This window comes from Xenorhabdus budapestensis, from assembly GCF_002632465.1.
In the GTDB taxonomy this organism is placed as follows: Bacteria; Pseudomonadota; Gammaproteobacteria; order Enterobacterales; family Enterobacteriaceae; genus Xenorhabdus; species Xenorhabdus budapestensis.
Genome location: NZ_NIBS01000004.1, coordinates 96,068 through 153,738, shown reverse-complemented (window position 1 = coordinate 153,738; position 57,671 = coordinate 96,068). Strand labels below are relative to the sequence as shown.

Sequence of the window (57,671 nt, the reverse complement as noted above, 5' to 3'; positions counted from 1 at the left end):
ACCTTCAGATTTAAAACAGTTTATGGAAAATAGTCAGATGTTAGATTACCAACCCAATAATGACCTGCTGCAACAGAAAATCATTTTAGTTACTGGTGCTGGTGATGGTATTGGTCGTGAAGCGGCATTAACTTATGCCCGCCACGGCGCACAGGTTATTTTGCTTGGGCGCACAACTGCAAAACTGGAAGCAGTTAAACAGCAGATCGAATATGAAGGCGGTTTACCTGCTACTGTTTATACAATGGATCTTTTAACTGTGACTGCTGAAGAGTGCCAGACCTTTGCCGATGAACTGGCACAACGTTATCCCCGTCTGGATGGCATGTTACATAACGCTGGTTTGTTGGGGGTTGTTGCTCCCATCACAGACCAACCCGTTCAACTTTGGCATAATGTTATGCAAGTGAATGTGAATGCCACTTTCATGCTGACTCAGGTTTTGATCCCGTTGTTACTGAAATCCCCCAATGGTTCTTTGGTATTTACCAGTTCCAGTGTGGGGCGTGAAGGAAGAAGTGGCTGGGGCGCTTATTCTGTTTCCAAATTTGCTACAGAAGGTTTAATGCAGGTTCTGGCAGAGGAATACCAGGATACACCTCTGCGGGTCAACTGCATTAATCCAGGTGGAACCCGAACCACCATGCGTGCCAGTGCATTTCCTGATGAGAATGTGGCGAAATTAAAGACACCAGCCGATATTATGCCGGTATATCTTTACCTGATGGGAGAGGACAGTTTGCATGATTCAGGCATTAGTTTTGATGCTCAACCGGGCCGTAAGGCAGGGCCAGCCAAATAATGACAAGAGATAACAGCCAGTACCAAAAGAGACAACAACGTCTGAAAGAAAAAGTTGATGCCCGCATTGAAGCAGCACAACAGGAACGAGGTATTGTCATGATCTTCACCGGAAATGGCAAAGGGAAAACAACTGCTGCATTTGGCACTGTTACCCGCGCCATTGGTCATGGGCAACGTGCTGGCGTGATCCAATTCATCAAAGGAACATGGGAAAACGGAGAGAAGAATCTATTGGCACAGCACGGTGTTGAATTTCATGTTATGGGAACCGGGTTTACATGGGAAACACAAAATCGTGAAGCTGACATCGCAGCTTGCCAGTTTGTGTGGCAACATGCCCTGACGCTGTTATCCGACTCTTCAATCCAGCTTGTTGTGCTTGATGAACTGACGTATATGGTCAACTACGGTTATCTGGAACTTACCGATGTTCTTACAGCCCTCAAACAGCGCCCTGCCAACCAGTCCGTCATTATTACCGGACGAGGTTGTCATCGTGAGCTGCGTGAATTTGCGGATACAATTACAGAGATGCGACCAATCAAGCATGCATTTGATGCCGGCATTAAAGCGCAGAAGGGCATTGATTGGTAATATATTGATTAGTAAAATATTGATTGACTAATAAACTAATGAAAGCCGCTATTTCAAAGATCAGTAACTCAACTGCTTTATTCAACTGAAATAGCGGCCTGAGAAGATTAACGGCCTTTAAGCGTCGTTTTTCTTCCTGTATTTTGGCGAGAGCTGCTTGCCGGGCGTTTTCCGGCTGGGCGGGAAGTCACCTGAGCATGTCGCCTTACTGCACGACGGATCTGATTGGCTTTGATACGGCGTTGTTCGCGTTCAACCGCAACTTTAGATACGGTCTCTTCATTCAGGCCAACCAACTCACGCAAATAGTTAGTCTGCTCCAGCCCTAATTCAGTCCAGCCGCCACGAGGTAAACCTTTCGGCAGGTCAATATCACCGTAACGGACACGGATCAAACGGCTGACCTGTACCCCAACCGCTTCCCACAAGCGTCTGACTTCGCGGTTGCGTCCTTCTGTCAATGTGACGTTGTACCATTGGTTTATACCTTCTCCGCCTTTAAAAGAGATAGTTTTAAATGAAGCAGAACCATCTTCCAGTTGTACGCCTTGTGTCAACTGACGCAATTTGGCATTGTCCACTTCGCCAAAAACACGAACAGCATATTCACGTTCAACTTCACGGCTCGGATGCATCAGACGGTTTGCCAGTTCACCATCTGTGGTAAACAACAACAGACCACAGGTATTGATATCCAGACGTCCTACAGCAATCCAGCGAGCACCCTGCATTTTCGGCAGGCGGTCAAACACCGTCGAACGCCCTTCAGGATCGTGTCGGGTGCACAATTCACCTTCTGGCTTATAATAAGCCAAAACACGACAAACTGTTTTTTGTGACTCTTTGATATTTAAGAGTCGTCCGTCAAAGCGGATTTTTGTGGCGGGTTTAACTTCGATTCGATCACCCAACGTTGCGATCTTACCATCAACACTAATGCGCCCCTGTTGAATATATCCTTCAATTTCACGGCGTGAGCCATGACCAGAACGCGCAAGAATTTTTTGTAACTTTTCTGTTTTATCGCTCATTGAGCAACCTCTGTTGTCGCCTTCACAGGCGTCGTATGATAAAAAAATAAAAAAGTGGGGACTTCATCTTATAAAAAAGGCGTCACATCACCTTCGCCTTCGCGAAGAACCACTGGTGAATCTCCAGTTAAATCCACTACCGTTGTCGGTTGCTGCCCAAGATAGCCACCGTGAATGATTAAATCAACTTGTTTACTCAAAGTATCTTTAATCTCTTCCGGATCAGACTCGGCAAAGTCATTGCCCGGTAAAATCAGGCTACATGACATCAAAGGTTCACGCATTGCTTCCAATAACGCCAGCGCAATAGGATTAGAGGGAACTCGCAACCCAATAGTTTTACGTTTCTCGTTCATTAAACGGCGAGGTACTTCTTTTGTTGCCTGTAAAATAAAGGTGTAATTGCCGGGAGTATTATTCTTGATTAACCGGAACGCCTGATTGTCCACATGGGCATAAGTTGAGATCTCTGACAGATCACGACACATCAGAGTAAAATTGTGCCGTCCACCTAATTGACGGATACGACATATACGGGTCATGGCATCCTTATTCTCAAGGCAACAACCAATGGCATAACCTGAATCAGTAGGATAAATAACAACTCCACCCTTTTTCAGCATCTCTACACTTTGCTCAATAAGACGGGTTTGGGGATTATCAGGGTGGATATAAAAAAACTGGCTCATAATGATAACCTCTACTTCTATTATGCAGCTTTAAGTTCTATGCAGCCCCAAGCCGTGACCAGTCGTGCCATATCGGTACAACATCACCGGGTAACCACAAATTACGACCGAGTTCTATCCATGAACAAGGTTGGTGAAAATCCGATCCTAATGATACTTTCAGCTCATATTCTCTTGCCAGTTGACCAAGTTGTTGCCTTTCATTAGGTGCTTGTTGACATTGCGCAACTTCCATTGCATCACCGCCATGTTGTTGAAACCAGGCTATTAAGCGTTTTAGCCATTTCATCGACAAACCATATCTGCCGGGATGAGCAATGACAGCCTGCCCTCCCGCTTGGTGAATGGTTTCAACAGCCTGCTCGATTGTACACCATTGGGGCGGAACATAACCGATTTTTCCCTTTGCCAGATATTTTTTGAAAACTTTCTGGATCGTCGGCTCAACTCCCGCTTCAATCAAATAACGGGCAAAATGTCCGCGAGTAACCTGCCCGCCATTAGCTAATCGAGATGCCCCTTCCCACGCATCGGGAATACCTGCTTTAGCTAACCGACGCCCGATTTCAATGCCACGCTGTTTCCTTAAATCAACCTGATTAGCCAGAAATTTTCTTAAGGAAACAGAATTGATATCAATATTTAAGCCAACGATATGAATTTCCAAATTCTGCCATAACGTCGAAATTTCAACGCCGGATATTAACATTAGTGGCAAGTTATTTTGCTGGATATAGTTTAAGGCAGGTGAAATACCTTCCGTCGTATCATGATCAGTGACTGCTAATACATCAATGCCCATGGAAATCGCTCTGTCCACGAGCTGTTCAGGTGATAAAACGCCATCTGAAGCAGTCGTATGGCTATGCAGATCATAGCGTCTTGTCATTTCACTGGCAGCTTCAGCCATTGTTTTTTACCTGTTTTGTTGGGTGGGGAAACAAGAAAACTATCTATCACGTGATATCAAGCACGAAGCGAGAATAATAACACAGTAGGTGGAATTAAAGGGGTTAATTCCTGAATAGATTTCATTATTGACTGGAAAAAAAATTGAAACCCTATCTATCTATGATTCAAGTACCAAGTGACAATGATAATATAGAAGATAGGGTTGAAAGTGCATGATTATTGGTTGTTTTTATTTCTTATAAATCCAAATCAAAAGATGAAATATTCATCTCATATATGGACGATAACAAAACTTTCTTTCAACCTGAATGAATTGCCCACAAAATTGTGCAGAAACCGTTATATTTTGCTTTCCAAATTGACTGAGTTTTGCGTCAAAATGCCAGTATCCCTGATCATCAGCCACTATACTTCCTTTTTTAGTATCTCTAGGTGGAAAGGGCTCTTTAGGTAAAAGAGTTCTATGACAAAAAAAATCCCCATCATTCTGAACGTTATATGAAAATTTTATTTTTGGCAGCGCATTTCCCGTTACTTTCACATCTATTGGAGGATGATATGAAACTTTAACAGCCCCTTCTGACGGTACTGAAATACTCAAAACAGACGCATCAACACTACCTTCTTTCATTTTTTTATGAAGCTGGTCATTAACCGTAATAGATTGTGTGGCTTCTATCTGATATGTTCCCGGCTGTACATTATGTAGACTACAACTCCATTTACCATCCGTTTTTGAAACCTGTACAGGGCCACAGTTCCGAGAATCTCCATTTTCAGATGTAGCTTTCAAAGAAATATAAGCACCTTTTGTTGCTGTTCCTGTAATAGGAATAGAAATAGTCCCATTACTTTTCATCATGGGAGTAAATTCCTCTGATGATTTTGCAATTTTACTTGCACTTGAAGCTGTACAGATCGGTTTAGCTGTAGGATTAATAGTAATATCCGATATGTAAATCACTTCAAAATTACGTGTTACTGGCTTTCCTGGAGGCTCATTATCTACCCATTGCTGTGCCAAAATCCTATAATCTCCCGGTTTGGATTCGATTTCGTCAGGACAAACCCAATTCTGATTTTCATCCACATCAACTTCGCAGATTTGCTTACCGGAAAGAGAAACTGTGATACGGGCCCCCGCCTGCCCCTTACCATTGATAGCATACGTCGGAGTCGCAATTTGTTCCCCTTCCGCAGGCCTAAGCACACGCATTTGTAAATTAGCCCCATAACGCACTTTAAAACCTCTAATAATCTGAGAGCCTGCATCATCCACAATTGTCACATCGTAATCCCCCGGCACAGAACTATAAGGCCCACATGTCCAGGTGTAATCTTCCTTATTGAGTTTCGCAGAGCAATCATCATGACCGCCAAATGCTTTTACCGTAACGGTTTTTGCATTACCCGGCATCGTACCACTAAAGGTATATGAAGGTGTTTTTATGATTTCAGCTTCCTTAGGGGATTTCACTGTTAGCTTGATTTCTCCGGGAGCAGGAACTATCTCAAATGTAACTTTCGCGGTGGATTGCCTTATCTTGTCCAAAAAGGCTGTAGCTGCCAGTTTTTGTTCTCCTCTGACGGAAGTATCCAAACCATCAATCCATTCCCAATGCCCTTTATCATCCACTGTGACTCCATTCTGACAGATCTGTGACAACGCTTTCTTGTCCAGACACACTACCGTTCCCGGCTCTCCGGTGCCTTTAGGCAGAATGTTTTCGAGATGCTGATACACGCCGCCGTTGTGTGGTTGTGTGATAACCACTGGCTTAATGGTTTTGGTTTGTACTTCAAAAGAAACAGATGAACTTGAGTTCAATGTGTTATCAATAAACTGCTCTGCTGCAACAGAATATTTCCCCCCTTCCGGCTGATAAGGTCCACAAGACCATTTACCCGATGCGTCAACGGCGGTATTACAATCTTTAGTGCCTCCAAACCCCTTGATATATACCTCAGCCCCTTTTTCACCCGTACCTGCAATAGTAAAAGGCAGCGTCGTTATCTTTGCTCCATGAGAAGGGTGAGTAATCTGTATTTTTGTTTTGGTGACTTCGTATTTGCGCGTCACTTGCGAAGTTCTTTCATAAGTCCCGCCAAACTCCGTCGAACTTGTTTTTTTATACTGAGCGGCATACAGAGAAAATACCCCTTCATTAATCGCCGTCAATGCAGGTTGATGAGAACAAGCCCATTTTCCGGTTGAATCAACCGTGACGAAACAAATTATTCCCTCATTAGACATCGGTAATGTCATCTTTCCTTGTGGCAGAAACTCTTTCGTCGCGGCGACAAGAACAAGCTGACCAGGACTTCCCTGGCCTTCAATGGTAATCCCGTCGTACAGACGATATTGCGCTCCCTTGGCAGGAGATGTGATACGTATAGGGATAGTAAAATGCAAAATGACAGGATCTCCGACGTGTACCCCATTTTTAGTTTCCTGCATCCCTAAGGTATAAGTATCTCCGCCTGAAATAGCCTCAGGCATGATCGTAAACTCCCAAAAGAAGCCAAGACCACTGCTGAGGGCAGAACCAACCAAAGATTCAACACCGCCAAAAACTGCTCCGGTCAAACTACTTAAGAAACCGCCAAATCCGCCGCCTACACTACCTCCAGAACCACCATACTTACCAGAAAGACGGATTGGGTTATCCGGATCAACAGTTGAATTATCCTTGGGATTATCGATTTCAAGTTTTTCTTCAGGGTTGTCATCGTCATCATTTTTATCTTTAACAGTAAGACGTGTAACATCTGTGGCAACCACTTTCCCTTCTTTAATTAATTCAGCAGTGAGTTCATAAGTACCCTTAGAAAAAATGATTGGTCTGTCGCACTGCCAGTTACCATTGTCACTAACCACAGCACCTGTACAGATAGAGGTCTCTTTAACAAGTCCTTGATTGCCTCCCTCCAACTTTGGTGAAAAAAGATCTATTCTGCGCCTTTTGACATCAACTTCATCTCCGGGAACATTAGAACTACCTGATAAAAAACTTGAAGTACCCACTGTGCTTGTCTCACCTGTAGAGGGAGTTGTAATTTTAATTTCAGGAGTTGTTATTCGGAAATAACTTCTTTCAGGAGGTGAACCTGCCCAATATTTTTTAAATTTCTCCAATCCCAATGGATGATATTTATCCGCTACTTCAACATAGTAAAGTCCATCTTTTAATGAATAATATGGAAGAGAAATATCCCAAACAGGAAGATTGTTTTGCCCAGAATATATTGGAATAGAAGAAAATAACCGATGTTCACCTAATTTTATCGGAGAAAAAATATTTTTATCCTCTTCTTTAATGTTTATGGAATATTCTGATGGTAAAATTATATCACCATTTGGCCAAATATATTTCTGCCTATCACCGCCATAGCCAGAAAATGATTGATTTTGTTGATCTTTGGAATCTATCTCTCTCGGATTATTAATATCATTTTTATCCTTAAATGTTGGGCTTAAATACCCTCCTAGTTCACTGGCTCTATTCCATAAGACTGGATCAAGCGGGTCAACGTGCTCAATTTTCTGTATTGCGAAAATACTGAATTGCCGTAACCCGGCATTTAATCCATCTACTTTCTTATTAGGAATATAAACTCTACTCATCTTGTCATTAACATCATTACAGTCTAAATATGACTGATTAAAAAAACAAAAAAAACTTGCGGCATTATCTAGTCCCAGATCAAAAGGTAACATTTTACTGTACTTGCTGTATAAGTTATCTTTAATTAGTTTAATATTTGGTCTTTTAATTTCTTTAGGTTTAAACAGTATATTAACTTGATCATAAATATTTAATTTATCAGTTTTTTGAATCGCCGTTATTTTCCATTCTGTTTCACTACTAAGCTCTTCAGATTCTTCAATAACTGAGTAATTTACAGTACATGACCAAAATCCATAATCTGTTGTTTCTATTAACTGACTATCAGTTATTCCCTTGCATAGTTCGTCTTGTGTATAGAAATCACCACCTACAGTAGATTGCAATGTAAGTTCAACTGTTGACCCAGGATCAGCATATCCACGTATCGTAAAATCCTTCGTAAATACCGTTGATTTATCTGCTGGATAAACAATACCAAACTCTTTTGAAATGGAAGATATTTTTGCTTGTACGCTATCTTCTCTCCACGATACACTTTCTGATAAATTATCAGATGATTCCTTAGCTGTAATAATTACATTATGTTCTTCTTCTTTATTAATTTCAGTGAAAAAATCATTATTCGGGATGTTACACTTCCATTCTCCATTATTATCAACAACATCTTTACATTTAAATGATTTTTTTTGTCCATCATTAATAGAATAAATTAATTCTATTACACTTTTTGGTCTTCCCCATCCCTTAACAAGAATATCTTCATCTCTCTTTCTTAAATGAGCATTCCAATCTGGGGTATCAATCCAGATCTGCTTCATTGTCTGAGAAAACCATTTGCCAGGAAAAAATTTATCGATAAAACCGAGCTTATTATACTTCCCAGTAACATCCGAAACGACAAAAAAAGGATAATCACGCTTATTATCAGTTTTTTGTTTTACACTAGCTACCTCAAATCCAAAGGAAGACACTCCAATAATTGTATCATTCCAAATAATCGGACCACCGGAATCCCCATGTTGTATAACACCTGGTTTTAAATCTTCCTTTTTACTTGCTGCTATAATCAGCCCTTGGTTGCCAAAATAATCAAAAGCTGGAAAAACAATTTTAACATCAGCATAATACTGAGCATTGTCGCTATTCCTTTTCGGCTCGCCTGTTGTTTCATCAATTCCTCTATAACCATACCCATAAATAGAGGATTGATAATAACTGCTATCTAATTTTTCATAAGCTTCATCATAATTGAAGAAACGACGAATGCGGCCATATTTTCCATCCAACTCTAACGGTTTATCCAGCTTTAAAATCGCTAAATCATGCGGATCCGGTCCAAATGCCCCCGGAATTTCCATCTTTATAAAATTATAGGTAGATGCAGTGACTTTTTTACTTTTATCATATGAACTAATCACATAATAATTTTTAGCTTTTACTTCTTCACAATGTGCAGCGGTTAGAACATAGTTTGGTGCAATCAATGAGCCGGTACATAACATCTTTTCTTCGTTTTTTTGATCAACATAATAAATACTAACGACCCAAGACTTGCATTTATCGCTGTTAATATCCTTACAACTTTCTTCTCCCCCTGCAATAGCCTTTAAAGGTAGCGATTTAAGTGCACTATCAGAAAATGAATTACTACAATGGAATAAAAGTAGCAATATAAATATTACTCTAATAATCATCATTTCAATCTCCTTAAATATAATTCGACAACTAATTTTCATTAATGCAATTCATTCCTAAATCGCTACCTATGCATTTAAATTTTTTATAATCTCTACCTTTATAAAGATGGCTATCGCTATTTTCTTTGAACTTAAAAATATACTCTCCCCTCTTGGCATAATGTTTATACTCATATGTCCAATTGCCGTTTTCATCTGATTCAGCATTTTCTGAACACTCAAATCCATCAATAGATATTTCGACATCAGACATCAAAGATCCTTCATTAACATCAATAGTTGGCATAGATGTTCCATAAAATTCAGTGAAAACACTATCGTTTCTAGTTTTTACAGAAAAAACTTTAGAGCTAAATATTATCACTTCATCTTTGTTATTTTGAATAGGTTCATCTGAGGTATTTCTACCAACTGCACTTATCGTTATAAAACCTACAGGCACTCCCTGAACTTCATAGCTCCAATTATTACTATCAGAACTTACAGAATATGATGGAGATTCAAAATCATTATATTTATATGATACATCGACGGTGCTTCCATTAGATGCTTGACCTTCAATCAGGATATTCTGTGTATCTTGAGTCGTTGAAGAAACCATCTCATCTTTTTTAGGATTGGTTATCTTTACAGGGCAATTTTGCACAGAATACTTCACTTCTTCTTTTCCTGATTTTTCTGGTAAGAAAGATTGATGAGTGGCCTGTGATTCTGATGAATAACCGGATACAGATGCTTTATATTGAATAAAGCAAAATGCCTCTAAACCGTCCAGACGCCATTCACCTGTACCAGTATCAACATTAGGAGTATAACTCTTTGTTGGCGTATAAATCGTCCCATCACTGTTATAACCCGTGATTTGAACCTGCATACGCCTTGCATCATCAGCCGTATCGCTATTCACCCGGCCCGATAAATTGTATTTCCCGGCAGAGATGGTTTGCCCATCCTGCATTGAGGTAATAGTTGCTCCACATGGCGGGCCATTAAAAGTTACATCAGTATTATTTATCCCAAAGATGCTAACTGTACCGGTAATACCACACTGCATCCAGAGTTGCCCTTCCCAATTATCGCCATCTCCTGTAGATTGAACTTCATAATAATAGGCATTGAAACTTGTCTTAAGACTAGGAAGATTTCCATCCTGGTTACGCCCTTTTCCTGAAATTGTAATATAGTTATTTTCTACGGTTGAATTAGTCTTAGGACTAGTTATCTCTGGAGGGCAATTTTGCACAGAATACTTCACTTCTTCTTTTCCTGATATTTCTGGTAAGAAAGATTGATGAGTGGCCTGTGATTCTGATGAATAACCGGATACAGATGCTTTATATTGAATAGAGCAAAATGCCTCTAAACCGTCCAGACGCCATTCACCTGTACCAGTATCAACATTAGGAGTATAACTCTTTGTTGGCGTATAAATCGTCCCATCACTGTTATAACCCGTGATTTGAACCTGCATACGCCTTGCATCATCAGCCGTATCGCTATTCACCCGGCCCGATAAATTGTATTTCCCGGCAGAGATGGTTTGCCCATCCTGCATTGAGGTAATAGTTGCTCCACATGGCGGGCCATTAAAAGTTACATCAGTATTATTTATCCCAAAGATGCTAACTGTACCGGTAATACCACACTGTATCCAGAGTTGCCCTTCCCAATTATCGTCATCTCCTGTAGATTGAACTTCATAATAATAGGCATTGAAACTTGTCTTAAGACCAGGAAGATTTCCATCCTGGTTACGCCCTTTTCCTGAAATTGTAATATAGTTATTTTCAACTGTTGAATTAGAGGAGGGCGAAATAATTCTGGGAGGCTCCCAAGTATTATCATCTTTGATAGTGATGACAATATTACTGGGGTTATAACTTGTATTACTATTAACGCTTGTATTTAAGCAGATTGAACCATCACATGTTGCAGTTATTCCAAGATTGCAACTCCCGCCAATAGGGTGTAATAAGTCGGTAAAGGTAATATCACCTGTTTCAACTACAGTTTGCCACACAAAATAAGGTAAATAAGTTTTCATTCTAAAATAACATGATTTATATTTCTCTCCGTTCTTATAAGAAATAGCTTCCCATGTTATAAATTTATCTATTCCTGAACATCCATTAAAAAATCCATTATTATCTCTGAGACTTTCATAATATTTATCTCCTGATTTTAAACTAATACTTTCATCCCCAGTTTTATACATACATTGATAATCTGTAACTTTGATTTGTAAATCATCATATTTGCTTTTATTCTCAAAAATTAAATTATAATCAGCATATAAAACACTTCTGTTTTTATTTTTATCAAATTTATAACCTACTTCATTAAAAATGACATTATCACTTTTCAGATCAATTGCAAAAGAGTTGTTAAAAAAAATAGATATAATAAAAAACAAAAAGATACATAGACTTGTTTTTATTACAATCATAATTATAACCCTCAATTAAAAAATTGTATTATTATGAAAATTAAAATGACTCTTTTAAATCATACCGATCTATTAAATCAAATTTATGACTAAATTATTTCCATAAAAAAAGAAACAATGGTAATGAATATAGTTGCATTAAATTGAAATAAAATATCATTAACTATCTAAAAATAAGAATATAACCGACATTCCGCACCGCATTCGTAATTTATTGTTTTAATTAAGAATTAACATTAGCGTGAATTTTATACAACCGTTTTAAAATCAGTATATTACAGATTTAGCTGCGGAATGACGGATATAATTTTGTTTTTATATTTTTTGACTAATCTCCATTAATTTTGCATTTTCTACAAACACAAAAAACCATTGACAAGTGAATCTCGAATCAGTTTACTAGTACGCAAGATTGATTTGGATACATTTAACTAAAACTCTACTTAACAAGGCACTTAAGATGATCAGACTTATGAAAACTACTCAGGAGATGCGTTGGTGGCTCAATTTCCCCATTCAGGGCGGTTGAATTACGCACATAAGCAGAGAACCAAAGTGCCAAGAACCCGCTCTGAAAAAGCGGGTTTTTTTATACCAATTTTCTGTAGATAAAGATAACAAAAGGGGTGGGTATGATAGGTAAGGACTTCAATATTTCAATAAATCAAATAGAAGCAGTCTATCAGGCTGATCCTACACTACTTTTCAATCAACTTTGCAACAACCGACCAGCAACGTTATTGCTAGAATCTGCTGAAATAAACAGTAAAAAAAATCTTAAAAGTATGTTGATCATTGATAGCGCGATACGTATTACCGCCAATGAGCGACAGGTCAATTTTACAGCGCTTACTGAAAATGGCCGAAATTTGCTGCCTGTTCTCGCTGATTTACTGTCAGAGAAAGCCCAAATCAGTATTGATACGCACTCCTTTCAGGCACAATTTCCTATCATTGAAAAAAACTTAGACGAAGACAGCCGATTAAAAGCGGATTCTGTTTTTGACGCATTACGCGTTCTAACCACGTTATCTTCTCTTTCAGGAACACCTGATGCCATTTTCGCAGGTGGATTATTTGCCTATGATTTAGTAGTCGGGTTTGAACCACTCCCCAAAGTCAAAACTTCTCAACGCTGCCCTGATTTTTGTTTTTATCTGGCAGAAACCTTAATGGTGATCGACCATCAAAGCCGGCACACCTTGTTACAAACTTCACTGTTCGGTGAATCAGATACAGAAAAACAACGCCTTGAAGAACGCTTATCCGCACTGACTGACATCATTGCTCAACCTCGTCAGCCATTGGTGCCCATAACATTACCTGGTATGGAGATTTCCTGTAACCGGAGTGATGAACAGTACGCAGATATCGTTCAGCGATTACAGCAATTTATTCGTCAGGGTGAGATATTTCAGGTAGTTCCATCCCGGCGTTTCACATTACCCTGCCCTTCCCCATTAAATGCTTACCGTACCTTAAAAAATCAAAATCCTAGTCCTTATATGTTCTTTATGCAGGATCAGGATTTTTGCCTGTTTGGTGCATCACCTGAAAGTGCCCTTAAATATGATGCTAATAGCCGACAGGTTGAAATTTATCCAATAGCAGGAACTCGTCCCCGTGGACGCAATGCTAATGGTGAGTTAGATGCCGATCTTGATAGCCGAATTGAGTTAGAAATGCGTACCGATGCCAAGGAGCTGTCTGAGCATGTCATGCTGGTTGATTTGGCCCGCAATGATTTAGCCCGTATCTGCGAGCCGGGGAGTCGCTATGTCGCTGATTTAACCAAAGTCGATCGCTATTCGTTTGTTATGCACCTTGTTTCACGTGTTGTCGGCACAATTCGTCATGACCTGGATATCTTTCATGCTTATCAGGCTTGTATGAATATGGGAACACTGACAGGAGCACCAAAAGTCCGGGCGATGCAACTTATTACTCAATATGAAGGTGAACGTCGAGGCAGTTATGGCGGCGCTGTCGGTTACTTCACCGGCAAAGGAGATTTTGATACGTGCATTGTTATTCGCTCTGCCTATGTAGAAGACGGTAAAGCCACTGTTCAGGTAGGTGGAGGCGTGGTTTTGGATTCCGTTCCCGAAGCAGAAGTCACCGAAACTCTCAATAAATCCAGAGCTGTCATTCGTGCTATAACTCAGGCTCACAATACGGAGGTTGCATTCTAATGGCAAATATTCTTCTGCTCGATAATGTAGATTCCTTTACCTACAATCTCGTGGATCAACTCCGTGCCAGTGGTCATCAAGTGGTTATCTACCGTAATACGGTTTCCACAGAGACAATAATAGCGCAACTTGGAAAGATAGGCTCCCCCTTGCTGATGTTATCCCCTGGCCCAGGAAAACCGTCAGAGGCCGGGTGCATGCCACAATTACTCAGGCAGGTCATTGGGCAAATCCCAGTGATTGGTATATGTCTTGGGCATCAGGCGATTATCGAAACATATGGCGGCGATATTTCGGCAGCCAAAGAAATTCTGCACGGTAGATCAACATTGGCGACACATGATGGACAAGCCATGTTTTCCAATCTGCCTAACCCTCTCCCCGTTGCCCGTTATCATTCTCTTGCAGGCGTTAACATTCCGGCAACACTGACTGTTTCGGCTTCTTGTGGTGAGACAGTCATGGCTGTACGTCACGATGATGACAGAGTTTGTGGATTCCAGTTCCACCCTGAATCAATCCTGACAGCGCAAGGAGCCAGGTTGCTTGAACAAACTCTGGCATGGGCGCTGCATCCAAAGAGACTCAACAGATAAAAAGAAGAGGATGAAGAAAATGCAATTAATTTTCAAAAAACTGTTCAGCGCCCAACCCCTGACCCAAAAAGAAAGCGAAAAACTCTTCACTGCTATTATTTGTGGTGAATTAAGTGAGCCTCAATTAGCTGCTGTATTAATCAGCATGAAACTGCGGGGCGAACAGCCACAGGAAATTGCAGGCGCGGCACAGGCACTATTAACCCATGCTTCTCCTTTTCCACGCCCTGACTATTCCTTCTGTGATATCGTCGGCACAGGCGGAGACGGTACAAACAGTATCAATATTTCAACTGCCAGTGCTTTTGTTGCCGCTGCCTGCGGCCTTAAAGTCGCAAAACATGGCAACCGCAGCATTTCCAGTCGTTCAGGTTCATCTGACTTACTGACTGAATTTGGTATAGCACTGGATGCCAGCGCTGAAAAATCCCGCCGTGCCTTGGATGAAATTAATATTTGTTTTCTATTTGCGCCGCAATACCACAGTGGATTTCATCATGCAGTAACAGTTCGCCAGCAATTGAAAACCCGTACTTTATTCAATGTACTTGGTCCACTAATCAACCCTGCCCGACCGCCTCTCACCTTGATTGGTGTTTACAGCCCAGAATTGGTAGATCCTATCGTGCGTACATTACAAGTATTGGGATATCAACGTGCTGCGGTGGTACATAGCGGGGGCATGGATGAGGTTGCTTTGCACGCTCCTACTCAAATTGCTGAACTTAATTACGGTGAAATTACTCAATATCAGTTAACAGCGAAAGATTTTGGGCTGCCCAATCATCCGATATCATCGCTGAATGGCGGAACACCGCAAGAAAATTGCCATATGTTGAGTTTATTACTGCAAGGACGGGGGGCAAAAGCTCATGCCGATACAGTGGCAGCTAATGTCGCACTCTTAATGAAAATACATGGGAACGAAGATTTACGGCAAAATACCCAACTGGCATTAGATACAATTTATAGCGGCCAAGCCTATGAAAAAGTGATCGCATTAGCGGCAAGGACTTAATCATGAAAAGTAATGTATTACAGAAGATTGTTGCAGATAAGGCACTATATCTCATCACTCGCAAGGAAAAACAGCCACTGGAAAGTTTTATTGATTCCGTTGTACCAAGCCACCGTCAGTTTTATCAGGCACTGACTCATAAGCAGACGGTTTTTATTCTGGAATGCAAAAAGGCTTCTCCTTCAAAAGGCTTGATACGCACAGATTTCGATCCAGCGCGCATTGCCAAAAATTACCAACCCTACGCAGCAGCGATTTCTGTACTGACTGACGAAAAGTATTTCCAGGGTAGTTATGATTTTCTTCGCGTAGTCAGTGCGGCTGTACATCAACCCATTCTGTGTAAAGATTTCATTATTGACCCTTATCAGGTTTACCTTGCCCGCTATTATCAGGCCGATGCTATCTTGTTGATGCTTTCTGTTCTTGATGATGATACCTACCGTCAACTATCCGAACTGGCACATAGCCTTGATATGGGAGTATTAACAGAAATCAGCAACGAAGAGGAACGCCGCCGGGCAATAGCGCTGGGTGCAAAAGTGATTGGTATTAATAATCGGGATCTGCGTGATTTGTCTATAGATTTAGATCGTACCCGCAGGCTGGCCACCGATTTGCCAGAAGATACCATTGTTATTAGTGAATCCGGCATTTACCTCCACCAACAAGTACGAGAATTAAGCCAATTTGCCCATGGATTCCTGATTGGTAGTGCTTTGATGGCTCAATCCGATTTGGATCTCGCTCTACGACGACTGATTCTGGGTGACAATAAAGTTTGCGGTTTAACCCGTTCACAAGATGCTAAAGCAGCATTACAGGCTGGTGCCGTTTATGGTGGTTTGATTTTTGCTGAAAAATCACCGCGTAAAGTAAGCCTGCAACAAGCACAACAAATAATTAATGAAGTCCCTTTGTTATATGTCGGTGTATTTCAGGATCAGTCAATTGAATTCATCAATCATACTGCCCGCAATCTTTCACTAACAGCCGTTCAATTGCATGGTCATGAGGATCAAACCTACATCAATGCACTCCATTCTGTACTACCGGAAAATTGTGAGATCTGGAAAGCGATTGATATGTCACAGGCAGAAACGCTTTTCGATATATCCAATTCCAATATTGATCACCTATTATTGGATAATGGCTTTGGAGGTACAGGAAAAGTCTTTGATTGGCAATTAATCGACAAAAGTTTTCAGCATAACAGTGTATTAGCAGGTGGTTTAAATGCAGAGAACTGTCGACAAGCCGCAGCTCTGGGTTGTTACGGACTGGATTTTAATTCCGGTGTTGAAATCAGGCCGGGGATCAAAAGTAGCCAGAAAATAAAACAAGTATTCCAACAACTACGCTGTTATTAGTCATATTTTCAGAAAACCAATATTCAAAAAACTAATATTCGGACAGTTAAATTTTAAACAGAAAGTGGGAAATAAAAATAATGACTAAGTTAAATCCGTATTTTGGTGATTTTGGCGGGCAATTTGTTCCCCAGATCCTAATCCCTGCCCTTGATCAATTAGAAGAAGCATTTATTGAGGCAAAGAATGATCCTGAATTTCAACAAGCATTTCATGATTTATTGAAAAACTATGCAGGCCGTCCTACTGCTTTAACACTATGCCAGAATTTAACCAAAGGCACGAAAACCCATTTATATCTGAAACGAGAAGATTTACTCCACGGAGGGGCACATAAAACCAATCAGGTATTAGGGCAAGCATTACTGGCAAAACGGATGGGAAAAGAAGAAATTATTGCTGAAACGGGCGCCGGTCAGCATGGTGTGGCAACTGCCCTGGCATGTGCGCTTTTAGGTTTGAAATGCCGCATCTACATGGGAGCAAAAGACATTGAACGTCAATCTCCCAATGTATTCCGTATGCGCCTTATGGGAGCTGAAGTCATTCCTGTTCACAGCGGCTCCGCAACACTAAAAGATGCCTGTAACGAAGCCATGCGTGACTGGTCTGGCAGCTATGATAAAGCACATTATTTGCTCGGAACTGTTGCTGGCCCACACCCTTACCCCACAATGGTACGTGAATTTCAACGCATGATTGGTGAAGAAGCCAAAGCCCAGATTTTGGAAAAAGAAGGACGCCTGCCTGATGCTGTCATTGCCTGTATTGGCGGTGGCTCAAATGCTATTGGATTATTCGCAGAATTCATTCCAGAAACCCACGTTCGGCTGATTGGTGTTGAACCTGCCGGGCATGGTATCGAAACCGGGGAGCATGGTGCACCATTAAGACACGGTAAGTTAGGAATTTACTTTGGCATGAAATCGCCGATCATGCAAACAGAAGATGGGCAAATAGAAGAGTCATATTCCATCTCTGCCGGATTGGATTTTCCTTCCGTTGGCCCTCAACATGCCTATCTTAACAGCATTGGACGGGCCGATTATGTTTCCATCACTGATGATGAAGCACTGGATGCGTTTAAGGCACTATCAATCAATGAAGGTATTATTCCAGCCTTAGAATCTTCACATGCGCTTGCCTACGCGTTGAAAATGATCCATCAAGAACCGAATAAAGAACAATTATTAATCGTCAATTTATCCGGTCGTGGCGATAAAGATATCTTTACCGTTCATAATATTTTGAAATCAAGAGGGGAAATCTGATGGAACGTTACGAATTGTTATTTAAAAAGTTAGAAAAACAAAATCAAGGCGCTTTCGTTCCCTTTGTCACTCTTGGCGATCCTAATCCTGAATTATCTTTAGATATTATCGACGCTCTCATTTCCGGTGGAGCCGATGCCTTAGAAATCGGCATTCCATTTTCCGACCCTTTTGCAGATGGCTCGACGATTCAAAATGCTAATCTGCGTGCGTTATCTGCCAAAGTCACACCGACATTATGTCTTGAGTTATTGGCACAAATTCGGACAAAACATCCTGATATTCCAATCGGACTGCTGATGTACGCAAATCTGGTATTTCATCATGGGATAGATGAATTTTACAATCACTGTAAAAAAGCGGGTGTTGATTCGGTTCTGGTTGCTGATGTGCCATTATCTGAATCACGCCCTTTTTATTCAGCGGCCATAAAACATGGCATTGCACCGATCTTCATCTGTCCACCCAATGCAGATGATAATTTGCTACGTGAAATTGCCTCATTAGGGCGCGGTTACATTTATCTGCTGTCAAGAGCCGGTATCACAGGAACTCAAAATCGGATGGAACAACCACTGACACATTTGGTTAATAAACTAAAAGAATATCATGCAGTACCTGCTCTACAAGGGTTCGGAATTTCTGAACCAGAGCAAGTCATATCTGTCATCAATAGTGAGGTTGCCGGTGCTATTTCAGGCTCTGCTGTGATAAATATCATTGAGAATAATTTACATCAACCTCAAATTATGTTGGAAAAACTCACGATATTTGTCCGTTCCATGAAATCAGCAACCCAGAAATAATCACTCTCTTTCCTCCATAGCTCAGTTTATGGAGGAAAATTGCTGTCTGAAAAAGAACCTCCGTTATTTGTAATTTATTCTGTCTTCAACAATACTTCTTAATTATCGTCATCACATTATTACTCTGTAATAAAACCATGTAACCAAATGAAATGAAAAATCAAAGTAATAGAAGAATAATATTTATATTTAACAACATTATTTTTTGACATCAATGGAGACTTACTATGAAAAAATTGAAGGCCATTTCTGCATTTCTTATTGCGGCAGTTATAGCCGTTACGGTATCTGCATGTGCTCCAACGGCAACAACAGAAAGCACTGGAAACTACATTGATGATACGGTGATCACTACCAAAATAAAAACCGCACTATTTGAAGCTAAGAATTTGAAATCCAATAACATTAGTGTAGAAACCTATAAAGGACGTGTGCAATTAAGTGGATTTGCACGTTCTCCTGAAGAAGTCAAACAAGCAATTCAAATTGCAAGAGGGATTAAGGGAGTTAAAACCGTTATTAACTCCATAAAACTCCGGTGAATAAGTTGGGAAAATACCTAAAAATGGGGCAAGCATATGCTATGCCCCATTGATTCTCTCTTAGACCCTTTATCTTTTAAGTTGCAGCTAACAAAGCTGCAACTTGAAATCTATTGGGTTATCAAACACACAGGTTAATTACACTCGCATCATCAAATAATCAGAATTTATAACCGACACCAAACATAAATACCCAAGGATCAAGACGGGTTTTATATTTATAATCTTTATCGCCTGCTTTAAATTTCACATCAGTTTCAATATTCATCCACCAGAGTGAAGTATTCAACATCCAGTTTTTATCCAGTTGATAATCTAAACCTACCTGACCTGCAACCCCCCAGGAATCTTTCAGATCCAGACTATTTAAATTCGCCGCTTTAACAGTTGCGTTATTATTAAATTTTTCATCAAAGAATGTTGTGTAGTTTACCCCTACACCAATATAAGGACGTAAATTATTTTCTTTATCACCAAAATAGTATTGTGCCATTAATGTTGGTGGTAAATGTTTAACCCTTGCGATCTCACCAGCTTTCGGCAGGTTAACATTATGCTGAAATGGCGTAGCAGCCAATAATTCAACACCAATGTTATCAGTGACCATATAACCAAAAGTTAAACCTAACTGTGTGTTATTATTTACATCAAATGAACCTAAACCTAAAACGTTATCAGAGCCAGCATTTGGTCTTACCGTTGCTGTACCTGCACGGAATAGGAAATCACCGGCTTCATGGGCAAAAGTCAATGATGGAGCCAGAGTTGCAGCAGCCAAGACAAGCGCAGAAATCTTTTTCATTATCAATCCCATTTATGTGGTTTTGTTATTTACAAATTTATTATTTCATCTATGGAATATTTTTAATTGATCCAAATCAAAATTACTTGAATATATATTTATGGTGAAGTAAATATTAAATTTTTATATCAATTTTTGATTACAACTTATAATTAAGAACATTAGTATTATATTGACAACTAATATATATCAATTAGATCCTGTTCAGTTAACACAGAATTAACGCAATTATCATAAGAACAAAAATTAACCAAAAATCGTTTCTGGTAACAAATATTCTGCAATAGTGACTAACTTTATCTTTTAGGTATCCAATAATCTGTCGAACAAGGTACAATTAGGTATCATCATTGTTTCATCTGATAGGAGCCATTTTCATGCCCATCACGGCAAATACCCTGTATCGTGACAGTCTCAACTTCTTTAAGCATCAACTGTTGAATATTGTCATACTCTCTGTTTTGGCCGCGTTGGTGACAACACTGCTGGAACATGTTCTCATGCCTGATGGTGAGCAACTCAAGTTACTGGTTGAGATACAAGATGCTTTCAAAGAATCAGGCAATGCGGGCATTAAAAACTTCGTAGAGCAATTGACCCCGGAAGAGCAGTTAATGTTCCTGCGTACAGCATTCGGGATCCTATTTTCCAACATATTTGGCGATACTTTACTCACTGTCAGTGTATTGATACTTATCAGTGCTATTTCAAATGGGCATCAAACCAATGCATTACAGGTCAGTAAACTATCGCTTATTCAATTACCTAAGATGTTATTGCTGATGTTTATCTGTACTCTATTGGTTCAGATAGGTCATGCGTTGATGTACATCCCAGGAGTTCTATTTTCAATTACATTTGCATTTGCCCCTATTTTTCTGCTTGATAAAGGTAAAGGGGTCTTTGCTTCCATGCAAGAAAGCTGGAGATTAGCGTTCAATAATTTTCGCCTGTTAGTTCCTGCTGTACTACTATGGCTTGCAATAAAACTGATTTTAGTACTGGGTTTGTCCAAACTGCCTGATATCGCACTATCATCACTGAATAATCTGCTGTCTTCTATATTGCTGATTTATCTATTCCGTTTGTATATGCTGACTAAACCACAAAATCAGTAAATTACAAGTTAGTTACACATAAGAAATCAATTGCCTCGCCCTACTCAGCGAGGCTCTTCTCTTCAACTTGTTTCTTACTCTGAATCAAACGAATAGCAAAATAGAGATCAGGAACAATAATTAAATCCTCATCACTGCGCTTGAGTTTGTTTTGTTTGATCCAGTTCTTCAATTCAGTTCTGCGGCCAGCAAGGATTAACGTTATCCTTTTTCGTTTCAGTTCCGTAATGAGTTCATCCAACGCAGCAAACACACTCACATCATCATAGGTAAAACTGACTGTTGCATCCACAACCAACCATTCAGGACGTTTTAAGGTGCTATTTACATGCTGTAAAATCCGTTTCTTGAAATACCCGACATTAAAATAAGTTAAAGGTGAATTAAAACGATACATCATGACTCCATCCACTGGTTCAATATCATTGCCTTGATTGATTGAACGGATCATACCTTGCTCATTTACACCCAACAGCTGATCAGAAGGACGAAAAATAATACGTAAAAATTGCAATAAACCCAATAATACAGCAAAACCAATACCATCAATCACACCGACTAATAAAACTGCAATCAATGTGAAAATGGATAATATAAAAGCCTGACGATTACGTTTCCGATATGCCCAGATATTCTTTAACCCGAGTAATGACCATGTAGAAAAGATCAGGACAATGCCTAATGATGATAATGGGATATATGACAGAAATTCAGTCATAAAAAACAATACTAATAATATGGCTATTGCAGAAATAACCGATACCATCTGCGTTTTCCCACCAAGAGCATCATTGACTGCGGTACGGCTGCTGGCGGCACTGACTGCAAATCCTTGTGATAACGATGACGCAATATTGGCGATGCCCAACGCCCGTAATTCTAAATCAGCATCCACCTGATAACCATTTTTACTGGCAAAACTGCGTGCTGTCATCATGAAACTGACAAAACTGATCACCGCAAGGTTGATGGAAGGAACAACCAAATCACGTATGCTGCTGAACTCGAATTCAGGCATTGGGACAATCGGCAAACCGTCCTTCATATGACCAACAATTTGAATACCATATTGATTCAATTCAAATTGCCAACTCACATAAGTAGAAATGATCATCGCCAGCAACGGTGCAGGCCAACCTGGTCGCAGAAAACGTACACTCAGCAAAACTAATAACGTCATTGCGGACATCCCGACAGTCGGCCAATGAGATGCCAGCAACTTATGCGCTAATGCAACCAATCGTTCAATCAATTCTGGTGGTAAACCGGAAAGCCCAAATACTTTGGCGATCTGATCCGCCACAATAGTAATCGCCACCCCATTAATAAAACCTTTTAAAATGGGCCGGGAGATAAAATCAGCAAATGCTCCCAGCCGAAAGTGACTTGCCAGTATGCACCAAAATCCCGTCATCAATGTCATCACGATGGCGAGCTGCCAACGAACATCTTCATTCCCTAACGCCAGCGGAGTAACCGCAGCCGCGATAACAGCACATGTTGCAGCATCCGGCCCGACTATCAACTGGCGAGATGTTCCAAACAACGCATAAGCAATCATGGGTAAAATACAAGCATACAGGCCAATGATAGCGCTTATTCCCATTAATTCAGCATACGCAATCGCAACAGGCAAAGCGACAGCAGCAACAGACAAACCGGCTCGCACATCATGACTGAAATACTCTTTACGATAGTGACAAAGACTCTCCAATCCCGGCATCCAGCGATATAACCTTTTCCACTTCAACACGCTTTTCCACAATATTTTTTTCCACAACATAGCATTACAGTCCTTTCGTGAAATGAGGCACATTATAATGCTGTGTTAAATCAAAACTCACAATCCTCATCATTCCGCTCCCAACCTTTTTCTTTAAACCATTTCATTGAGATCTGATACACTCTGGCATAAATTCAGGAACATGCCACCATCGGTATTAAAGTGAGTCCAATTTATGAAACAACTTTTAGACTTTTTGCCATTAGTCGTTTTTTTCGTCGTCTACAAGATGTATGACATTTTCTATGCTTCAGGAGCGTTAATAGCAGCGACAGGCCTGGCCGTTGTCATCGCCTATTTGATGTATCGCAAAGTTGAAAAATCCTCCTTAATTACATTTGTCATGGTTGCCATCTTTGGCACATTAACATTGGCTTTTCACAGCGATTTGTTCATTAAATGGAAGGTAACTGCCGTTTATGCTATTTTTGCCTTAGTTCTGCTTATTAGCCAGTGGGTTATGAAAAAGCCACTGATCCAACGGATGTTGGGTAAAGAATTAAAATTACCTGATACTATCTGGAACAAGCTGAACATGGCTTGGGCAATCTTCTTTATCGCCTGCGCGTTGGCAAATATTTATGTTGCTTTCTGGCTACCTCAAAATATTTGGGTTAACTTTAAAGTGTTCGGGTTAACAGCATTAACACTGGTCTTTACCGTGTTGAGTGTGATATATATCTACCGCCATCTGCCTCGCAAACAAGAATAATAATAACTTTCATATGGATACCTGCCGAATTACTGGCAGGTATTGTTGTAATCACCAAATAAAGCAAGTTTTCTAATGACACAACAACAATGCTTACCAAACGGAGAGTTGGTTCTCCGTACACTGGCCATGCCTGCTGACACTAACGCCAATGGGGATATCTTCGGTGGCTGGCTGATGTCTCAAATGGATATTGGCGGCGCAATTCTGGCAAAAGAAATTGCTCTGGGACGCGTAGTTACTGTTAGCGTAAATGGAATCAGTTTTCTAAAACCAGTTGCGGTAGGTGACGTCGTTTGCTGTTATGCCCGTTGTCTGAAAACGGGAAATTCATCCATCACCATTCATATTGAAGTTTGGGTGAAGAAAGTGGCCTCTGAACCAGTTGGGCAACGTTACCGGGCAACAGAAGCTGTTTTCACATACGTGGCCGTTAATGAAAATAATACTTCCCGTCCTTTACCGGAAGGGAAAAGAAACTTCAAACTGGAAAGCAGTGATTCAGAGTAACGATTCATTAGAAAAGTAACTCACAAACTAAAGGAGCACATTGAATGAGCTCCTTTTTTATTACTAATTTTTATTGCTAATAAGTTATGATAGTGAAATGCCTGACAACCTAAATTCAATAGTAGTCACATATCCCGTTGCCGGTTTCTTTTCATACCGCCATTTTCTCATGGCTTTTTTCACCTCACGTTCGAAAACATTTTTAGGATCCGCAGAAATAATTTCGATATTCTTAACCCGACCATTTTCATCAATATCATATTTTACCCGCACAGTGCCTTCTGTACCCAACTGTTGCGCTCTGGATGGATAAATAGGATCCATCCTGCTCAATGCCTTCGGCCCACTTTGTGCTCTAGAAGTGTCTCTGATGGCAGAGTCAGTTGGTTTCTGGTCATTCAAGTTTTTTGCTAACAGCAGTTCTTGATCCGTAATCGGTTTCACAGGTTCTTCTGACGTTTTTTCCGTCTTTATCTCTTTTGGCTTAGACTCTTTTTTAGCAATTTTCTTCTTTTCCGGTTTCTTTTCAGGCTTAGGTTTAACTAGCGCTATTTTTGCAATAGGTTCCGGTTCAGGCTCTGGTTCAGAAACGGATTCAGGCATAGCAGGTTCAGAGACAGGAGACTCTTCCGCCGCCAACTGGATCATGGCTACAGACATCGGAGGAGCTTCCGGCGGTTCTCCAGATTTAATGGAGCCAAAAAGCGCCGCGGCAATGAAAATATGTAAACAAACAGAGAGTAGTACTGGCCAATGTATCCAACGCATAAGAAAATTCTTGATTAGCAGCATGATAGTTAATTTTAAGATAGCCATTAGTTTAAATGCAAATGACTATCATATTCAATAAAGATCCAAAAACATCTGCATCATGCCACATACACATATCATATTTAAAACAGCTACAGCTCTGCGTTTTGTATGAACAGAATCGACCTGCGATGTTTGTAATTATTTATCTTACGTAATGTATAGATACGTGAATTTCGGCGTGATTGACCTTCTAACCAACGACGACGACGGCGGATATTTTGACGAAGGAGACGCCATCTTCCTACTTCATTCCTGCTTTTTTTCATAAAATACCCTGGTTGTTTAAACTTTCTCTCAATACAAGTGAATAGCAGTATTCTTAAATGTCAATATCAAGGATGTCAACTAATCACAGATTTGTCTCAATATTCATATTGAATATGTTTCATCATAATTTAACAAAACAAATAACATCTGATTGAGCCGAACCCAATCATATAATATATAAGACTGTATTTGATTGGATATTGGCAGTATTTTGATTATTTTTTGCTAATTTGACTGTATCCCCTTGATAGTTTTTCTAAATTTCCAGAAACTTACACTAACAACAGTATTAAAATACCTAAACAGGATTGATTGCCACCTATGACAACCATTTATTCTGTACTAAGCTGGCTGGCGTTTTTCTTATACTGGCTGATTATTGCCGGTATCACCATTCGAGTCCTGATGAAACGTCGGCCAGTGACATCAGCGATGACTTGGGTACTTATCATTTACATCCTTCCTTTAGTCGGAGTTGTTGCTTATCTGTCATTTGGCGAACTGCATCTGGGTAAACGCAGAGTTGAACAAGCAAAACAGATGCGCTCGTCCGTAGCTAATTGGCTCTCTGAGCTAAGGAAATCGAAACATATCTTTGCCAATGCAAATAGTGAAGTGGCTGCGCCACTGTTCCGGTTATGTGAACGCCGCCAGAAAATAAAAGGAGTCAGAGGCAATCAAATGCAACTCATGACTTCTTATGAAGAGTCTCTGAAATCTATCATCAATGATATAGAAAATGCTGATCATAGTATCGAAATGGTGTTTTATATATGGCAGGCTGGCGGGTTGGTTGATCAGGTTACTGACGCTTTAATGCGTGCAGCTAAGCGCGGTGTCAAATGCCGTATAATGGTAGATTCGGCCGGAAGCTGGCAATTTTGCCGCAGCCCCTACTCTGACATTATGCGTAAGAGCGGCATTGAATTTGTAGAGTCACTAAAAGTTAATATCTTTCGTCTGTTTTTACGTCGTATGGATTTGCGGCAGCATAGAAAAATTATTCTTATCGATAACTATATTTCATATACCGGTAGTATGAATATGGTAGATCCCCGTTTTTTCAAACAGGATGCAGGAGTTGGTCAATGGATCGATATCATGGTAAGGATGGAAGGTCCTGTCACAGCAATATTGGGAATTGTCTATGCTTTCGACTGGGAAATGGAAACGGGTCAACGCCACCTGCCCCCGCCACCTGACAATAATATCATGCCTTTTGAACAGGCATCCGGGCATACCGCTCAGGTCATTGCCTCCGGCCCCGGTTTTCCCGATGAGTTGATACAGCAATCCCTAATGACTACTATTTTTGCTGCCAGAGAGCAACTCATTCTTACTACGCCCTACTTTGTGCCCAGTGACGATTTAATGCACGCAATCTGTACTGCGGCCATGCGTGGGGTTGATGTCAGCATTATTATGCCAAGCCAGAACAATTCATTCCTTGTGCGTTGGGCAAGCCGGGCATTTTTTACAGAATTGCTGGAAGCAGGCGTGAAAATTTATCAATTCGAGGATGGGCTATTACACACAAAAAGCGTTTTAGTGGATGGGCAACTCAGCATGGTTGGCTCTGTCAATTTGGATATGCGCAGCTTGTGGTTGAACTTTGAAATCACAGTTATTATTGATGATGGGCTGTTTGGCAGTGACTTAATGCTTGTTCAACAGGATTATATTACCCGATCTACACTGCTTGATAGTGAAGAATGGCTAAAGCGCCCTGTCCGGCACCGCATCCTTGAACGTCTTTGTTATTTTTTCAGTCCACTTTTGTGAGTTGCAGCGCAAAAAGCGCTGCTGAATACGGATATATGAACATTCATCATAGCCCCATCAATACCAATGGGGCTATTATTTTAGGTTAACAGTACCCAACCACTGTTGTTCATGTTTTAATTTCTCTCAGTTATTTATTAAGCTCAGGTAATACCACCATGGAAAATCGACCAACACATCCACATTTTCTGCAATTAGACCTTAATAACCGAATGACCGAAGATGAGGCACTGGAAAAAGCCTACGACATATTTCTGGAACAAGCAGTCGCCAATCTTGATCCTGCGGATAGTTTACTGTTTAGTTTACAGTTTGAAGAACGTGGTGGTGCAGAGTTATCAGAACCCTCAAAAATATGGCTCGAACAAGTGGATTTTGAGTTAGATCCTGATTTTTTTTCGGAGGTGATTATTGGACTGGCAGAATCTGATGACGCAGAAATCGATGATATCTTTGCGCGGGTACTGATTTGCCGGGAAAAGGCGCATCCGACTTGGTGGGTATTGTGGAAGAAGTAAAAATAACAAGTAATATTTCTTAGGGTAAATAATTACATTGATTTTTGTTGATACCCATCTATATGAACGCATCCCAGTTAGTAAGGCTTCCGGTATCTTAACTTTGACAAAGCAAACTACAGCTCTATATCTGTACGTGATCTCCCACATATGAGCAAGAGAAGTGTATCTGGCTGAGGTCATGATGCCTCCGTACTATCTCCGTACTATTTTTAACCTTCATATAAAATGGGAAGATTAACTCTTTGTTCATCCATAAAGAAGCCCTCACAATGAGGGCCTTGAATAAATATTAGTGACAGCATCATATAAACGATTTACTTACCACAACCTCTTGTTCACTTGCTATAACGGATCAACCTTAAGACAAGAAACCGCATGTTTAAAGCTACCTTCCAGTAATGGGCGCGTTCTGGCACATTCTGTATCAGCCATCGGACAACGAGTGCGGAATACACATCCGGATGGGGGGTTAATCGGTGAAGGGAGTTCCCCCTCCAGCAATTCAATATGTTTATTACGTTCTTTATCTGGATCAGGAATAGGTACTGCTGACATCAATGCGCGGGTATATGGATGCAAAGGATTGTGATAAACCTCGTCGTAAGTCCCCAGTTCCACTGCGTTTCCCAAATACATGACCAATACTCGATCTGAGATATGTTTTACTATTGAGAGGTCGTGAGCGATAAAGATCAAGGAAAGCCCCATCTCCCGTTGTATTTCCTGCAATAAGTTCACAACCTGCGCCTGGATAGAAACATCCAATGCGGAAACGGGTTCGTCACAGATGATCAGTTTAGGCTCCAGAATCAAAGCTCGGGCAATGCCGATACGCTGACACTGACCGCCTGAAAATTCGTGGGGATAGCGGTTAATCAGGTTAGGCAATAAACCTACCTTCATCATCATCTTTTTAACCTTTTCTTTTACCTCCGCATCTTTCATTTTGGGGGAATAAGTTTTTAGTGGTTCGGCGATGATGTCACCAATCGTCATACGTGGGTTAAGGGATGCCAGCGGGTCCTGAAAAATCATCTGAATGTCATTACGGATATCCCGCCACTGCTTTTCATTGATATCAAAAAGGTTTTGACCAAGCCAGGTAACCGAACCACCAGATGCTTTGACTAATCCAATAACCGCTCTGGCAAGGGTTGATTTACCGCAGCCTGATTCACCCACGACTCCCAGCGTTTCTCCTTCGTATAGTCTCAAGGTGACGCCATCTACGGCTTTCAATGTTTTCGCTGATTGCCAGAACCACTGCTTGCCATCTTTGATATCAAAATAAACTTTTAGATCGTCAACTTCCAGGAGAACTCGTTTTTCAGTTGTTGTATTCATACTAATTCCTCCTGACGTCTGAAGCAGGCACGTAAGCGCCCAAGGTCAAACTGTTCCAATGGTGGTTCTTCACTCACACAATGTTCAGTAGCAAACTGACAACGTGGCTGGAATGGGCAGCCTTTTGGCAAACGCAGCAAATTTGGAGGATTGCCCTGAATTGTTGCCAGAGATTCTTCATCATCATCCAGTCGGGGAACGGCATTCAGCAATCCAATCGAATAAGGGTGTGTCGGACGATAAAATACGTCGCGCGCAGTACCATATTCCATGGTTCTGCCTGCATACATAACCAACACTTTGTCACAAATACCAGCCACCACTCCCAAGTCATGGGTGATTATAATGATGGCAGTGTTAAATTCTTTTTTCAGTTCGTTAAGTAAAGTCATGATCTGCGCCTGAACAGTGACGTCCAGCGCAGTAGTAGGTTCATCCGCAATCAGCAATTTAGGCTGACACAATAGCGCCATTGCTATCATGACGCGCTGACGCATTCCACCAGAAAATTCATGCGGGAACATTTTCATGCGTTTACGCGCTTCTGGCATTTTGACGGCATCCAACATTCGGATGGATTCTTCAACAGCTTCACTCTTGCTCATATTTTTATGCAGCATCAGCACTTCGGTCAGCTGATCACCTACCCGCATATAAGGATTGATAGATGTCATAGGATCCTGGAAAATCATTGAGATTTCTTCCGCTCTCATCTTATTCAGCTCTTTTTCTTGCAGGTTAAGAATTTCGCGCCCGTTAAAAACCGCTGATCCACTGACAGCACCATTACTGGCCAGCAATCCCATTAATGCAAATGCTGTCTGAGATTTACCGGAACCTGATTCACCCACAATGCCCAGAGTCTCCCCTGCCTGTAAATCAAAATTCAGTTTATTCACTGCTGTTACGTTGCCATCAGGCGTACTGAATACCACGTTTAAATCTTTCACCGTTAATAGCGGTTCAGCATGTTTTATCGTTTCTACGCTATTCATAGGCTCTCCTTAACGGTCTTTCGGGTCGAGGGCATCTCGCAGGCCGTCACCAATAAAGTTAAAACAAAATAGGGTCATTACCAGAAAGCCCGCAGGAAATAAGAGTAACCACGGAGCCACTTCCATTGAGTTAGCACCATCACTTAATAAGGCTCCCCAACTACTTAGGGGTTCTTGAGTTCCCAATCCAAGGAAACTCAGGAAAGATTCAAACAGGATCATACTTGGCACCAGCAATGAAGCATAAACTACCACCACACCCAGTACGTTTGGCACGATATGACGTAAAACGATGTGACGAGTAGATACACCACAGACCAATGCAGCTTCAATGAATTCTTTGCGCTTGAGGCTCAATGTCTGGCCCCGGACGATACGTGCCATGTCCAACCATGACACCATGCCTATCGCAACAAAAATCAGTAGAATGTTTTGCCCAAAGAAAGTCACTAACAGGATGACGAAGAACATAAATGGGAAGGAGTTCAGGATTTCCAGCAAACGCATCATGACCATATCGACTTTGCCACCAAGATAACCTGACATCGCGCCATATAATGTGCCGAATATCACAGCAATCAGAGCAGCCGCGATACCAACCATTAATGAAATGCGTCCGCCGATGGCTACACGAACTAACAGATCACGACCGGATGAATCTGTACCAAAATAGTGGTGCGATTCAAAATCAGGTGGCATGGTCATCATGTTCCAGTCAGTGTCGTCATAGGTATACTGAGATAACATTGGTGCCAGAATGACAAACAATGTAATTAAAAATAGGATACATAAGCTTGTAATTGCTGCTTTATTGTGCATAAAACGGCGGCGTGCATCCTGCCACAAACTACGGCCTTCAATTTCCAGCTGCTCAGAGAAATTTTCCAGAGCTTCGCTATTTTTCTTATTTATTAACATTGCGTGCTCCAGTCTTTAGTAACGTATTTTCGGATCGATAACGGCATACAGCACATCAACGATAGCATTGAACATAATGGTCAGCCCACCTACCAAAATCGTCAGGCTCAACACTAATGAATAGTCACGGTTTAAAGCGCCATTAACGAACAATTGCCCCAGACCGGGTAAACCGAAGATAGTTTCAATAACCATTGAACCGGTAATAATGCCCACAAAGGCTGGCCCCATATAAGAAATCACTGGTAATAAGGCAGGTTTCAATGCGTGGCGGAAAATAATCTTTCGTAATGGCAGCCCTTTGGCTCTTGCTGTTCGGATAAAGTTAGAATGCAGAACTTCGATCATGGAACCACGGGTAATACGGGAAATACTGGCGATATAAGAAAGGGATAAAGCAACCATCGGCAAGAGCATATATTTAGGTGCGCCACCATTCCAACCGCCCCCCGGCAGCCATTTTAATGTAATGGCAAATATCAGAACCAATAAAGGGGCCACCACGAAACTCGGGATAACAACCCCCGTCATAGCAAACCCCATTACCGTATAATCCCATTTAGTATTCTGATTCAGTGCAGCAATAACCCCCGCACTGACACCAAATATAACTGCCATAATAAAAGCAGCAGCACCTAATTTAGCAGAAACGGGCAACGCTTCTGCCACCAAATCATTTACACTGTAGTCCTTATACTTGAATGAAGGGCCAAAATCCCCTTTGGAGAGTTGGATTAAGTAATTGAAATATTGTTTATAGATAGGATCATTCAAATGGTATTTTGCTTCAATATTCGCCATCACTTCAGGTGGCAGCTTTCTTTCTCCGGTAAATGGGCTACCCGGAGCAAGCCGCATCATGAAGAACGAAATCGTGATGAGAATGAAAAGTGTCGGGATCGCCTCTAAGCAGCGGCGTAAAATAAATTTAAGCATTGCCCGTTCCTATTGTCTGACCAAACCTTGGTCTTAATTATTGATACGCAGGCAGCTCATCACTTAAGCCACCTGCTGATTCCTAATGTTTTATGATGTACATGTCCTTGGTGTGGAAATTATCCAGCGGATCTTTGCCAGTGTAACCACCTACATAAGGTTTTAATAAACGGGTGTTTGTATAGTAAAAGAGAGGAACCACCGCGGAATCTTTATCCAATTGAGCATTAGCCTTAGCATAGATTTCGGCTCGCTCTTCATCAGTTTTAGCTTGCAATGACTGTTTCATTAAAGCGTCAAATTCTTTGCTCTTATAATGAGAAGTATTGTTGCTGCTATTGGATAACATAGGGTTCAAGAAGGTAGAGGCTTCGTTATAGTCAGCACACCACCCGGCTCGGGCGACGTCATAATTACCCTGATGACGGGAATCAAGGAAGGTTTTCCATTCCTGATTTTCGAGAGAAACTTCAACACCGATATTCTTTTTCCAAACAGACGCGGCTGCAATGGCTAATTTTTTATGTAGATCGGAAGTGTTATACAGTAACTTAATTTTCAGTGGCTTATCTTTGGTAAATCCAGCTTCTGCCAGTAGCTTTTTCGCTTCTTCGTTACGCTGCTGTTGATTTAGTTTTACGTACCAATCTGGTTTCTCATCTTTAAAATCGGCGATATAGGGTGGTGTATAACCATAAGCCGGTATATCACCCTGATTTTTCACCTTATTAGTCATAAGATCGCGATCCATACCTAATTTTAGCGCGGTGCGTACTCGAGGATCATTAAATGGCGGCTTCTCATTATTAATTTCGTAATAGTAGGTGCACAATTTCGGGTTAGCACGTAATTGTTCAGGGATCTCTTTTTTCAGTTTTTGGAATAACTCAACGGGTAAGTTGTCATAACTCATCTCAATTTCGCCGGCACGATAACGATTGACATCAGTGACTTCAGAGAAGATAGGTAGGACAGTGACTTGATCAATGACTGTATTTTTATTATCCCAATACATTGAATTACGTTCTAAAACAAGGCGCTCATTAATCACCCAACTTTTCACTTTATAAGCACCATTGCCGACAAAATGCTGGGGCTGTGTCCATCTTTCACCATATTTTTCAACAGTCGCACGATGGACAGGTGATGTTGATGTGTGAACCATTAATCGGACTAAATAAGGTACAGGTTCTCTGAGTGTTAATTGTAATGTATGGTCATCTAATGCTTTAACACCCAATGTTTCCGGTTTTTTCTTACCTTTGATAATATCATCAACATTCAGAAGATGAGCATATTGCATGTAACTTGCATAAGGGGATGCAGTGTTTGGATCAATCGCTCGACGCCAACTGTAAACAAAATCTTGCGCCGTGAAAGGATCACCATTTGACCATTTTGCGTCTTTACGCAGGTGGAATGTCCAGACTGTGAAATCCGGGCTATGTTCCCAGCTTTCGGCAACACCCGGAATAATTTTGCCATCAGGCTCATTAATCACTAGTGTTTCAAACAAATCACGGGCAATATTTGATTCTGGTACACCTTCTATTTTATGTGGATCCAGTGATTGTGGTTCAGTGCCATTATTGCGTACCAGAGTTTGTTTTTCTGCCAGTTGTACACCCGCAGGAACTTTAGCAGCAAATGCCTGTGCCCCGATCATCATGCTTAATGCTACCGTAACGCCAGCAGCAATCTTCTTTTTTATTGTGTTTTTCATCTTTCTATTACTCCTATTGATTCATCAGGCTTTTATAAAAGCCACCCTATTTTCAGGATTAATTATTTTCTCATTTCCAAAGGAACTGCTTTATTTACATTTACAGCAATAGAATTACTGTAATAACAGTTAGTTATCTATTTTTTTGATATATAAGTTCTTAAGATCAACGTAATCTAAAGGATCTTTTCCTGTCATTCCTCCGACCGTTGGGCGAATCAGGCGCGTAGAAACCCGGTAATACACCGGAATCAACCCCGAATCAGCATCAAGCTGAGCCTCTGCCAACTGATAAAATTCCTTGCGTGTTTTTTCGTCTTTAGCTGTCAGAGCCTGCTTAAGATAATTATCAAATGCGGCGCTCTGATAGAATGCCGTATTGTTGCTACTGTCTGACAATAAATAATTTAAAAAGGATGAAGGCTCGTTATAATCGCCACACCATGTAGCTCTCGCCACATCATAATTTCCCTGGTGGCGATTTTGCAGTGAAGTTTTCCATTCCTGATTTTGCAATGTGACTTTTGCACCAATGTTTTTCTGCCACATGGACGCGGCGGCAATAGCCTGTTGTTTGTTCTGCTCTGAGGTGTTATAGAGCAAAGTAAATTTGAGTGGATTATTGGCATCAAAGCCGGTTTCTTTTAATAACTCTCTTGCCCGTTGATTGCGCTGTTCTTGTGTCCAATTCGCCCATTCTGGATTAATCGTAAGACCACCACCAATAAAAGTAGGAGTGAAACCGTATGCCGGAATTTGCCCCTGTCCCATAATCCTTTGAGTGATAATGTCCCTATCAAGACTCAGCTTAATGGCTTCACGCACTCGTTTATCTTTAAATAATGGCTTTTGGTTATTAATTTCGTAATAAAACGTACATAGGTAAGGTGAAGTTTGCACTTGCTCAGGAATATCCCGTTTCATTTTTTGATACAGTTCTGGAGGAATAGCATTGTTGGTAATATCTACTTCCCCACTGCGATAGCGATTTACGTCACTGATACCTGAGACAATAGGTAAGAAAGTACCTTTTTCGATAATGGACGCTTTATTGTTCCAGTATTGCAAATTACGTGTTAAAACGATTCGCTCATTAATAACCCAATCCTTTAATATATAAGCTCCATTGCCGATAAAGTTTTCTGGTGACGTCCACTTAATACCAAACTTCTCCACAATATCTTGCCGGACGGGTTTCAGCGGTGTGTGGCTCAACATATTAATAAGGTAAGGAACTGGACGACTTAATGTCACTTGAAAACGGTGCTTATCCAGCGCTTTAACACCCAGTTGATCAGGCGATTTTTTTCCTTTTAAGATATCATCTGCGTTCAATACATAGGTATATTGCAAATAACTGGTATAAGGCGACCCTACTTTTGGATCAGAGAGACGACGCCAGCTATAAACAAAATCCTGTGCCGTAACTGACTTACCATCACTCCACTTGGCATTGTCACGTAGATAAAATGTCCATACCTGATAATCATCAGTTTCCCATTTTTCTGCGACTCCCGGCACAATTTCACCGTTTGGCCCGGTGCTTACCAATCCTTCAAGCAAATTACGAATAATGTTGGTTTCCGGACCACCTTCAACTTTATGCGGATCCAGTGATGTAACCTCAACACCATTATTAATAATAACTTCTTGCTTCTCTGCCAACACTACACCTGCGGGAACCTGCGCAGCAATTCCTTGCGTCATAGGAAACGATAATAAAACGATAGAGGAAATCAACTGACTCAACTTTGACGGTATTTTTCTCATTATTCTTCTCCAAGTGATAAACAGCGAATTACTCGTTTTTTAATCTAGCAACCCCGACAATTCATTTTATTAAATAAGAACAATTTATGTGTTAGACATTCAATCTCTATAAGGTTTGTTATGATATTTTTTATAATATGTTTATTAAGCTGTTAAAGTAATTATTTATTCTTACATAGAATACATTCACATAAATAACAATAAGATACTGATAAAAAATGATTTTTTATTTATTTTTATCTATCGGAACACCTAAAGACTCCAACAAAAAAGAAAATAAACATTATTTTAACAAAATGCAATCATCACAGATTAAAAACCCATATTCATCACAAAATGGTGAAACAAGACACCAATTATGACTCGCTATAGCAAGCAATATAGTGTGAAAAAAAACAGTATTTTTTAGAGAGAAGAAGCAAATTATCAAATAAAATATAAAAAGTAAGTTCTTGGCAAGATACGAAAATGCTTTTATCAACTATCTATACTCTTTATTGGTTGTCTATTAATTATTTTTCACTTATTTCTTCTAAAAAAATATTATCAAGATTTATTTAACAAAATACTCCATAAAAATTAAATAATATTTAAAAACAGTCCTAATAATTTTTTGATATCTAATAACAAAAACCTATTAACTAAATGGTGTCAGCTTGCTGTTTTCATGATCTAAATCACTATTTGGAAACCAGTCAATGATAAGCTGTGCTCAAACAGAAACTCTCAGAAAAAATACATCCTTAACACTTAACTATTCTCCAGTTTTTCACAAGAACAAGTTGACCACATATTCCGTGCTGTGGCTCTTGCTGCTGATGCCCGCATTCCTCTGGCAATATTAGCTGTATCTGAATCAGGAATGGGCCGACAATTAATCCGACTTCAACTGCTATTTTCGACGTGGTTCCCTGCCTGTCGCTTTGGAAGAAATCGCGACAGACGGGGTAAAACATACCTTTATCGTGACAGACTCTTTCTTCAATTCGTGAAGCCGGATTTCAAGAAAGCGAGTTCTTGGCAAAAATAGATAAACTGGCAGAGGGTGCCTTTGACGAACAATGTACCAGTGCCAATCCTCGCATCCGTTAATTACTGAATTGAAGCAATTAATGTTGGATTCCTCTTATGGCCGTGAATTCATAGAGCCTGTCTTATCTAAAGGGAAAGAAAAATAATAAGAAATGATAAACCAATGTGATTTAAAAGGCATCAGGTATACCCGATGCCTTTTTATTAATTCATTTGTTTTAACTTAATCACAATACTCATACAAAAGGCATTATGTCCGCTCAGTTTTTTTAGCCTTAGCATCACGAATGACATCAGAATAGTGCCTGCGACACACTGAGACATATTTTTCATTGCCCCCAATATCAACCTGCGCACCATCATGAACAACGTTGCCATCGCTGCCAAAACGCAGTACATAGCTGGCTTTTCTTCCACAATGACAAATCGTTTTCAATTCAACTAATTTATCCGACCAAGCGAGAAGATATTGGCTACCACTAAATAACTCTCCCTGAAAATCTGTCCTTAAACCATAACAAAGAACAGGGATATCATCGTAATCAACAATTTCACAAAGCTGTTTAACGTGTTCTTTTGTTAAAAATTGGCATTCATCAATCAAAACACAATGAATCTTTTCTACTTTGTTTTCATGTCTGATAAGTTCAGCGATATTAGTTGCCGGTGAAAACAACAAGGCATCTGCGGATAAACCAATGCGGGAACTCACCTTCCCTTTTGCAAATCGGGTATCAATTTCTGCTGTAAAAATCAACGTCCTCATTCCTCTTTCGTTATAGTTATAAGAAGACTGTAATAAGGAAGTTGATTTTCCTGCATTCATGGCAGAATAATAAAAATAAAGCTGAGCCATTGGCCCGTCCATCCTTTTGTCAAATTTAACCAAACGATATATCACCGTAAGTTTACCACAAACTCAACTTAAGGTTATCCTTTGTTATTGACCAAATAAGGCATAGGAGAAAAAAACAGAACAAATATTAAATGAATAATTTCATGATAATCGTCACATTTGTGCATATAAAATCAGCACCACAAGTACTTATTGCATGACAAATGAACAAATTTAACATTAGAAAGAAATAGCTATTTTTTATTCTATTCTTTGCATATTAATAATCAAAGAGGTTTACTTTTGTACAATTTACTCCGCTATAATCATAACCAATAGATTACCCATAAAAAAAATTTCATTACTCCTTTAGACATCAACTTATTTTGGGATGAACAGTTAACATCTCTTACGGATTGACTATAAATTAGTTTTATATGTTCGAGTTTATCCTCATTCTGCTTTGAGTAATCTATGTCTAACTGTTATCGAGAAATGATAAATCCAATAGTAGAATTAAAACACAATATATCGATTATCAAAAAAATTGCATTTTAAAATGGGATGTTTTAGCCTGAGAAAGTAAATTCACTATTGCAGAAAATAAAATAGCATTCTATTATTATCCATACATCAGCCATCATCATTATAATTTGAGACCAGGACAATGAGCGAAAATTTAAAATCCTTAAATAACATCCGTACTTTGCGCGCGCAAGCAAGAGAATGTGAACTTAGCACCTTAGAAGAAATGCTGGAAAAACTCACGATTGTTGTTGAAGAACGTCGTGATGAAGAAAGCCAAGCTCGTGCTCAAATAGAAGAACGTACACGTAAACTTCAAGAATACCGTGAAATGTTGGAAAAAGACGGTATTGAATTAAGCGATTTAGTAGACGCTTTAAGTGGTAAAACTACTGGTAAATCTAAACGTGCTGCACGTCCAGCTAAATATTCATACATTGACAATGGTGAAATTAAAACCTGGACTGGACAAGGCCGTACTCCAGCAGTAATCAAGAAAGCAGTTGAAGAAGAAGGCAAGTCACTGGAAGATTTTCTGATCTAATCAGTTATTTTGCAAACTAATAACAAAAATACCCTGTCAAGGGTATTTTTGTTTTATAGTTAATATATCTAACTAAGTTAATTACAGGCTGATGTACGAAACACCATGGGTTATATTAACGGTTTAAACTCCCTTATTATTCCCAACGTGAGAAAAAGCATTTAACATCGACTTAGTTTTTTATTAACACAGAGTTAAAAAAGGAGCTAACAGCTCCTTTTTTTATTACTATTCTAATACTAAGTCTAATGTTAAGTCTGCTGGTAAAAATCCAAATACCAATCAACAAACTGTTTCACACCTTCTTTCACTGGTGTGTTGGGTGAAAAACCTATCTTCTCGTAGAGTGCGCTAGAATCAGCACAAGTGGATAGTACATCACCATCCTGAATATCCATAAAGTTTTTCTTTGCCTTTATACCTAATGACGATTCAATCGCTTCAATAAAATTACCCAATTTTGTCGGCTGACCATTACCAATATTGTAAACATGATATGGTGCAGAGCTGGCAGATATCTGTCCCTCTTCAACCGACCAATCTTTATCACAAGTGGGAATAATGGCCTGTAATCTGGTTATAGACTCGACAATATCATCAATATATGTGAAATCTCTTACCATATTACCATGATTATAAACATCAATAGACCTCCCCTCCAACATAGCTTTAGTAAACTTAAATAAGGCCATATCAGGGCGTCCCCACGGGCCATATACTGTAAAAAACCGTAAACCTGTGGTTGGTAATTGATAAAGATGTGAGTAGCTGTGAGACATTAATTCATCAGCTTTTTTGGTAGCAGCATATAAAGAAACTGGATGATCAACCGAATCATCAGTAGAAAATGGCTGTTTTTTATTTAATCCATATACTGAACTTGAAGACGCATATAATAAATGTTCAACGCGATTGTGACGACATCCTTCAAGAATATTGATATGACCAACGATATTGGCATCAATATATGCCATTGGGTTCTGTATTGAATAACGAACACCTGGCTGGGCCCCCAAATGGATAACTCGTTGAAATTGGTGTTCAGAAAACAACTCCGAAATTGCAACTCTATCAGCCAGATCTAATTTTTCAAATTTAAACCCCGGATGAGGGAGTAATAAATTTAGTCTTGCCTGCTTCAAATTAACATCATAATAATTATTGATGTTATCGATGCCGACAACTTCATACCCCATACTTAATAACCGCTGGCTAACATGAAAACCAATAAAACCAGCGGAACCTGTGACTAAAAATTTCATATCACAACTCAAATGACTGGATTAATAGAGGCACCACGACCAATTCCGTAGTATATAAATCCTCTGGATTGCAGACGTTCAGGATCATAAAGATTACGTCCATCAAAAATAACCGGGGTTTTGAGTGAATCTTTTATGACATCAAAATCAGGTGCCCTAAAGTTTTGCCATTCTGTACAAATAATCAAAGCATCTGCACCTTTTAATGCAGCTTCTTTTGTACCCATCAGCGCAAGATCATCTCTCTGTCCATAAATACGCTGAGCTTCCTGCATAGCTTCTGGATCATAAGCTTGTATTTTGGCACCACTTTCCCATAATACTTCCATCAATACACGGCTTGATGCTTCTCGCATATCATCTGTATTAGGTTTAAATGATAATCCCCATATTGCAAATGTCTTGCCAAATAGATCATCACCAAAGTGGCGCTTAACAAAAACAGGTAATTTCCTTTTTTGTTTTTCGTTAACCTGCTCTACTGCCTGTAAAATCTTGGGGGTATATCCGATTTGTTCAGAAGTGCGAATCAATGCCTGCACATCTTTGGGGAAACACGAACCGCCATATCCACAACCCGGATAAATAAAGTGATACCCAATACGTGAATCAGAACCAATGCCTTGACGCACATGTTCAATATCTGCCCCCAGCATTTCTGCCAGATTAGCAATTTCATTCATAAAACTAATTTTGGTTGCTAACATGCAATTAGCGGCATATTTTGTTAACTCCGCACTGCGGATATCCATAACAATCATGCGATCATGATTACGATTAAACGGCTCATACAGCTCTCTTATCACATCAATCACGCTGTCGTTATCACAGCCAATGATAATGCGTTCAGGACGCATACAATCAGCGACTGCGGCCCCTTCCTTCAAAAATTCAGGATTGGAAACAACATCGTATGGAATATTAGCTCCACGTTCAGCCAAAGTTGCTTGCATGACAGCTTTGACTTTATCCGCAGTTCCTACAGGAACGGTTGATTTATCAACCACCACTTTATAGTTATCCATATTCTCTGCAATAGTCCGAGCTACAGCAGTGACATATTGCAAATCGGCAGAGCCATCTTCATCAGGAGGTGTTCCTACGGCGATAAACTGTAATTTGCCATGTGCGACGCCAGCTTTAGCATCCGTTGTAAAGTTCAGACGCCCTTCCGCATAATTTTTTTTAACCAAGGATTCCAATCCCGGTTCAAAAATAGGAATATGGCCATTCTTCAAGTTTTCAACTTTTCTTGTATCAACATCAACACAAAGTACATCATGTCCGACTTCGGCAAACACGGTCGCTTGGACTAAGCCAACGTAGCCAATACCAAATACAGTAACTTTCATTTCACATCCTAAAGTACTAATAGATTATTTTTCAATCTGATCTTGCAAAGCCATAATCCAGTCTCTGAATGATTCTCCCAACTGCTTATGCTTCATACCATATTCAACAAACGCCTGCATATAACCCAATTTATTCCCACAATCATGACTGCGGCCTTTTAAGTGATACGCCTCAACCGGCTCCTTTTCCATCAGCATGGCAATGGCATCGGTAAGCTGAATTTCATCCCCCGCTCCTGGTGCTGTTTTTGCCAATAATGGCCAGATTTTCTCAGATAATACATAGCGACCGACAATGGAAAGGTTTGAAGGGGCTTCTTCTGGTTTAGGCTTTTCAACAACACGGGCAATTGGTTTACTGTCACCTGGTTGCAGGTTTTCTCCAAAGCAATCTACAATTCCATAATCAGAAACATTCTCAACAGGAACTGGTTCAACCAATATTTGACTTGTTCCGCTATCGTTAAAACGTGATAACATCTCACTCAAATTGTATTTCGATAAATCTGTACTGTACTCATCCAAGATAACATCCGGCAGAATAACAGCAAATGGTTCGTCCCCAATAAGTGGCTTAGCACATAACACCGCATGTCCCAATCCTTTAGCGATCCCCTGACGGGTCTGCATGATCGTCACATGATTAGGACAAATCGACTGGATTTCGTCCAAGAGCTGACGTTTCACTCTTTTCTCGAGAATTGCCTCTAGTTCGAAGCTGGTATCAAAATGGTTTTCTATAGAGTTTTTGGATGAATGTGTAACCAGAATAATTTCATTAATGCCTGCTTTAATACATTCATTGACAACGTATTGAATAAGTGGCTTATCAACCAGAGGCAGCATTTCTTTAGGAATAGCTTTAGTAGCTGGTAACATCCTGGTTCCCAAACCAGCAACAGGGATTACAGCTTTTTTTACTTTTTTGTTTATTACTGACATTACATAGTCTCCCACAGCTATGTTTATAGCTAAAAAACTCCTTTTGCAGCTATAACAATAGCACCAACTCTCTAAAAAATCGTATAAGTGAAAAATCGTATATGTGAAAAAAGTCACATACCTAAAAAAATAGTGCGCCAGAGTATACCAGCTAACACAGCCAGATATACAGTGAATAAAAATTTAATTATGGTTTCCATACTATGGTATTTACATAACTGATATATACACTCTGAATACACCTTTATATCAAATAGCTGTTAAATGAATTTTCTGAAGCATAAATAAGAGTACTCTCACTAAACATTGCAGCTACAGCCTGTATTCAGGTATTATTGATGGTAATCTAATCAATCATAACTATTTATACGAATATATATTTTACGCTTACATACCTTTACAGTATTAGTCATATTAACAACAACCTTTTTAATCTAACCGGAGTTATTTTGACAAAAATATGTCACTGTGGCAGCGGCTCACCTTTCGCATATTGCTGCGGCCCTTATATTGATAATCACTACCCTGCTCCAGATGCCGAATCTCTGATGCGTTCCAGATATAGCGCTTATGTGACGGAGAATGTCGATTATCTGATTACAACCTGGCATCCCGATTGTGAGGCAGAAACCTGGCGTTCAGAAATAGAACAAAGCTTTGTTGGTGTACAGTGGCTAGGGTTGAATGTAATCAACACAAATAAAGGGCAACATAATAACGAAGCCTACGTCGAATTTTCAGCTTGCTTTATTGAGCAGGAAAAGCAATATAGGCAATTGATACATGAGCGTTCTCGTTTTTTGCGTATTGACCAACATTGGTTCTATATAGATGGTGTTCGCCCTGAAACAGGACGCAATGATCCTTGCCCATGTGGTTCGGGCAAAAAATATAAAAAATGCTGTAGTTAAATCAATATTTAAATATTTTAAACACAACCATTCACACACAGTGAAAAACATTTGAGGATCACGTTATCCATGCAAAACGCAATTATACAAAAAAAAATCTTGCGTACAATTTGTCCTGATTCCAAAGGATTAATCGCGAAGATCACAAATATTTGTTACAAGCATCAATTGAATATTGTACAAAATAGTGAGTTTGTCGATCATCTCACTGGCCGCTTTTTCATGCGTACAGAGCTGGAAGGTATCTTTAATGATGAAATATTTCTGACAGACCTAGACGATGCTCTTCCTGTTGGCTCAAGTCGTGAATTGAATACAGCAGGTCGTCGTCGTATTGTCATCATGGTAACAAAAGAAGCCCACTGTATCGGTGATATATTAGTAAAGAGTGCTTATGAAGGATTGGATGTAGAAATAGCCGCTGTTATTGGCAACTATACCACCCTACAGCCATTGGTTGAGCAGTTTGATATTCCTTTCCATCATATCAGCCATGAAGGTTTGAGCCGGGAACAGCACGATGAAGCGTTAATGGCGCAGATAGATCAATATAACCCTGACTATGTTGTACTCGCCAAGTACATGCGTGTTTTAACACCGGCATTCGTTCAGCATTACCCAAATCAAATTATTAATATTCACCACTCATTCTTACCAGCATTCATAGGAGCCCGTCCTTATCACCAAGCTTATGAGCGTGGGGTCAAAATCATTGGAGCCACTGCACATTATGTCAATGATAACTTAGATGAAGGCCCTATCATCACTCAGGATGTGATTAACGTGGATCATAGTTATACTGCTGAAGAGATGATGCGGGCAGGACGAGATGTCGAGAAAAATGTGCTAAGTAAAGCATTACACTCGGTTTTTTCTCAACGTGTGTTTGTGTATGGTAACCGTACTATTATTCTGTGATAAGTTAAGGGTATTTTTGTTAGATAACAGAGTGATTATTCGATAACAAAATACCCTAATGGAATGGTATTCGAGCATAAAGTTTAAAAAAACAGCGTTCAATACTTAATTTTCAAATAGCTACTTTACAGCGGCGGTTGATTTGATATTATGCCGTCCGCTGATAATGACAGTGTACGATTCAAAATTTGGTGGGGTTCCCGAGCGGCCAAAGGGAGCAGACTGTAAATCTGCCGTCACAGACTTCGAAGGTTCGAATCCTTCCCCCACCACCATCTAATTATGTCATCTTACCCATTCCTGAATAAAAACTACTGAAAGCAAGGACAAAGACCTTCGATCGAAGTTTTAATTGAGAATTGAACATAGCAAAGTGAGATTACGCACAGCACGTTAGCCGGAAGGTGAAAAACGAGAAATGGCGCATCATCCTTCCCCCACCATATCCTAAGGTACATTCCATTATTTGCATTTACTGTTAAAATTAACAGATATACTGCTTGGGGGAAGAACAATCTAGTTTACTCAATGAGCAAATGAATATCGTAAAATTACGTGTTCACCGGATACCAATAGCGGAGCTCTGGAGGATCTGCAATTTGCTCCGCTTATGCAATCGGTTACTCCATATCACTAACGGAGTCGATAAAACGATTTAACACACTTGAGTGGGATTTAGATTTATAAACGTAACACTGATTAACTGCATCAGCCCGTGATATTGGAATAAAGCCTAGGCTTTTTCCTTCCTCCAACGCACCAGAACGGGCATCTGTAATAAAAATATAATCTTTGGATTGAATGAAATTAAGACAGCACTCCATATTGTCCATTTGTCTTATATTAACTTTCTCTCCGTTCTTTATCATATCCTCTTCCAAATTCTTTATAAAATCGCTTTTATAGAGAACTGGATCACACAACCACGTTTTCTTTTTCAATAATTGAGTTAAATCACCATTAGCTTCATCTATTAACTCTTGACGGCAGCAAATACCTAAATTCTGCCTTTCAATTTTACGAACCAAGCTGAATCTATCACTGAGTATTTTTTCTGAGCTTAAAATTATCGTATTGCCCTCATAGTCAACTATTTCATCAATGTTATCATAACTAAAGCGTAATATATTAACTTGAGCATTATTTCTGTCTGCTGCTTTATAAAGTGAAATCAGATGTCTGTCTTTCCCCCAATCGTAGTAGATATTGACACTGTTACAAATAGTTCCGCTAAAGTGTTTCTTTGTAATTTCCTTTTCTTTCAAATAAAGTTCTTTTAGGTCATTATATAGTTCCACTCCATCTTTAGTCAGTATCATCCCAAACTTCTCCCTTTTAAATAAGCGCTTTCCTAACGTCGCCTCAAAGTCTTTAATTGATTTAGCGACTGGGGGAGTCGTACGGTTCATCACTCTTGCCGCTTTGCTTAAAGAACCCATTTCCACCACCGCCATGAATGCTTCTAATTTACGAGAAAAAAACATAATTCACCGTTCCTATGTAACTTGTGGCTAAAATAATTTCCTTGAAATGGCCTTCTCATCAGGTAACCGCTAAATCAAACTTGATATTGTGAAGGTATAATTTTGTACAATAAAAATAGCTATTTTTCAAATGGCATTTATATGTAATGCCAGCCCCTGATGCAAAAATGCGGTTCAGATGAACTATATTATTCACCTGTATCATGATGAATATTCCATCGTGAATGTAAACCATTAATAAATATAAACATGGTCTACAAGTTCAATTTTCTATCAGAGATTGATTAACTCTTCTACTTTTTCATTAATTATTTTTTGTAATGCGTGACACAGAATAAATTTTAAGAATAAAAACACTCACCTAAAAATATAGTATCAGGTGTTGAATATAACAAAGAATGATTAATTAAATAAGTATTTATCCATTAATTCATCATTTACTCATCATGTGTTTTTTAATATTTATCACTATTACATACTTTAAATTTGAGTAATAAGAGCATTATACTCAATATAACATTGCATATAAGAGTAAAATAGTGAAATATCAAGATAACCTACTTTAAATTATTATTTAATAAATGGTTACATCCTTTTTTATATCTGTTAAGATTAAAAAGATAAATATTCTATAGGTGATTATAACGGCATGAAATTTGTATCATTCAATATTAATGGCCTGCGGGCTCGCCCTCACCAACTTACTGCGATTGTTGAACAACATCAGCCTGACGTGATTGGATTACAAGAAACAAAAGTTCATGATGAGATGTTCCCTTTGGAAGAAGTTAGTAAACTTGGTTACCATGTCTTCTATCACGGTCAAAAATCCCATTACGGTGTGGCCCTGCTGACACGCCAGAAGCCAATTGAAGTTCAGAAAGGTTTTCCTACGGATGAGGATGATGCGCAGCGTCGTATTATCATGGCAAATATTGAAACACCTCTAGGCTCATTGACTGTAATTAATGGTTACTTTCCACAAGGTGAAAGCCGTGATCATCCGGTCAAATTTCCTGCAAAAGCAAAATTCTACCAAGATTTACAAACCTATCTGGAAAGAAAGCAATCCCCGGAATCCAATATTCTTATTATGGGAGATATGAATATCAGTCCGACTGATCTTGATATTGGGATCGGTGAAAATAACCAAAAACGCTGGTTGAAAACCGGAAAATGCTCTTTCTTACCGGAAGAAAAAGAGTGGATGGAACGCCTTAAAAATTGGGGGCTCATCGATACGTTTCGGGCACATCATCCTGAGATCAACGATCAATTCTCCTGGTTTGATTATCGCTCGAAAGGGTTTGACGATAACCGAGGGCTTCGCATTGACTTATTGCTTGCCAGTCGTCCATTAGCGGAAAAATGCCTTTCTGCTGGTATAGATTATGGTATCCGTAGCATGGAAAAACCATCTGATCACGCTCCTGTTTGGGCTGAATTTAAAATTTGATTCTCAAAATAATAATAAAATCCAGCACCGCTACGATTTCAGTGCTGGATTTTTCTTATGGTGTTTTAAATTGTATCGTTTTGACCTTATCTACCCAGCTTTGTCAGTCTTTGTTTTCTTCTTTTTACTCTTTTTCCCTTTCACGGGAACAGGGGGTAACTCCCTAAAAGCTTTCAAATTTCGATACTGTTTTGCCTGCCAAATCAACTGCTGCAACGTTTCGTGAAGAGGCAACATAAAATCCTGATAGCGGACTTGCTTTTCACTGATTTGTGTTAGTTTTGACTCCCAATGCGCTGTCATATCGGGCAATACAGCCATATCAGGTAATACATGGATAAGCGCCCTCCCCGCAGGTGTTGCATGGATATAGCGCCCTTTTTTGTACAGAAATTCCCGTTTAAACAGTAATTCAATAATACCTGCTCTCGTTGCTTCTGTGCCCAGACCATCTGTTGCTCGTAACACTTTTTTTAGTGCTTTATCCTGTACAAATCGGGCAATTCCTGTCATAGCAGACAATAAAGTCGCATCAGTAAAAGGACGCGGTGGTTGAGTCTGCCTCTCCACCACTTCTCCTTTTTCACATAAGAGTTCATCACCTTTGGTAACAACAGGCAGCGGCGTGCCTTCATTTTCCTCATCTCGCTCTTTATTACCCAATAAGGTTCTCCAGCCAGCTTCTGCCAGAAAACGAGCTTTTGCTATGAATTTTCCACCTGCAATGTCAAGCTCGATCGTACACTTGCGGAATACCGCATCCGGGAAAAACTGCATCAAGTACTGTCTGGCAATCAATCCATAAATATGGTGTTCATTTTCTGTCAGATTAATCTGGCTGCTTCGGGCTGTGGGAATAATCGCATGATGGGCATCTACCTTTTTATCATCCCAACAGCGGTTCTTTTTCTCTGTATCCAACGCATCCTGTGGTAATAAATGTGTATGAACTGAAATGGCATTTAAGACAGCCTGACGCCCTGCAAAATGCTCTTCCGGCAAGTAACGACAATCAGAACGTGGATAAGTGATCAATTTATGCGTTTCATAAAGTCGCTGACAAATATCTAATACACCCTGAGCACTTAAACCAAAACGCTTAGCTGCTTCAATCTGTAATGAAGAGAGTGAAAATGGTAACGGTGCCGTTTCTGATTCCCGTTTATCCTGATACGCAGTAACATAAGCAGGTTGCCCCGTAATGCGCGCTACAACATGCTCTGCTAAAGGCCGATGGATAATCCGGCCCTCTTCATCCTGAAAATCAATACAGGATTCACTGGGTTGCCATACAGCCGTAAACCGTTCTTCTTTCGGAGTAACAATATAAGCTTTAACCTCAAAGAAATCTTTCGGTACAAAATGCTCTATTTCCTCATCACGACGAACAACCAATCCCAGAACAGGAGTCTGAACACGTCCGACAGATAACACCCCTTGATAGCCGGCATTCTGCCCTAGCAATGTATAGGCACGGGTCATATTAATGCCATAGAGCCAGTCCGCTCTAGCTCTGGCGAGTGCTGAAACACATAGAGGAATAAATTCTCGATTACTCCTTAAACGCTCAACCGCTTTAAGTACCGCCTGTGGATTTAAATCGTTGATCAGGCAGCGTTGGACATTTTGCTTTTTATTATTATCCAAATGCAAAAAATCCAATACTTCATCCACCAGTAATTGACCTTCACGATCAGGATCTCCGGCATGAATAATTTCATCAGCCCTTTCCAGAAGAGATTTAATCGTATTAAGTTGTTTGGCAACCGCTACTCTTGGTTTCAACTGCCATTTTTCAGGAATGATCGGTAAATCAGCCAATACCCAACGTGCATAACGGCTATCATAAGCATCTGGCTCAGACTGCTCTAACAGATGGCCTACACACCAGGTAACAAATTGGTTATTACCACACTCAATAAACCCATCTCCCCGACGATGAGGTTTTGGTAAAACATCGGCAATGGCTCGTGCCAGGCTAGGTTTTTCTGCAATAAAAAGACGCATGGAATTATTCAAAACTTCAATCAATACTTTGTTTGAGCGTGGTTCAGTCAGTTCATCTACGGCAATCAAACTAAAAAAGTGGATTGATGCGGCGGCTTTCATCTTCCCCACCACATCTGATCCACAGCATCTGGCAATATCACCAGTCACTTTAGCAATCACTTTAGAAATAACTGACAAAACCCGTTAAATCTGGTGTTGAACCTTTCGTCGGAGCTTTAAGTTCCGGTGTGCCCAAATAGAGGAATCCAACAATTTTGTCATTTTCCTCACAGCCCAAACCCGCTCTGACTGTCGGATCTTCAGTCCAGGAGCCAGAACGCCATATTCCGCCAAACCCCTGAGCTACCGCAGCCATTTGCATAGCATGAACTGAACAACCTGCCGCCACAACTTGTTCCCAGACGGGCACTTTTGCATGTTCAACAACTTTGGCAATAACAGTAATAATCATAGGTGCTCGATAAGGTGCGTTTTTTGCTTTTTCCACCACATCTTCACCCATAACACCGTCAATTGCTGATTTTTCGAGCAAACAGCTGAATTTATCAATCCCTTCCCCCTGCATCACAATAAAATGCCAGGGACGCAATGATCCATGATCTGGTGCTCGCATTCCTGCCGCAAAAATATGTTGCAATGCCTCTCCTTCCGGAGCTGGCGCGATTAAACGTGAAACAGAACGACGATTCAATAAAAGTTCCAAAGCATTCATAATTTCCTCCTGAATAAGATAACCTATCACGATCTGACATTCTCTGTTGATTCATTACTGAATGAAAGAGTAGATGTTATTATTTTTTCAATCATTCCCGTGATTTCCAGCTGACATTTATCAACCAGCTGATTAGGATAATCCTATTTGACCCCATAACTGGAGACGATATGCGTACTTTATGGAAGTTTATAGCAGCAATATTTAAATGGAGTTGGAAACTGCTAAATTTCGTTCGCCAATTTATTTCCAACCTGATTTTTATCCTATTAGTTGTATTAGTCACCACTGGTGTTCTCATATACAAAGAACAGTTCCGCTTAAGCAATGATTATAGTGGGGCATTATATGTCAACTTATCCGGTATCGTTGTTGATCAAGTGTCTGTTCTCAATCCACTGGATAAGCTCGGACGGGATCTTGTTGACTCCTCCAGCAACCGTTCACAACAAACCTCTGTGTTCGATATTGTTGATAGTATCCGACGGGCGAAAAGTGACCCTAAAATTACCGGTATGGTATTGAAGTTAGATGACTTTATTGGTGCCGATCAGTCTTCTATGAGCTATATAGGCAAAGTCATCAATGAATTTAAGGCTTCAGGTAAACCAGTTATTGCCATCGGGAATAACTATAGCCAGGCACAATATTATTTAGCCAGTTACGCAAACAAAATATTCCTTGCTCCACAAGGAAGTGTGTCCCTTCATGGCTTCTCAACCAACCATTTGTTCTATAAATCATTATTAGAAAATCTGAAAATTTCTACCCACATTTTCCGTGTTGGTACATACAAATCAGCAGTAGAGCCAATGATGCGGAATGATATGTCAGATGATGCCCGCAAAGCAGATACTCTCTGGCTTAATGAACTTTGGAACAATTACCGACAAGTTATCGCCACCAACAGGAAAATACCTCTTGACCAGGTACTTCCTGATCCTTCCACGTTTATTGAAAAATTCCGTAAGGCTGGAGGAAACGGTGCACTCTATGCATTTCAAAACGGTTTAGTCGATAAAATTGCATCTCTGAATGTCATTGAAAAGAAACTGATACATCAATTTGGTTGGGATAAACAAAATCAGCATTTCAACTACATCAGCATTAATGACTATATTGCTAAACAGCCAGTCCAAAATAGTTATCAAAACAATGGTAACATTGCGGTGATCATGATTGAAGGTACAATCATGGACGGTAAACAGTCCAATGACATAGCAGGTGGTGATACAATCGCAGCACAACTGCGAGAAGCACGTATGAATCCAAAAATCAAAGCCATTATATTACGTGTAAACAGCCCTGGCGGCAGTATCAGCGCATCTGAGCTGATCCGCAGTGAACTCATGGCAATTCGGGAAGGTACTGATGAAAATGGTAAAAAGGTCAATCAGAAACCAATCGTTGTTTCAATGGGGGGTCTGGCGGCATCAGGAGGATACTGGGTATCCACGCCAGCTAACTACATTATTGCATCACCAAATACTTTAACCGGCTCCATTGGTGTTTTCGGTGTCTTCAATACCTTTGAAAAAAGCCTGGATCATCTTGGTGTGAATACAGATGGAGTTTCAACACATCCACTGTCTGATATTTCATTAACAAAAGGTATAAACCCTCTGTTTTCTGACGTTATGCAATTGTCGATTGAAAACGGCTACAACCAATTTATCGGGCTGGTAGCAAATTCCCGGCATAAATCAGTAGATGAGATTAAGAACATCGCCGAAGGTCGTGTCTGGAGTGGTAGTGATGCTAAAAAGAATGGCTTGGTCGATCAATTAGGTGATTTCGATGATGCGGTGAAGAAAGCTGTTGAATTAGCCGACCTCAAAACAGCATCATTAGACTGGATGCAACCAGAGCTTTCCTTCACTGAAAAACTTATGCTGGAGTTTTCTTCATCTGCTCAGGCAATTATGCCAAATATTCTGCAATCAGTGCTGCCAGCATCATTTGTTCAGGCTGCACAAGATATGAAACAGCAAGCAATATTTTATAATCGCATGAATGATCCGCAGAATATTTATGCGTTCTGCCTGAATTGCGAGAATATCCGCTAGAAAGTTATTACTAAAATGCGATAACAGTTATACCCAAAAGCCTGATCCTTATATATCAGGCTTTTTTTATTCCATATACCTCCTATAATCGGCTGAATATTTTTATCAGGTACTGTTATTGGGGTACTTCCATGCAGAAGAAATCTATCTATGTTGTTTATACAGGTGGCACAATTGGGATGCGGCATTCTCCCAATGGTTACATTCCTGTCTCTGGTCACTTACAACGGCAACTTGCACAGATGCCGGAATTCCACCGTCCAGAAATGCCAACGTTCACGATCCGTGAACATCATCCTCTTATTGATTCTTCTGACATGAGTCCGGATGATTGGGGGATTATCGCCAACGATATTTACCAGAATTACCATGATTACGATGGTTTTGTGATCCTGCATGGTACAGATACCATGGCTTTCACTACCTCAGCACTCTCTTTCATGTTTGAAAACCTAAGCAAACCCGTTATCGTGACAGGGTCGCAAATACCTTTAGAAGCACTGCGTTCAGATGGTCAGACAAATTTACTGAATGCTCTGTACCTGGCAGCTAATTATCCCGTTAACGAAGTTAGCTTATTTTTTAACAATAAATTGTTTCGAGGGAATAGAACAGTTAAAGCCCACGCCGATGGTTTTAACGCCTTTTCATCTCCCAACTGCCCTCCACTCATTGAAGCGGGGATCAATATCCGTACATTTAATACTGCTCCCATACCAACCGCTCATGGCAATTTTATCGTACATCAAACCAAATCACAGCCAATCAGCGTTGTAACTATCTATCCGGGATTATCCTGTCAGGTGGTTGAAAATATCCTGATGCAACCTGTCAAGGCGCTGATTTTACGCTCTTATGGTGTTGGTAATGCCCCACAGCGCTCCGATTTGTTAAAAATCTTAAGAGAAGCGACTGAACGAGGCATCATTGTGGTCAATTTAACACAATGTATCTCTGGAAGAGTCAATATGGAAGGTTATGCCAATGGCCATGCGCTAGCTACATCAGGCGTGATCAGCGGCTATGATATGACTTTTGAAGCAGCACTGACCAAACTACACTACTTGTTGAGTCAGCACTACGAAGCCGAAGAAATCCGCTCGCTAATGCAGCAGAATCTACGCGGAGAATTGAGCTACTCCGACAAATAAAAAATAAATCGAGGAATATAATGAAAACCGCATTATTACTTATCGATCTACAAAATGACTTCTGCACAAGTGGTACTCTGGCGGTCAAGGAAAGCGAAGAAGTTATCGAAATGGCAAATAAAGCTATTGAATTGTGTCAGCAACACAACATCACCATTATCGCAACGCAGGATTGGCATCCATCCGATCACATGAGTTTTGCCGTCAATTCTGGTCAGCTTGTCGGTGAGTTGGGGGAACTAAATGGTATCCCTCAGATATGGTGGCCTGTGCATTGTGTACAGGGACAATTGGGTGCAGACTTCCATCCAGCGCTGAATCAGTCTGCTATCCAGAAAATTTTTCGTAAAGGCGAAAATTCGCAAATAGATAGCTATAGCGCATTCTTTGATAACGATCATAAAAATGCTACCAGACTACATGGTTGGCTATCAGAGCAACATATCAATCGCCTGTTGATTCTGGGAATTGCCACTGATTACTGCGTAAAATTTACGGTCTTAGATGCTTTAGCACATGGGTATGAAACTTACGTGATCGTTGAGGGTTGCCGTGGAGTCAATATTCAAGCGGATGACAGCCAACGAGCCATTGAAGAAATGACAGCCAAAGGTGCCAAGTTAACTTCATTGAATGAAATAACAACGCTTTTTTAAGTTATTTCATATGAAAAAGAAAAAATTATCTTAACCTATAGGTTGCTATAAATTTTTCTGAATATACCTGAAATCAACCTCGTCTTTTTATTGCAGACTCATTAAAAAGAGCGAGGTTATTATTTTAGCTTTTTGGCTCATTCTTCTTCTGACTGAGGTTTTAACTTAGCAACCATTTCTGATTGGAATATAGCCTTCAGTTCTTGCTTGCTTTTTATCGTAATTTGGCCATCCGTGCCAATCGTCATATGTTCAGGATCATGATTATGCCTGGCTTGCCAAAGCATCACCATTTGCAAACTATGTTCTTTCTGCTCTGGTGTTAATGGAACGCCATCTTGCCATTTGCCCAATTCAACAGCCTGAACTAATCGTTGATAAATCTCAGGTGTCATGGCAGAGAGTAAATCATCCAACTTCATCGACATTTCCTTACGGCTACATATTTTAGCTGAATCGATTCTAATTTAGTTACCAATTCATTTTGCTTATATTTATTTAAAAACACTTGCATTTGTTAAAAAACACCCGGAGTCATGATATTAACCTGCTGTTTCTTCTCCTGTTTCCTTATCAATAAACCATAAGGCAACCGAATTAATACAAAAGCGCTCTCCGGTAGGTTTAGGGCCATCAGGGAAAACATGCCCTAAATGTGCCTGACAATGACTGCAACGCACTTCTATTCGATGCATATTATGGGAGTAATCATCAATATATTTGATGGATTTATCATTGATTGGCTGGTAAAAACTTGGCCATCCACATCCAGAATCAAACTTAGTATCAGAAAAAAATAATGGCTGATGACAACACAAACAATGATAAATGCCACTTTTTTTGTTGTGCAACAGTTTTCCTGAAAATGGCGGCTCAGTACCTGCTTCCTGCGTGACATAACGCTGCATTTCACTAAGCTGCTCCAGAGAAACGGAGATATTTTTAGCCATGGAAACCACCTTTTGAGGCCAATATTTTCAATTAAAAAACACCGAAAACAACAAAAAGCAAATATTAGAATGTTAAAAGGCATTCTAACGCATTCAACATAATGATTTACTTTACTAATTGTGATAAGTCTCACATATCTAACCAATGATAACTTTAAATATCTCTTTATACCCCGATAATGATGGGCGTAGAGCTTGTTACGGTTGAATAGCGAGCATTCAGATAGTGGTTTCTAAATTGATCTTTTTCAATTGTTGACACGATTCCGCTTGACGACTGACAAGATTTTGGTAACTTTAGAAATAACTTTTAATTCACTAAAAAATAGCTGGTGGAATACTATGACTATCAAAGTAGGTATTAACGGTTTTGGTCGTATTGGCCGTATTGTTTTCCGTGCTGCACAAGAGCGTTCTGACATTGAAATCGTTGCAATCAATGACCTGTTAGATGCAGATTACATGGCTTACATGCTGAAATATGATTCAACCCACGGCCGCTTCAACGGCACTGTTGAAGTTAAAGACGGTCATCTGGTTGTTAACGGCAAAACCATCCGCGTTACATCTGAAAGAGATCCAGCTAACCTGAAGTGGGACGAAGTAGGTGTTGATGTTGTTGCTGAAGCAACCGGCATTTTCCTGACTGACGAAACTGCACGTAAGCACATCACTGCTGGCGCGAAAAAAGTTGTTCTGACTGGCCCATCTAAAGACAGCACTCCAATGTTTGTTATGGGTGTCAATCACAATGCCTATGCAGGCCAGGACATCGTTTCCAACGCATCCTGCACAACCAACTGCCTTGCCCCGCTAGCTAAAGTTATCAATGATAAATTTGGTATCGTTGAAGGTTTGATGACAACTGTTCACGCAACAACTGCGACTCAGAAAACGGTTGATGGCCCTTCTGCAAAAGACTGGCGTGGTGGCCGTGGTGCGGCACAAAACATCATTCCATCATCTACCGGTGCTGCAAAAGCAGTAGGTAAAGTTATTCCAGAACTGAACGGCAAACTAACCGGTATGTCTTTCCGTGTACCTACTCCTAACGTTTCTGTTGTTGACCTGACTGCACGTCTGGAAAAACCAGCGACTTATAAAGAAATCTGTGAAGCAATCAAAGAAGCGGCTGAAGGCGAACTGAAAGGCATTCTGGGCTATACTGAAGATGATGTTGTTTCTACCGATTTCAATGGCGAAAAACTGACCTCTGTGTTCGATGCAAAAGCGGGTATCGCTCTGAACGACAACTTCGTAAAACTGGTTTCTTGGTATGACAACGAAACTGGTTACTCTAACAAAGTTCTGGATCTGATTGCTCATATCTCTAACTAATTGAACTTTCAACGGTTGTTTAATAAGCCACCTTTACAGGTGGCTTTATTTCCCCTCTCTTCCGCAATAAGCTATCCTTGCCTTCACCAATTATCCAATTCAGGTTTATATAAGGTCATGTAGATGCTTGATAAAATTTTCTCATTACCGATTGTAAAACAAATATCTCCTTATATCAGTCAAAGGAATATTGATGAATTCCCGCTGATTGTGATTTCTCATCCCAAAATCCGGGGTGCAATCAGTATCCAGGGCGCTCATCTTATGGCATGGCAACCCTGCGGTGAAAAACCTGTATTATGGTTAAGCAATAATACAAAACTCCGCGAGGGTACAGCCATTCGTGGTGGTATCCCCATCTGTTGGCCTTGGTTTGGCTCTCTGGGCACACCAAGTCATGGTTTTGCCCGGATATTACCGTGGGAATTCAAAGCTCATCATGAAAATGAGAATGGTGTGATTTTGATGTTCACACTACAAGATAGCGCATACACAAAACAATTGTGGTCACATGAATTCACACTTATTGCCCGTTTTAAATTGGGGAAGACTTGCGAAATAGAGCTGGAATCTCACGGAGATTATCAAGTCACTTGTGCCCTACACTCTTACTTCAATATCAGTAACATCAATCAAATCCGGGTCAGCGGGTTAGGTAATCACTTTATTGATACTGTTACAAACAGAGAGCAATACACTAATGAAGACTTGCGCTTCCAAGGAAGAACGGATCGCATTTATACAGAGCCAGAGAATTTCAGTCTGATTAGGGATGAGTTATGGAAACGTACCATTGAAATTCACCATTATCACCATAGTGATGTAGTCTGCTGGAATCCCGGTGCTGAGCTAGCGAGTAGCATGCAAGATATCAGTAAGGAAGGCTATAAGAACATTGCCTGCGTTGAAACTGCACGTATCAACACCCCTCAACCTTCTAAAAATGGTTCTCCAGGCAGACTTGCTACCGTTATTCGTTGCCGCCAAAATAAAAGTTGAGTCTGGTAATGTGTGGGTTCTGAACAGGCATTTATTCCGTACAGAACTTCGCACAAAACTCTGCACGAACAAATGCCTGTCTAAAAACTGATGCTACTCTACAACGACCGGGACACGTCTGGCCAAAGCACATAGCAGTTCATAACCAATCGTTCCGGCTGACTCTGCGACTTCATCCACCGGTAATTTTTCACCCCATAATTCGACTGAACTGCCAATTGTTGCCAGTGGGCATGGAGTCAGATCAACCGACATCATGTCCATTGATATAGCACCCAATAAGCGAGTACGGATACCATCAACAATAATCGGCGTTCCTGTTGGTGCATGTCGTGGATAGCCATCAGCATAACCACATGCTACTGTTCCCACACGAGTCATACATTGGGTGGTATAGCGGCTGCCGTAACCAATATTCTCTCCTTTGGCAAGATCATGAACCGCAATGATTTCACTTTTTAAACTCATCGCTGGTCTTAAGCCTACATCCGCAATATCACGCCACTTCCCACTGGGAGATGCACCATACAGAATAATTCCAGGTCTGACCCAATCACCATGTGTTTGCGGATGCCATAAGACTGCCCCAGAATTAGCCAGACAGTGAGGGAGTGAATTCATATTCAGCCGATTAACAACGGTGAATTGCCCATCAACACCAATTTCATTATCGGAATTAGCGAAATGCGTCATTAAAGTCACTGAATTAATATTTTTTATCCCATTTGCCATTGAAACTATCTGCGGATATTCGTCTGGGGTAAATCCCAGACGATTCATACCACTATTAAGTTTCAAATAAATATCGATGGGCTTATCTAATTCCGCTTCTTCCACCCAGGGCAAACGGGTCTAAATTGCTCAATGTGATTAGCGGAGTATATTCAGTACAGAGAAATAGGAATAATCGCCGTTTGTGATTTATCATTAGCAACCT

The 57,671-nt window shown here is 40.2% G+C and carries 48 protein-coding genes, 1 tRNA gene, 2 pseudogenes and 1 other annotated feature; of the genes and pseudogenes, 25 read left to right on the top strand and 26 right to left on the bottom strand.

Translation table 11 applies throughout. From position 1 onward, the window contains the following. Positions 1 to 37 precede the first annotated feature (37 nt). Positions 38 to 802 (top strand): YciK family oxidoreductase, encoded by a 765-nt coding sequence (locus Xbud_RS06235; RefSeq protein ID WP_099135249.1) that lies wholly within the window; start codon positions 38 to 40, stop codon positions 800 to 802. After that, the gene (cobO, locus tag Xbud_RS06230) at positions 802 to 1,398 is read left to right on the top strand and encodes a cob(I)yrinic acid a,c-diamide adenosyltransferase (protein ID WP_099135248.1); all 597 of its coding nucleotides are present in this window, start codon (positions 802 to 804) and stop codon (positions 1,396 to 1,398) included. Before Xbud_RS06235 ends, cobO begins: the two co-directional genes overlap by 1 nt. Before the next feature lie 107 nt (positions 1,399 to 1,505). Here the strand turns inward: cobO and rluB are convergent, their stop codons facing one another. The 5 genes from rluB to Xbud_RS06205 all read right to left on the bottom strand — a co-directional run bounded on the left by rluB (position 1,506) and on the right by Xbud_RS06205 (position 11,802). Next, the gene (gene rluB, locus Xbud_RS06225) at positions 1,506 to 2,429 is read right to left on the bottom strand and encodes a 23S rRNA pseudouridine(2605) synthase RluB (protein ID WP_099135247.1); all 924 of its coding nucleotides are present in this window, start codon (positions 2,427 to 2,429) and stop codon (positions 1,506 to 1,508) included. Between the two features lie 68 nt (positions 2,430 to 2,497). Beyond that, complete coding sequence (locus Xbud_RS06220) at positions 2,498 to 3,118, bottom strand: L-threonylcarbamoyladenylate synthase (RefSeq protein ID WP_099135246.1); 621 nt, start codon at positions 3,116 to 3,118, stop codon at positions 2,498 to 2,500. Positions 3,119 to 3,155: 37 nt separating this feature from the next. Continuing rightward, positions 3,156 to 4,028: an RNase RNM gene (gene rnm / locus Xbud_RS06215; RefSeq protein WP_099135245.1), complete on the bottom strand. Its 873-nt coding sequence runs from the start codon at positions 4,026 to 4,028 to the stop codon at positions 3,156 to 3,158. A 267-nt stretch (positions 4,029 to 4,295) separates the two neighbouring features. Further along, positions 4,296 to 9,356: a trypsin-like serine protease gene (locus Xbud_RS06210; RefSeq protein ID WP_099135244.1), complete on the bottom strand. Its 5,061-nt coding sequence runs from the start codon at positions 9,354 to 9,356 to the stop codon at positions 4,296 to 4,298. A gap of 28 nt (positions 9,357 to 9,384) precedes the next feature. After that, positions 9,385 to 11,802 carry a hypothetical protein gene (locus tag Xbud_RS06205; RefSeq protein WP_099135243.1) on the bottom strand — a complete coding sequence of 806 codons (2,418 nt, stop codon included), beginning with the start codon at positions 11,800 to 11,802 and terminating at the stop codon, positions 9,385 to 9,387. Positions 11,803 to 12,292: 490 nt separating this feature from the next. Then, positions 12,293 to 12,395: a sequence feature (Trp leader region), on the top strand. Positions 12,396 to 12,434: 39 nt separating this feature from the next. Here Xbud_RS06205 and Xbud_RS06200 point away from each other — a divergent pair. From Xbud_RS06200 to Xbud_RS06170, 7 genes are all read left to right on the top strand, one after another. Further along, positions 12,435 to 13,994 (top strand): anthranilate synthase component 1, encoded by a 1,560-nt coding sequence (locus Xbud_RS06200; RefSeq protein ID WP_099135242.1) that lies wholly within the window; start codon positions 12,435 to 12,437, stop codon positions 13,992 to 13,994. Then, positions 13,994 to 14,590, top strand: coding sequence for a glutamine amidotransferase-related protein (locus tag Xbud_RS06195; protein ID WP_099135241.1), 597 nt, complete (start codon positions 13,994 to 13,996; stop codon positions 14,588 to 14,590). The genes Xbud_RS06200 and Xbud_RS06195 overlap by 1 nt, the downstream gene beginning before the upstream one ends. 19 nt (positions 14,591 to 14,609) lie before the next feature. Continuing rightward, positions 14,610 to 15,608, top strand: a complete 999-nt coding sequence (gene trpD / locus Xbud_RS06190; protein ID WP_099135240.1) for an anthranilate phosphoribosyltransferase — start codon at positions 14,610 to 14,612, stop codon at positions 15,606 to 15,608. A gap of 2 nt (positions 15,609 to 15,610) precedes the next feature. After that, complete coding sequence (trpCF, locus tag Xbud_RS06185; RefSeq protein WP_099135239.1) at positions 15,611 to 16,978, top strand: bifunctional indole-3-glycerol-phosphate synthase TrpC/phosphoribosylanthranilate isomerase TrpF; 1,368 nt, start codon at positions 15,611 to 15,613, stop codon at positions 16,976 to 16,978. 80 nt (positions 16,979 to 17,058) lie between these two features. After that, on the top strand, positions 17,059 to 18,249 hold the full coding sequence (trpB, locus tag Xbud_RS06180; RefSeq protein ID WP_099135238.1) for a tryptophan synthase subunit beta: 1,191 nt from the start codon (positions 17,059 to 17,061) through the stop codon (positions 18,247 to 18,249). Then, a complete protein-coding gene (trpA, locus tag Xbud_RS06175) occupies positions 18,249 to 19,055 on the top strand; it encodes a tryptophan synthase subunit alpha (RefSeq protein ID WP_099135237.1) in 807 nt (268 codons plus the stop codon). The genes trpB and trpA overlap by 1 nt, the downstream gene beginning before the upstream one ends. Before the next feature lie 227 nt (positions 19,056 to 19,282). Then, entirely contained in the window at positions 19,283 to 19,597 is a 315-nt protein-coding gene (locus Xbud_RS06170) for a BON domain-containing protein (protein ID WP_099135236.1), read from the top strand. 160 nt (positions 19,598 to 19,757) lie between these two features. On the opposite strand, the gene ompW is transcribed toward Xbud_RS06170, so the two are convergent. Then, positions 19,758 to 20,399 (bottom strand): outer membrane protein OmpW, encoded by a 642-nt coding sequence (gene ompW / locus Xbud_RS06165; protein WP_099135235.1) that lies wholly within the window; start codon positions 20,397 to 20,399, stop codon positions 19,758 to 19,760. A gap of 377 nt (positions 20,400 to 20,776) precedes the next feature. Here ompW and Xbud_RS06160 point away from each other — a divergent pair, with 377 nt between their 5' ends. Next, positions 20,777 to 21,517, top strand: coding sequence for a YciC family protein (locus Xbud_RS06160; RefSeq protein WP_099135234.1), 741 nt, complete (start codon positions 20,777 to 20,779; stop codon positions 21,515 to 21,517). 40 nt (positions 21,518 to 21,557) lie between these two features. Here the strand turns inward: Xbud_RS06160 and Xbud_RS06155 are convergent, their stop codons facing one another. Next, the gene (locus tag Xbud_RS06155) at positions 21,558 to 23,300 is read right to left on the bottom strand and encodes a SulP family inorganic anion transporter (RefSeq protein WP_425304015.1); all 1,743 of its coding nucleotides are present in this window, start codon (positions 23,298 to 23,300) and stop codon (positions 21,558 to 21,560) included. 175 nt (positions 23,301 to 23,475) lie between these two features. Here Xbud_RS06155 and Xbud_RS06150 point away from each other — a divergent pair, with 175 nt between their 5' ends. Together Xbud_RS06150 and yciA are read left to right on the top strand one after the other, a co-directional pair. Beyond that, positions 23,476 to 24,012, top strand: a complete 537-nt coding sequence (locus tag Xbud_RS06150; protein ID WP_099135233.1) for a septation protein A — start codon at positions 23,476 to 23,478, stop codon at positions 24,010 to 24,012. Between the two features lie 75 nt (positions 24,013 to 24,087). After that, entirely contained in the window at positions 24,088 to 24,522 is a 435-nt protein-coding gene (gene yciA, locus Xbud_RS06145; protein ID WP_038270132.1) for an acyl-CoA thioester hydrolase YciA, read from the top strand. A gap of 84 nt (positions 24,523 to 24,606) precedes the next feature. Here the strand turns inward: yciA and tonB are convergent, their stop codons facing one another. Together tonB and Xbud_RS06135 are read right to left on the bottom strand one after the other, a co-directional pair. Further along, complete coding sequence (gene tonB, locus Xbud_RS06140; protein WP_099135328.1) at positions 24,607 to 25,314, bottom strand: TonB system transport protein TonB; 708 nt, start codon at positions 25,312 to 25,314, stop codon at positions 24,607 to 24,609. 110 nt (positions 25,315 to 25,424) lie between these two features. After that, a complete protein-coding gene (locus tag Xbud_RS06135; RefSeq protein WP_099135232.1) occupies positions 25,425 to 25,601 on the bottom strand; it encodes a YciY family protein in 177 nt (58 codons plus the stop codon). Between the two features lie 322 nt (positions 25,602 to 25,923). Between Xbud_RS06135 and cls the strand changes: the two genes are divergently transcribed. Together cls and Xbud_RS06125 are read left to right on the top strand one after the other, a co-directional pair. Beyond that, on the top strand, positions 25,924 to 27,384 hold the full coding sequence (cls, locus tag Xbud_RS06130; protein ID WP_099135231.1) for a cardiolipin synthase: 1,461 nt from the start codon (positions 25,924 to 25,926) through the stop codon (positions 27,382 to 27,384). Between the two features lie 158 nt (positions 27,385 to 27,542). After that, positions 27,543 to 27,902 (top strand): HI1450 family dsDNA-mimic protein, encoded by a 360-nt coding sequence (locus Xbud_RS06125; protein WP_099135230.1) that lies wholly within the window; start codon positions 27,543 to 27,545, stop codon positions 27,900 to 27,902. 345 nt (positions 27,903 to 28,247) lie between these two features. Here Xbud_RS06125 and oppF read toward each other — a convergent pair whose 3' ends face one another. The 7 genes from oppF to Xbud_RS06090 form a co-directional block, all read right to left on the bottom strand. Further along, positions 28,248 to 29,249: a murein tripeptide/oligopeptide ABC transporter ATP binding protein OppF gene (gene oppF, locus Xbud_RS06120; RefSeq protein WP_099135229.1), complete on the bottom strand. Its 1,002-nt coding sequence runs from the start codon at positions 29,247 to 29,249 to the stop codon at positions 28,248 to 28,250. Next, on the bottom strand, positions 29,246 to 30,244 hold the full coding sequence (gene oppD, locus Xbud_RS06115) for an ABC transporter ATP-binding protein (protein WP_099135228.1): 999 nt from the start codon (positions 30,242 to 30,244) through the stop codon (positions 29,246 to 29,248). The genes oppF and oppD overlap by 4 nt, the downstream gene beginning before the upstream one ends. A 9-nt stretch (positions 30,245 to 30,253) precedes the next feature. Beyond that, a complete protein-coding gene (gene oppC, locus Xbud_RS06110; protein WP_099135227.1) occupies positions 30,254 to 31,162 on the bottom strand; it encodes an oligopeptide ABC transporter permease OppC in 909 nt (302 codons plus the stop codon). A 15-nt stretch (positions 31,163 to 31,177) separates the two neighbouring features. Further along, positions 31,178 to 32,098, bottom strand: a complete 921-nt coding sequence (oppB, locus tag Xbud_RS06105; RefSeq protein ID WP_086953278.1) for an oligopeptide ABC transporter permease OppB — start codon at positions 32,096 to 32,098, stop codon at positions 31,178 to 31,180. 82 nt (positions 32,099 to 32,180) lie between these two features. Beyond that, positions 32,181 to 33,821: an oligopeptide ABC transporter substrate-binding protein OppA gene (gene oppA / locus Xbud_RS06100; protein ID WP_099135226.1), complete on the bottom strand. Its 1,641-nt coding sequence runs from the start codon at positions 33,819 to 33,821 to the stop codon at positions 32,181 to 32,183. Between the two features lie 129 nt (positions 33,822 to 33,950). After that, positions 33,951 to 35,591 carry an ABC transporter substrate-binding protein gene (locus Xbud_RS06095; protein ID WP_099135225.1) on the bottom strand — a complete coding sequence of 547 codons (1,641 nt, stop codon included), beginning with the start codon at positions 35,589 to 35,591 and terminating at the stop codon, positions 33,951 to 33,953. A 743-nt stretch (positions 35,592 to 36,334) separates the two neighbouring features. Beyond that, the gene (locus tag Xbud_RS06090) at positions 36,335 to 36,547 is read right to left on the bottom strand and encodes a hypothetical protein (RefSeq protein ID WP_099135224.1); all 213 of its coding nucleotides are present in this window, start codon (positions 36,545 to 36,547) and stop codon (positions 36,335 to 36,337) included. A gap of 22 nt (positions 36,548 to 36,569) precedes the next feature. Between Xbud_RS06090 and Xbud_RS06085 the strand changes: the two are divergent. After that, a pseudogene (locus Xbud_RS06085) lies at positions 36,570 to 36,769 on the top strand (hypothetical protein); the annotation flags it as partial. A 104-nt stretch (positions 36,770 to 36,873) separates the two neighbouring features. Here the strand turns inward: Xbud_RS06085 and Xbud_RS06080 are convergent. Beyond that, complete coding sequence (locus tag Xbud_RS06080) at positions 36,874 to 37,479, bottom strand: thymidine kinase (protein WP_099135223.1); 606 nt, start codon at positions 37,477 to 37,479, stop codon at positions 36,874 to 36,876. A gap of 646 nt (positions 37,480 to 38,125) precedes the next feature. Here Xbud_RS06080 and hns point away from each other — a divergent pair. Further along, positions 38,126 to 38,527: a histone-like nucleoid-structuring protein H-NS gene (gene hns / locus Xbud_RS06075; RefSeq protein ID WP_099135222.1), complete on the top strand. Its 402-nt coding sequence runs from the start codon at positions 38,126 to 38,128 to the stop codon at positions 38,525 to 38,527. A 251-nt stretch (positions 38,528 to 38,778) separates the two neighbouring features. Here hns and Xbud_RS06070 read toward each other — a convergent pair whose 3' ends face one another. Genes Xbud_RS06070 through galU form a run of 3 tightly spaced genes read right to left on the bottom strand, consistent with a single transcriptional unit; the run spans position 38,779 to position 42,083 of the window. Continuing rightward, positions 38,779 to 39,789, bottom strand: coding sequence for an NAD-dependent epimerase (locus Xbud_RS06070; protein ID WP_099135221.1), 1,011 nt, complete (start codon positions 39,787 to 39,789; stop codon positions 38,779 to 38,781). An 8-nt stretch (positions 39,790 to 39,797) separates the two neighbouring features. Then, a complete protein-coding gene (locus tag Xbud_RS06065; protein WP_099135220.1) occupies positions 39,798 to 41,141 on the bottom strand; it encodes a UDP-glucose dehydrogenase family protein in 1,344 nt (447 codons plus the stop codon). A 24-nt stretch (positions 41,142 to 41,165) separates the two neighbouring features. Beyond that, positions 41,166 to 42,083 carry a UTP--glucose-1-phosphate uridylyltransferase GalU gene (galU, locus tag Xbud_RS06060; protein WP_099135219.1) on the bottom strand — a complete coding sequence of 306 codons (918 nt, stop codon included), beginning with the start codon at positions 42,081 to 42,083 and terminating at the stop codon, positions 41,166 to 41,168. A 449-nt stretch (positions 42,084 to 42,532) separates the two neighbouring features. Between galU and Xbud_RS06055 the strand changes: the two genes are divergently transcribed. From Xbud_RS06055 to Xbud_RS06045, 3 genes are all read left to right on the top strand, one after another. Beyond that, on the top strand, positions 42,533 to 42,994 hold the full coding sequence (locus tag Xbud_RS06055) for a YchJ family protein (protein ID WP_099135218.1): 462 nt from the start codon (positions 42,533 to 42,535) through the stop codon (positions 42,992 to 42,994). Between the two features lie 69 nt (positions 42,995 to 43,063). Beyond that, on the top strand, positions 43,064 to 43,912 hold the full coding sequence (gene purU, locus Xbud_RS06050) for a formyltetrahydrofolate deformylase (protein ID WP_038270172.1): 849 nt from the start codon (positions 43,064 to 43,066) through the stop codon (positions 43,910 to 43,912). Between the two features lie 190 nt (positions 43,913 to 44,102). Beyond that, a tRNA-Tyr gene (locus Xbud_RS06045) sits at positions 44,103 to 44,187 on the top strand. 345 nt (positions 44,188 to 44,532) lie between these two features. Here Xbud_RS06045 and Xbud_RS06040 read toward each other — a convergent pair. Further along, positions 44,533 to 45,396: a helix-turn-helix domain-containing protein gene (locus Xbud_RS06040; protein WP_099135217.1), complete on the bottom strand. Its 864-nt coding sequence runs from the start codon at positions 45,394 to 45,396 to the stop codon at positions 44,533 to 44,535. A gap of 649 nt (positions 45,397 to 46,045) precedes the next feature. Between Xbud_RS06040 and xthA the strand changes: the two genes are divergently transcribed. Then, on the top strand, positions 46,046 to 46,852 hold the full coding sequence (gene xthA, locus Xbud_RS06035) for an exodeoxyribonuclease III (protein ID WP_099135216.1): 807 nt from the start codon (positions 46,046 to 46,048) through the stop codon (positions 46,850 to 46,852). A gap of 90 nt (positions 46,853 to 46,942) precedes the next feature. Here the strand turns inward: xthA and Xbud_RS06030 are convergent, their stop codons facing one another. Together Xbud_RS06030 and Xbud_RS06025 are read right to left on the bottom strand one after the other, a co-directional pair. Next, positions 46,943 to 48,859 carry a DNA topoisomerase III gene (locus Xbud_RS06030; protein WP_099135327.1) on the bottom strand — a complete coding sequence of 639 codons (1,917 nt, stop codon included), beginning with the start codon at positions 48,857 to 48,859 and terminating at the stop codon, positions 46,943 to 46,945. 163 nt (positions 48,860 to 49,022) lie between these two features. Beyond that, a complete protein-coding gene (locus Xbud_RS06025; protein WP_099135215.1) occupies positions 49,023 to 49,574 on the bottom strand; it encodes an NAD(P)H nitroreductase in 552 nt (183 codons plus the stop codon). A 170-nt stretch (positions 49,575 to 49,744) separates the two neighbouring features. On the opposite strand from Xbud_RS06025, the gene sppA reads away from it, so the two are divergent. The 3 genes from sppA to pncA all read left to right on the top strand — a co-directional run bounded on the left by sppA (position 49,745) and on the right by pncA (position 53,447). Next, positions 49,745 to 51,640 (top strand): signal peptide peptidase SppA, encoded by a 1,896-nt coding sequence (gene sppA / locus Xbud_RS06020; RefSeq protein WP_099135214.1) that lies wholly within the window; start codon positions 49,745 to 49,747, stop codon positions 51,638 to 51,640. Between the two features lie 131 nt (positions 51,641 to 51,771). Beyond that, positions 51,772 to 52,791, top strand: a complete 1,020-nt coding sequence (gene ansA / locus Xbud_RS06015) for an asparaginase (protein WP_099135213.1) — start codon at positions 51,772 to 51,774, stop codon at positions 52,789 to 52,791. Between the two features lie 20 nt (positions 52,792 to 52,811). Continuing rightward, complete coding sequence (gene pncA, locus Xbud_RS06010) at positions 52,812 to 53,447, top strand: bifunctional nicotinamidase/pyrazinamidase (protein ID WP_099135212.1); 636 nt, start codon at positions 52,812 to 52,814, stop codon at positions 53,445 to 53,447. Between the two features lie 137 nt (positions 53,448 to 53,584). Here pncA and Xbud_RS06005 read toward each other — a convergent pair whose 3' ends face one another. Both Xbud_RS06005 and msrB read right to left on the bottom strand, forming a co-directional pair. Beyond that, positions 53,585 to 53,869, bottom strand: a complete 285-nt coding sequence (locus Xbud_RS06005) for a YeaC family protein (protein ID WP_099135211.1) — start codon at positions 53,867 to 53,869, stop codon at positions 53,585 to 53,587. Positions 53,870 to 53,989: 120 nt separating this feature from the next. Further along, positions 53,990 to 54,397: a peptide-methionine (R)-S-oxide reductase MsrB gene (msrB, locus tag Xbud_RS06000; RefSeq protein ID WP_099135210.1), complete on the bottom strand. Its 408-nt coding sequence runs from the start codon at positions 54,395 to 54,397 to the stop codon at positions 53,990 to 53,992. A gap of 342 nt (positions 54,398 to 54,739) precedes the next feature. Here msrB and gapA point away from each other — a divergent pair, with 342 nt between their 5' ends. Both gapA and Xbud_RS05990 read left to right on the top strand, forming a co-directional pair. Continuing rightward, on the top strand, positions 54,740 to 55,735 hold the full coding sequence (gapA, locus tag Xbud_RS05995; RefSeq protein ID WP_099135209.1) for a glyceraldehyde-3-phosphate dehydrogenase: 996 nt from the start codon (positions 54,740 to 54,742) through the stop codon (positions 55,733 to 55,735). 123 nt (positions 55,736 to 55,858) lie between these two features. Next, positions 55,859 to 56,734 (top strand): D-hexose-6-phosphate mutarotase, encoded by an 876-nt coding sequence (locus Xbud_RS05990; protein WP_099135208.1) that lies wholly within the window; start codon positions 55,859 to 55,861, stop codon positions 56,732 to 56,734. A 93-nt stretch (positions 56,735 to 56,827) separates the two neighbouring features. Here the strand turns inward: Xbud_RS05990 and alr are convergent. After that, positions 56,828 to 57,583 (bottom strand): annotated as a pseudogene (gene alr / locus Xbud_RS05985) (alanine racemase); the annotation flags it as partial. Positions 57,584 to 57,671: the final 88 nt, after the last annotated feature.

Coding starts and splice junctions, on each gene's coding strand:
- ompW (WP_099135235.1), bottom strand. CDS start 20,399: ATGAAAAAGATTTCTGCGCTTGTCTTGGCTGCTGCAACTCTGGCTCCA.
- Xbud_RS06065 (WP_099135220.1), bottom strand. CDS start 41,141: ATGAAAGTTACTGTATTTGGTATTGGCTACGTTGGCTTAGTCCAAGCG.
- rnm (WP_099135245.1), bottom strand. CDS start 4,028: ATGGCTGAAGCTGCCAGTGAAATGACAAGACGCTATGATCTGCATAGC.
- Xbud_RS06030 (WP_099135327.1), bottom strand. CDS start 48,859: ATGCGTCTTTTTATTGCAGAAAAACCTAGCCTGGCACGAGCCATTGCC.
- Xbud_RS06195 (WP_099135241.1), top strand. CDS start 13,994: ATGGCAAATATTCTTCTGCTCGATAATGTAGATTCCTTTACCTACAAT.
- oppA (WP_099135226.1), bottom strand. CDS start 33,821: ATGAAAAACACAATAAAAAAGAAGATTGCTGCTGGCGTTACGGTAGCA.
- Xbud_RS06040 (WP_099135217.1), bottom strand. CDS start 45,396: ATGTTTTTTTCTCGTAAATTAGAAGCATTCATGGCGGTGGTGGAAATG.
- yciA (WP_038270132.1), top strand. CDS start 24,088: ATGACACAACAACAATGCTTACCAAACGGAGAGTTGGTTCTCCGTACA.
- trpD (WP_099135240.1), top strand. CDS start 14,610: ATGCAATTAATTTTCAAAAAACTGTTCAGCGCCCAACCCCTGACCCAA.
- Xbud_RS06155 (WP_425304015.1), bottom strand. CDS start 23,300: ATGTTGTGGAAAAAAATATTGTGGAAAAGCGTGTTGAAGTGGAAAAGG.
- Xbud_RS06095 (WP_099135225.1), bottom strand. CDS start 35,591: ATGAGAAAAATACCGTCAAAGTTGAGTCAGTTGATTTCCTCTATCGTT.
- trpB (WP_099135238.1), top strand. CDS start 17,059: ATGACTAAGTTAAATCCGTATTTTGGTGATTTTGGCGGGCAATTTGTT.
- pncA (WP_099135212.1), top strand. CDS start 52,812: ATGAAAACCGCATTATTACTTATCGATCTACAAAATGACTTCTGCACA.
- Xbud_RS06090 (WP_099135224.1), bottom strand. CDS start 36,547: ATGTTTTACCCCGTCTGTCGCGATTTCTTCCAAAGCGACAGGCAGGGA.
- Xbud_RS06080 (WP_099135223.1), bottom strand. CDS start 37,479: ATGGCTCAGCTTTATTTTTATTATTCTGCCATGAATGCAGGAAAATCA.
- hns (WP_099135222.1), top strand. CDS start 38,126: ATGAGCGAAAATTTAAAATCCTTAAATAACATCCGTACTTTGCGCGCG.
- galU (WP_099135219.1), bottom strand. CDS start 42,083: ATGTCAGTAATAAACAAAAAAGTAAAAAAAGCTGTAATCCCTGTTGCT.
- Xbud_RS06220 (WP_099135246.1), bottom strand. CDS start 3,118: ATGAGCCAGTTTTTTTATATCCACCCTGATAATCCCCAAACCCGTCTT.
- cobO (WP_099135248.1), top strand. CDS start 802: ATGACAAGAGATAACAGCCAGTACCAAAAGAGACAACAACGTCTGAAA.
- trpA (WP_099135237.1), top strand. CDS start 18,249: ATGGAACGTTACGAATTGTTATTTAAAAAGTTAGAAAAACAAAATCAA.
- rluB (WP_099135247.1), bottom strand. CDS start 2,429: ATGAGCGATAAAACAGAAAAGTTACAAAAAATTCTTGCGCGTTCTGGT.
- msrB (WP_099135210.1), bottom strand. CDS start 54,397: ATGGCTAAAAATATCTCCGTTTCTCTGGAGCAGCTTAGTGAAATGCAG.
- sppA (WP_099135214.1), top strand. CDS start 49,745: ATGCGTACTTTATGGAAGTTTATAGCAGCAATATTTAAATGGAGTTGG.
- Xbud_RS06210 (WP_099135244.1), bottom strand. CDS start 9,356: ATGATGATTATTAGAGTAATATTTATATTGCTACTTTTATTCCATTGT.
- tonB (WP_099135328.1), bottom strand. CDS start 25,314: ATGCTGCTAATCAAGAATTTTCTTATGCGTTGGATACATTGGCCAGTA.
- Xbud_RS06025 (WP_099135215.1), bottom strand. CDS start 49,574: ATGAATGCTTTGGAACTTTTATTGAATCGTCGTTCTGTTTCACGTTTA.
- trpCF (WP_099135239.1), top strand. CDS start 15,611: ATGAAAAGTAATGTATTACAGAAGATTGTTGCAGATAAGGCACTATAT.
- Xbud_RS06200 (WP_099135242.1), top strand. CDS start 12,435: ATGATAGGTAAGGACTTCAATATTTCAATAAATCAAATAGAAGCAGTC.
- Xbud_RS06205 (WP_099135243.1), bottom strand. CDS start 11,802: ATGATTGTAATAAAAACAAGTCTATGTATCTTTTTGTTTTTTATTATA.
- oppC (WP_099135227.1), bottom strand. CDS start 31,162: ATGTTAATAAATAAGAAAAATAGCGAAGCTCTGGAAAATTTCTCTGAG.
- Xbud_RS05990 (WP_099135208.1), top strand. CDS start 55,859: ATGCTTGATAAAATTTTCTCATTACCGATTGTAAAACAAATATCTCCT.
- cls (WP_099135231.1), top strand. CDS start 25,924: ATGACAACCATTTATTCTGTACTAAGCTGGCTGGCGTTTTTCTTATAC.
- Xbud_RS06160 (WP_099135234.1), top strand. CDS start 20,777: ATGCCCATCACGGCAAATACCCTGTATCGTGACAGTCTCAACTTCTTT.
- xthA (WP_099135216.1), top strand. CDS start 46,046: ATGAAATTTGTATCATTCAATATTAATGGCCTGCGGGCTCGCCCTCAC.
- Xbud_RS06150 (WP_099135233.1), top strand. CDS start 23,476: ATGAAACAACTTTTAGACTTTTTGCCATTAGTCGTTTTTTTCGTCGTC.
- oppD (WP_099135228.1), bottom strand. CDS start 30,244: ATGAATAGCGTAGAAACGATAAAACATGCTGAACCGCTATTAACGGTG.
- Xbud_RS06135 (WP_099135232.1), bottom strand. CDS start 25,601: ATGAAAAAAAGCAGGAATGAAGTAGGAAGATGGCGTCTCCTTCGTCAA.
- gapA (WP_099135209.1), top strand. CDS start 54,740: ATGACTATCAAAGTAGGTATTAACGGTTTTGGTCGTATTGGCCGTATT.
- Xbud_RS06070 (WP_099135221.1), bottom strand. CDS start 39,789: ATGAAATTTTTAGTCACAGGTTCCGCTGGTTTTATTGGTTTTCATGTT.
- Xbud_RS06235 (WP_099135249.1), top strand. CDS start 38: ATGTTAGATTACCAACCCAATAATGACCTGCTGCAACAGAAAATCATT.
- Xbud_RS06125 (WP_099135230.1), top strand. CDS start 27,543: ATGGAAAATCGACCAACACATCCACATTTTCTGCAATTAGACCTTAAT.
- Xbud_RS06170 (WP_099135236.1), top strand. CDS start 19,283: ATGAAAAAATTGAAGGCCATTTCTGCATTTCTTATTGCGGCAGTTATA.
- purU (WP_038270172.1), top strand. CDS start 43,064: ATGCAAAACGCAATTATACAAAAAAAAATCTTGCGTACAATTTGTCCT.
- oppF (WP_099135229.1), bottom strand. CDS start 29,249: ATGAATACAACAACTGAAAAACGAGTTCTCCTGGAAGTTGACGATCTA.
- oppB (WP_086953278.1), bottom strand. CDS start 32,098: ATGCTTAAATTTATTTTACGCCGCTGCTTAGAGGCGATCCCGACACTT.
- ansA (WP_099135213.1), top strand. CDS start 51,772: ATGCAGAAGAAATCTATCTATGTTGTTTATACAGGTGGCACAATTGGG.
- Xbud_RS06005 (WP_099135211.1), bottom strand. CDS start 53,869: ATGAAGTTGGATGATTTACTCTCTGCCATGACACCTGAGATTTATCAA.